Source organism: Blautia sp. OM06-15AC, from assembly GCF_003481425.1.
Taxonomy (GTDB): domain Bacteria; phylum Bacillota; class Clostridia; order Lachnospirales; family Lachnospiraceae; genus Fusicatenibacter; species Fusicatenibacter saccharivorans.
Window position 1 is genome coordinate 1 of sequence record NZ_QULD01000016.1, and the last position, 57,414, is coordinate 57,414.

56 protein-coding genes, 5 tRNA genes, 2 pseudogenes and 1 riboswitch (1 of these 64 only partly in view) are annotated in these 57,414 nt (G+C 47.3%); of the genes and pseudogenes, 50 read left to right on the top strand and 13 right to left on the bottom strand.

Going from position 1 to position 57,414, the window contains the following annotated elements; genetic code table 11:
• Window positions 1–67: 67 nt before the first annotated feature.
• From DXB83_RS15235 to trhA, 11 genes are all read left to right on the top strand, one after another.
• Window positions 68–149, top strand: a tRNA-Tyr gene (locus tag DXB83_RS15235).
• Window positions 150–168: 19 nt separating this feature from the next.
• Window positions 169–241 (top strand) — tRNA-Thr (locus DXB83_RS15240).
• Between the two features lie 33 nt (window positions 242–274).
• Window positions 275–348 (top strand) — tRNA-Met (locus DXB83_RS15245).
• Window positions 349–354: 6 nt separating this feature from the next.
• Window positions 355–427, top strand: a tRNA-Phe gene (locus DXB83_RS15250).
• A gap of 8 nt (window positions 428–435) precedes the next feature.
• Window positions 436–508: transfer RNA gene (locus tag DXB83_RS15255), tRNA-Lys, on the top strand.
• Window positions 509–675: 167 nt separating this feature from the next.
• Window positions 676–1,731: a D-alanyl-D-alanine carboxypeptidase family protein gene (locus DXB83_RS15260; RefSeq protein ID WP_118595197.1), complete on the top strand. Its 1,056-nt coding sequence runs from the start codon at window positions 676–678 to the stop codon at window positions 1,729–1,731.
• A gap of 319 nt (window positions 1,732–2,050) precedes the next feature.
• Window positions 2,051–3,004 carry a peptidoglycan DD-metalloendopeptidase family protein gene (locus DXB83_RS15265; RefSeq protein WP_117762165.1) on the top strand — a complete coding sequence of 318 codons (954 nt, stop codon included), beginning with the start codon at window positions 2,051–2,053 and terminating at the stop codon, window positions 3,002–3,004.
• 342 nt (window positions 3,005–3,346) lie between these two features.
• Window positions 3,347–4,282, top strand: coding sequence for a mannose-6-phosphate isomerase, class I (gene manA, locus DXB83_RS15270; RefSeq protein WP_118666961.1), 936 nt, complete (start codon window positions 3,347–3,349; stop codon window positions 4,280–4,282).
• Window positions 4,283–4,299: 17 nt separating this feature from the next.
• Entirely contained in the window at window positions 4,300–5,175 is an 876-nt protein-coding gene (locus DXB83_RS15275; RefSeq protein WP_022461220.1) for an ROK family protein, read from the top strand.
• Window positions 5,156–5,434 carry a GIY-YIG nuclease family protein gene (locus DXB83_RS15280; RefSeq protein WP_118640815.1) on the top strand — a complete coding sequence of 93 codons (279 nt, stop codon included), beginning with the start codon at window positions 5,156–5,158 and terminating at the stop codon, window positions 5,432–5,434. Before DXB83_RS15275 ends, DXB83_RS15280 begins: the two co-directional genes overlap by 20 nt.
• 224 nt (window positions 5,435–5,658) lie before the next feature.
• Window positions 5,659–6,333, top strand: a complete 675-nt coding sequence (gene trhA / locus DXB83_RS15285) for a PAQR family membrane homeostasis protein TrhA (RefSeq protein ID WP_118640817.1) — start codon at window positions 5,659–5,661, stop codon at window positions 6,331–6,333.
• A 134-nt stretch (window positions 6,334–6,467) separates the two neighbouring features.
• Here the strand turns inward: trhA and DXB83_RS15290 are convergent, their stop codons facing one another.
• Window positions 6,468–7,379 carry a 30S ribosomal protein S1 gene (locus DXB83_RS15290; RefSeq protein ID WP_117813161.1) on the bottom strand — a complete coding sequence of 304 codons (912 nt, stop codon included), beginning with the start codon at window positions 7,377–7,379 and terminating at the stop codon, window positions 6,468–6,470.
• 380 nt (window positions 7,380–7,759) lie between these two features.
• On the opposite strand from DXB83_RS15290, the gene DXB83_RS15295 reads away from it, so the two are divergent.
• The 24 genes from DXB83_RS15295 (at window position 7,760) to rsmI (ending at window position 36,075) form a co-directional block, all read left to right on the top strand.
• Window positions 7,760–9,415, top strand: a complete 1,656-nt coding sequence (locus tag DXB83_RS15295) for a putative manganese-dependent inorganic diphosphatase (protein ID WP_117762172.1) — start codon at window positions 7,760–7,762, stop codon at window positions 9,413–9,415.
• Window positions 9,416–9,519: 104 nt separating this feature from the next.
• Complete coding sequence (locus tag DXB83_RS15300) at window positions 9,520–10,119, top strand: flavin reductase family protein (RefSeq protein WP_117510675.1); 600 nt, start codon at window positions 9,520–9,522, stop codon at window positions 10,117–10,119.
• A gap of 349 nt (window positions 10,120–10,468) precedes the next feature.
• Window positions 10,469–11,803 (top strand): NADP-specific glutamate dehydrogenase, encoded by a 1,335-nt coding sequence (gdhA, locus tag DXB83_RS15305; RefSeq protein WP_055220308.1) that lies wholly within the window; start codon window positions 10,469–10,471, stop codon window positions 11,801–11,803.
• A 430-nt stretch (window positions 11,804–12,233) separates the two neighbouring features.
• Window positions 12,234–12,587 (top strand): Hpt domain-containing protein, encoded by a 354-nt coding sequence (locus tag DXB83_RS15310; RefSeq protein WP_055220310.1) that lies wholly within the window; start codon window positions 12,234–12,236, stop codon window positions 12,585–12,587.
• 287 nt (window positions 12,588–12,874) lie between these two features.
• The gene (locus DXB83_RS15315) at window positions 12,875–14,320 is read left to right on the top strand and encodes a uracil-xanthine permease family protein (protein WP_117762173.1); all 1,446 of its coding nucleotides are present in this window, start codon (window positions 12,875–12,877) and stop codon (window positions 14,318–14,320) included.
• 477 nt (window positions 14,321–14,797) lie between these two features.
• On the top strand, window positions 14,798–16,642 hold the full coding sequence (locus DXB83_RS15325; protein WP_118697833.1) for an extracellular solute-binding protein: 1,845 nt from the start codon (window positions 14,798–14,800) through the stop codon (window positions 16,640–16,642).
• Between the two features lie 89 nt (window positions 16,643–16,731).
• Window positions 16,732–17,643 carry an ABC transporter permease gene (locus DXB83_RS15330; protein WP_243108940.1) on the top strand — a complete coding sequence of 304 codons (912 nt, stop codon included), beginning with the start codon at window positions 16,732–16,734 and terminating at the stop codon, window positions 17,641–17,643.
• A gap of 14 nt (window positions 17,644–17,657) precedes the next feature.
• Window positions 17,658–18,545, top strand: coding sequence for a carbohydrate ABC transporter permease (locus DXB83_RS15335; protein ID WP_117510684.1), 888 nt, complete (start codon window positions 17,658–17,660; stop codon window positions 18,543–18,545).
• Window positions 18,546–18,687: 142 nt separating this feature from the next.
• Window positions 18,688–19,707, top strand: a complete 1,020-nt coding sequence (locus tag DXB83_RS15340; RefSeq protein ID WP_118697835.1) for a sugar kinase — start codon at window positions 18,688–18,690, stop codon at window positions 19,705–19,707.
• A 39-nt stretch (window positions 19,708–19,746) separates the two neighbouring features.
• Window positions 19,747–20,250 (top strand): shikimate kinase, encoded by a 504-nt coding sequence (locus DXB83_RS15345; protein ID WP_330426829.1) that lies wholly within the window; start codon window positions 19,747–19,749, stop codon window positions 20,248–20,250.
• 337 nt (window positions 20,251–20,587) lie between these two features.
• A complete protein-coding gene (locus DXB83_RS15350; protein WP_117510690.1) occupies window positions 20,588–21,877 on the top strand; it encodes a UDP-N-acetylglucosamine 1-carboxyvinyltransferase in 1,290 nt (429 codons plus the stop codon).
• Window positions 21,878–22,085: 208 nt separating this feature from the next.
• Complete coding sequence (locus DXB83_RS15355) at window positions 22,086–22,523, top strand: TIM-barrel domain-containing protein (RefSeq protein ID WP_226906394.1); 438 nt, start codon at window positions 22,086–22,088, stop codon at window positions 22,521–22,523.
• Between the two features lie 292 nt (window positions 22,524–22,815).
• Complete coding sequence (locus DXB83_RS15360; RefSeq protein WP_118697837.1) at window positions 22,816–24,978, top strand: PTS transporter subunit IIABC; 2,163 nt, start codon at window positions 22,816–22,818, stop codon at window positions 24,976–24,978.
• Between the two features lie 27 nt (window positions 24,979–25,005).
• Window positions 25,006–25,842, top strand: coding sequence for a PRD domain-containing protein (locus DXB83_RS15365; protein ID WP_118601689.1), 837 nt, complete (start codon window positions 25,006–25,008; stop codon window positions 25,840–25,842).
• Between the two features lie 4 nt (window positions 25,843–25,846).
• The gene (locus DXB83_RS15370; protein ID WP_117801790.1) at window positions 25,847–26,104 is read left to right on the top strand and encodes an HPr family phosphocarrier protein; all 258 of its coding nucleotides are present in this window, start codon (window positions 25,847–25,849) and stop codon (window positions 26,102–26,104) included.
• Between the two features lie 23 nt (window positions 26,105–26,127).
• Window positions 26,128–27,756, top strand: a complete 1,629-nt coding sequence (gene ptsP, locus DXB83_RS15375) for a phosphoenolpyruvate--protein phosphotransferase (RefSeq protein WP_118595207.1) — start codon at window positions 26,128–26,130, stop codon at window positions 27,754–27,756.
• A 222-nt stretch (window positions 27,757–27,978) separates the two neighbouring features.
• Window positions 27,979–28,091, top strand: a riboswitch (SAM riboswitch).
• A gap of 126 nt (window positions 28,092–28,217) precedes the next feature.
• Window positions 28,218–29,405 (top strand): methionine adenosyltransferase, encoded by a 1,188-nt coding sequence (gene metK, locus DXB83_RS15380; protein ID WP_055267252.1) that lies wholly within the window; start codon window positions 28,218–28,220, stop codon window positions 29,403–29,405.
• A gap of 198 nt (window positions 29,406–29,603) precedes the next feature.
• Complete coding sequence (locus DXB83_RS15385; protein ID WP_117804562.1) at window positions 29,604–31,097, top strand: sensor histidine kinase; 1,494 nt, start codon at window positions 29,604–29,606, stop codon at window positions 31,095–31,097.
• The gene (locus DXB83_RS15390; RefSeq protein ID WP_117801792.1) at window positions 31,094–31,783 is read left to right on the top strand and encodes a response regulator transcription factor; all 690 of its coding nucleotides are present in this window, start codon (window positions 31,094–31,096) and stop codon (window positions 31,781–31,783) included. The genes DXB83_RS15385 and DXB83_RS15390 overlap by 4 nt, the downstream gene beginning before the upstream one ends.
• Window positions 31,784–31,810: 27 nt before the next feature.
• Window positions 31,811–32,407 carry a guanylate kinase gene (locus tag DXB83_RS15395; protein ID WP_055267250.1) on the top strand — a complete coding sequence of 199 codons (597 nt, stop codon included), beginning with the start codon at window positions 31,811–31,813 and terminating at the stop codon, window positions 32,405–32,407.
• 54 nt (window positions 32,408–32,461) lie between these two features.
• Entirely contained in the window at window positions 32,462–33,451 is a 990-nt protein-coding gene (gene holB, locus DXB83_RS15400) for a DNA polymerase III subunit delta' (RefSeq protein WP_022461270.1), read from the top strand.
• Between the two features lie 4 nt (window positions 33,452–33,455).
• Complete coding sequence (locus DXB83_RS15405) at window positions 33,456–34,358, top strand: PSP1 domain-containing protein (protein WP_055226011.1); 903 nt, start codon at window positions 33,456–33,458, stop codon at window positions 34,356–34,358.
• A 168-nt stretch (window positions 34,359–34,526) separates the two neighbouring features.
• Window positions 34,527–35,210 carry a tRNA1(Val) (adenine(37)-N6)-methyltransferase gene (locus DXB83_RS15410; RefSeq protein ID WP_055226320.1) on the top strand — a complete coding sequence of 228 codons (684 nt, stop codon included), beginning with the start codon at window positions 34,527–34,529 and terminating at the stop codon, window positions 35,208–35,210.
• Between the two features lie 4 nt (window positions 35,211–35,214).
• Complete coding sequence (gene rsmI, locus DXB83_RS15415; protein ID WP_117804502.1) at window positions 35,215–36,075, top strand: 16S rRNA (cytidine(1402)-2'-O)-methyltransferase; 861 nt, start codon at window positions 35,215–35,217, stop codon at window positions 36,073–36,075.
• Window positions 36,076–36,121: 46 nt separating this feature from the next.
• On the opposite strand, the pseudogene DXB83_RS17310 reads toward rsmI, so the two are convergent.
• Window positions 36,122–36,265: pseudogene (locus DXB83_RS17310) on the bottom strand (type II toxin-antitoxin system death-on-curing family toxin); the annotation flags it as partial.
• Window positions 36,262–36,504: a type II toxin-antitoxin system Phd/YefM family antitoxin gene (locus DXB83_RS15425; RefSeq protein ID WP_117804501.1), complete on the bottom strand. Its 243-nt coding sequence runs from the start codon at window positions 36,502–36,504 to the stop codon at window positions 36,262–36,264. The pseudogene DXB83_RS17310 and the gene DXB83_RS15425, both read right to left, overlap by 4 nt.
• 147 nt (window positions 36,505–36,651) lie before the next feature.
• Between DXB83_RS15425 and DXB83_RS15430 the strand changes: the two are divergent.
• Window positions 36,652–36,768: pseudogene (locus DXB83_RS15430) on the top strand (helix-turn-helix transcriptional regulator); the annotation flags it as partial.
• A 102-nt stretch (window positions 36,769–36,870) separates the two neighbouring features.
• Here DXB83_RS15430 and DXB83_RS15435 read toward each other — a convergent pair.
• From DXB83_RS15435 to DXB83_RS15465, 8 genes are all read right to left on the bottom strand, one after another.
• The gene (locus DXB83_RS15435; RefSeq protein ID WP_243108941.1) at window positions 36,871–38,142 is read right to left on the bottom strand and encodes a hypothetical protein; all 1,272 of its coding nucleotides are present in this window, start codon (window positions 38,140–38,142) and stop codon (window positions 36,871–36,873) included.
• A 110-nt stretch (window positions 38,143–38,252) separates the two neighbouring features.
• A complete protein-coding gene (locus DXB83_RS16980) occupies window positions 38,253–38,765 on the bottom strand; it encodes an ATP-binding protein (RefSeq protein WP_243108942.1) in 513 nt (170 codons plus the stop codon).
• Window positions 38,740–39,819: a DNA cytosine methyltransferase gene (locus tag DXB83_RS15440; protein WP_009322373.1), complete on the bottom strand. Its 1,080-nt coding sequence runs from the start codon at window positions 39,817–39,819 to the stop codon at window positions 38,740–38,742. Before DXB83_RS15440 ends, DXB83_RS16980 begins: the two co-directional genes overlap by 26 nt.
• Window positions 39,816–40,250 carry a very short patch repair endonuclease gene (locus tag DXB83_RS15445; protein WP_083833743.1) on the bottom strand — a complete coding sequence of 145 codons (435 nt, stop codon included), beginning with the start codon at window positions 40,248–40,250 and terminating at the stop codon, window positions 39,816–39,818. Before DXB83_RS15445 ends, DXB83_RS15440 begins: the two co-directional genes overlap by 4 nt.
• Window positions 40,251–40,256: 6 nt before the next feature.
• Window positions 40,257–41,192: a DUF4928 family protein gene (locus DXB83_RS15450; protein ID WP_009322372.1), complete on the bottom strand. Its 936-nt coding sequence runs from the start codon at window positions 41,190–41,192 to the stop codon at window positions 40,257–40,259.
• Entirely contained in the window at window positions 41,185–42,288 is a 1,104-nt protein-coding gene (locus DXB83_RS15455) for a DNA cytosine methyltransferase (protein ID WP_009322371.1), read from the bottom strand. The genes DXB83_RS15450 and DXB83_RS15455 overlap by 8 nt, the downstream gene beginning before the upstream one ends.
• A complete protein-coding gene (locus DXB83_RS15460) occupies window positions 42,266–42,562 on the bottom strand; it encodes a helix-turn-helix domain-containing protein (RefSeq protein ID WP_226840934.1) in 297 nt (98 codons plus the stop codon). The genes DXB83_RS15455 and DXB83_RS15460 overlap by 23 nt, the downstream gene beginning before the upstream one ends.
• Window positions 42,559–43,608: a hypothetical protein gene (locus DXB83_RS15465; protein ID WP_117804499.1), complete on the bottom strand. Its 1,050-nt coding sequence runs from the start codon at window positions 43,606–43,608 to the stop codon at window positions 42,559–42,561. Before DXB83_RS15465 ends, DXB83_RS15460 begins: the two co-directional genes overlap by 4 nt.
• Window positions 43,609–43,909: 301 nt before the next feature.
• On the opposite strand from DXB83_RS15465, the gene DXB83_RS15470 reads away from it, so the two are divergent.
• From DXB83_RS15470 to DXB83_RS15520, 11 genes are all read left to right on the top strand, one after another.
• Complete coding sequence (locus DXB83_RS15470) at window positions 43,910–44,134, top strand: helix-turn-helix domain-containing protein (RefSeq protein ID WP_009322369.1); 225 nt, start codon at window positions 43,910–43,912, stop codon at window positions 44,132–44,134.
• Window positions 44,135–44,289: 155 nt separating this feature from the next.
• Complete coding sequence (locus DXB83_RS15475) at window positions 44,290–44,532, top strand: hypothetical protein (protein WP_009322368.1); 243 nt, start codon at window positions 44,290–44,292, stop codon at window positions 44,530–44,532.
• A 258-nt stretch (window positions 44,533–44,790) separates the two neighbouring features.
• Window positions 44,791–45,096, top strand: coding sequence for a DUF3847 domain-containing protein (locus tag DXB83_RS15480; RefSeq protein WP_117804498.1), 306 nt, complete (start codon window positions 44,791–44,793; stop codon window positions 45,094–45,096).
• Window positions 45,097–45,098: 2 nt separating this feature from the next.
• Entirely contained in the window at window positions 45,099–46,571 is a 1,473-nt protein-coding gene (gene mobQ, locus DXB83_RS15485; RefSeq protein ID WP_117804497.1) for a MobQ family relaxase, read from the top strand.
• A gap of 19 nt (window positions 46,572–46,590) precedes the next feature.
• On the top strand, window positions 46,591–47,316 hold the full coding sequence (locus tag DXB83_RS15490; RefSeq protein ID WP_117804496.1) for a CHC2 zinc finger domain-containing protein: 726 nt from the start codon (window positions 46,591–46,593) through the stop codon (window positions 47,314–47,316).
• On the top strand, window positions 47,201–48,541 hold the full coding sequence (locus tag DXB83_RS15495) for a virulence-associated E family protein (RefSeq protein WP_117804495.1): 1,341 nt from the start codon (window positions 47,201–47,203) through the stop codon (window positions 48,539–48,541). The genes DXB83_RS15490 and DXB83_RS15495 overlap by 116 nt, the downstream gene beginning before the upstream one ends.
• 258 nt (window positions 48,542–48,799) lie before the next feature.
• On the top strand, window positions 48,800–48,985 hold the full coding sequence (locus tag DXB83_RS15500) for a hypothetical protein (protein WP_009322363.1): 186 nt from the start codon (window positions 48,800–48,802) through the stop codon (window positions 48,983–48,985).
• Window positions 48,986–49,088: 103 nt separating this feature from the next.
• Window positions 49,089–50,711, top strand: a complete 1,623-nt coding sequence (locus tag DXB83_RS15505) for a recombinase family protein (RefSeq protein ID WP_117804494.1) — start codon at window positions 49,089–49,091, stop codon at window positions 50,709–50,711.
• A gap of 66 nt (window positions 50,712–50,777) precedes the next feature.
• Window positions 50,778–51,269: a hypothetical protein gene (locus DXB83_RS15510; protein ID WP_118697838.1), complete on the top strand. Its 492-nt coding sequence runs from the start codon at window positions 50,778–50,780 to the stop codon at window positions 51,267–51,269.
• 112 nt (window positions 51,270–51,381) lie between these two features.
• Window positions 51,382–52,749 (top strand): MATE family efflux transporter, encoded by a 1,368-nt coding sequence (locus DXB83_RS15515; protein WP_118697839.1) that lies wholly within the window; start codon window positions 51,382–51,384, stop codon window positions 52,747–52,749.
• 303 nt (window positions 52,750–53,052) lie between these two features.
• Window positions 53,053–53,661, top strand: a complete 609-nt coding sequence (locus DXB83_RS15520; RefSeq protein WP_117804491.1) for a nucleoside recognition protein — start codon at window positions 53,053–53,055, stop codon at window positions 53,659–53,661.
• A 9-nt stretch (window positions 53,662–53,670) separates the two neighbouring features.
• Here the strand turns inward: DXB83_RS15520 and DXB83_RS15525 are convergent, their stop codons facing one another.
• Window positions 53,671–54,903 carry an aminopeptidase gene (locus tag DXB83_RS15525; protein ID WP_117804490.1) on the bottom strand — a complete coding sequence of 411 codons (1,233 nt, stop codon included), beginning with the start codon at window positions 54,901–54,903 and terminating at the stop codon, window positions 53,671–53,673.
• A gap of 26 nt (window positions 54,904–54,929) precedes the next feature.
• On the bottom strand, window positions 54,930–55,646 hold the full coding sequence (locus tag DXB83_RS15530; RefSeq protein ID WP_117804489.1) for a histidine phosphatase family protein: 717 nt from the start codon (window positions 55,644–55,646) through the stop codon (window positions 54,930–54,932).
• A gap of 247 nt (window positions 55,647–55,893) precedes the next feature.
• Here DXB83_RS15530 and DXB83_RS16610 point away from each other — a divergent pair, with 247 nt between their 5' ends.
• From DXB83_RS16610 to DXB83_RS15540, 3 genes are all read left to right on the top strand, one after another.
• The gene (locus DXB83_RS16610; protein ID WP_158565837.1) at window positions 55,894–56,049 is read left to right on the top strand and encodes a hypothetical protein; all 156 of its coding nucleotides are present in this window, start codon (window positions 55,894–55,896) and stop codon (window positions 56,047–56,049) included.
• A gap of 105 nt (window positions 56,050–56,154) precedes the next feature.
• Window positions 56,155–56,859 carry an ABC transporter ATP-binding protein gene (locus DXB83_RS15535; RefSeq protein WP_055226115.1) on the top strand — a complete coding sequence of 235 codons (705 nt, stop codon included), beginning with the start codon at window positions 56,155–56,157 and terminating at the stop codon, window positions 56,857–56,859.
• Window positions 56,860–56,866: 7 nt separating this feature from the next.
• Window positions 56,867–57,414, top strand: the 5' portion of a protein-coding gene (locus DXB83_RS15540; protein ID WP_118697840.1) for an ABC transporter permease. Its footprint extends 3,802 nt past the window's final position; only the first 548 of its 4,350 coding nucleotides appear in the window; the start codon lies at window positions 56,867–56,869; its stop codon lies off the right edge, out of view.

Sequence of the window (57,414 nt, forward strand, 5' to 3'; positions counted from 1 at the left end):
CTGGGAGAGCATCTGCCTTACAAGCAGAGGGTCACAGGTTCGAGCCCTGTAGGTCCCATTCTTTTATGGGTGGTTTCCCGAGTGGCCAAAGGGGACAGACTGTAAATCTGCTGCAAATTGCTTCGGTGGTTCGAATCCACCACCACCCACTTGCCAATCAGGCAATCGGCCGATGTGGCTCAATTGGCAGAGCAGCTGATTTGTAATCAGCAGGTTATCGGTTCGAGTCCGATCATCGGCTTTACTTGAGAAATCAAGTACAAAAATAGGATATCGCGGGATGGAGCAGTCTGGAAGCTCGTCGGGCTCATAACCCGAAGGTCGTAGGTTCAAATCCTACTCCCGCAATTTTATGCCTAGTTAGCTCAGTTGGTAGAGCAGAGGACTGAAAATCCTCGTGTCTCTGGTTCGATTCCGGAACTAGGCATATTTTACGGAGCATTAGCTCAGTCGGTAGAGCACTTGACTTTTAATCAAGTTGTCCGGGGTTCGAATCCCCGATGCTTCACTATGTGGAACCCTTTCGAGGGTTCTTTTTTTTGTTCTGCATATCCCAAATTGGTCCGGTGGACCAATTTTGATTATGTTTATCTTAAGGTTACGGCGAAAATCTTGCAAAAGAGCAGGAAATGTACTATGCTTTGAAAGAATAAAAAAGAACGGAGGAATCTGTTTATGGCACAAAAAAAGAAAAACAAAAGACGAAGACGCCAGTTTCAGCAGAAAGTGATTTTAAGTGTTCTGCTTGTTATCATTATCGGATTGATTGGCGTGCTTGGATATCAGATGCAGAAGAACGAGAAAAAACAGACGGATGGAAACGCAAGTGCATCCTCTTCGGTTTCGTCATCCTCTCTTGCTGGGGACAGTTCAGAGCCGATATCGGATTCCAGCCCGGAGGAGGAGATTACACCGACGCCTGAGCCGGTACAGCAGATTTCGTCAGATGGTCTGAACAGTCAGCATGCCCTGCTGGTGCGGGAAAGCGATCTGGCTGAGATGATGAATCTGGGCGGAGATGAGAGAATTTATCCGGCGTCGATGACAAAGATTATGACAGCGCTGCTTACCATTGAAAATCTTCCGGATCTGAACGAGACGATTACGGTTCCGGAGGACATCTTCGAGGAACTGACGGCACAGGATGCGTCGGTAGCGGGATTTAATCCGTACGAACAGCCGACGGTTCGTGATCTTCTCTATGGTGTGCTGCTGCCATCCGGCGCAGATGCATGTGAGACATTGGCGAGAGCAGTCGGCGGATCGGAAGAAGGTTTTGTGGCCATGATGAACCAGAAAGCAGAAGAACTGGGACTTACCAATACGCATTTTGAGAACTGCACGGGACTGCATAACGACAACCATTATTCTACCTGCCGTGATATTGCGGTGCTGATGAGCGAGTGTCTGAAGAGTGATACGTTTCGCGAGATCGTGACGAGGGAGGTTTACACAACGGAAGCTACCGCATCACACCCGGAGGGAATTACGCTGTATGACACGATGCTCCACCGGTTTACCAGCTATGAGATGAGTACGACACTGGAGAACGGGGCAGTCATTGAAGGCGGAAAGACCGGATTTACCGATGAGGCGGGTCAGTGCCTGGTCAGCTTTGCAGAATATGGAGGCGAAGAGTACATACTTGTTACGGCAGAGGCCATGACGGATTCGGGATCTGCGGTGGACAGCATCGCGGATGCGAGTACGGTGTATGGAAGATTACAGTAAATACAGGTGAAAGCGAGAGCTGGAAACGGGAGAAAATTCCCGGTTCCGGCTCTTTTTTTACGTGAAGCAAGTCGAGAAAATAAGGTGTGGATAACATTGGGGATGTTTTGCACGGAATGCGCAGAAAAGAATTATGTTTTCCACAAAAGAAAGAAGCGCAGGGGAAAAATTGTGGATAACGGAAAGGAAAAATCCAGTTTTTGTGTATAGATCGCGCCGGATGGGAAATACTGCTTACTGTAGAAAAGCAGGAGGAGAGCGAGAAATCGAAAAACGCCTCTGAAATGCTTAAAAAGATATCAGCAGAGGTGGTAAGAACATGAAAAGAGACAAGTTGAGAATCGGCGTGATCACAGCGGCACTGGCAATGATGATTGCAGGCGGAGTGCTGACCTGGCAGCAGGATGCGAGAAACGGTAAGGCAGATCAGGCGAAACAGGGAGAGACGGCACAGCTTACAGAGGACGAAAGCACCGGAACTACAGAACAGCAGACGGAGGAGACGGCGGGAGATGCAGACGGAACGCGTGCCGTACAGGATCAGGCAGATGATGTGGAAAACAGTCTGGAACAGGTGCCGGAAATGGAAGCGGCGTGTGAAGAAGAGGCGGCGGGAAATCCAGAAGCAGATGCAGAGACGGCTCAGAATACACCGGAAGAATCAGATGGGAATACAGAAAGACAGGACGCGCAGGCGGTAAACGGAACAGCGGCGGATCAGAACGGAGAAACAGGATCAGGAGAAACAGCGGCGAATGAAGAAACGAGTGCAGCATCCGGAACTGTGGATTCTGCAGAAAATCAGGAAACGGCAGTTGAGACAGCAGGGGCTGCACAGGATCTGATGTTCAGCGAAGCGACAATCATGGAACTGCCGGTTACTGGAACAGTTCTGATTCCGTATAACATGGAAAATACCGTTTATTTCCCGACACTGGATCTTTACCAGTGCAATCCAGGCGTTGTTTTCTCGGCGGCAGAAGGAACTCCGGTTCTGGCGGCAGCGGACGGAGAAGTTGTGAGTGTGGAAAATGATGCAAGAACCGGCCTCACCGTCACCATGAATCTTGGAAATGGATACGAAGCCATCTACGGACAGCTCACAGACGTTTCCCTCGAGGCAGGCCAGAAAGTTCAGAAAGCAGCACGGATCGGAGCAGTTGCAGCACCGACGAAATATTATGTAAAAGAGGGAAGCAATCTTTTCTTTGAGATGAAAAAAGATGGAAAAGCCATTGATCCTATGGTATATCTCCCGGCAATTTCGGAATAAAAAAGAGGACCTGCACGAAATGGGATGCGGGAAAGTATTATAAAGTGTAGGATTCGCAATCGAATCTTTTTTACAGGTTTTGAATACAAAAAAGGCGGCGCAGACCGCGGATGGTAAAATACCGTTTTTCGATTGCTTTTTATAAAAAAGGCTGGCTGAAAACAGTCAGCTTTACATATAACAAACAGGATTGTTTTGATATAGAAAAAGGGCGGAATAAAAGGAAAGTAACCGGTTACAGAAAATGTGAAAGTTTGTCATTTTAGGGGTTTCGTTTTTGGCTGTTATCGGTTAAAATAGACGTAGTGGACAGATCCTGAAAACAAGGAGGATTAGAAAAATATGGAGCTTTTATTTATGGACCCGGTGTTCAAAGAAGCAATCTGGGGTGGAACAAAGTTAAGAGACGTATTTGATTACGAAATTCCGAGCGATACAACCGGCGAGTGCTGGGCGATCAGCGGACATGCCAACGGAATGAGCCATGTGGCAGGCGGAAGATTTGATGGAAAAACATTAGGTGAGCTCTGGAAAGAGGAGCCGGAAATTTTCGGAAATTACCCGGGAAGCCAGGTTCCGCTGCTGATCAAGATCATTGATGCAAAAAATGATCTGAGCATCCAGGTTCATCCAGATGATGCTTATGCAGGAGAGCATGAGAATGGATCTCTTGGAAAGACCGAGTGCTGGTACGTGCTGGACTGCGAACCGGGTACAGAAATTGTTATCGGACACAATGCAAAAGACAAGGCAGAAGTGGAGAAAATGATCCGCAATCATGAGTGGAGCGATTTCATCCGCAAAGTGCCGGTACATAAGGGAGATTTCTTCCAGATCAATCCGGGATGCGTACATGCCATCAAAGGCGGCACACTGATTCTGGAGACACAGCAGAGCAGCGATATCACCTATCGTGTATACGATTATGACAGACTGCAGAACGGCAAACCGAGACAACTTCATGTAGAGCAGAGTATCGATGTTATCGAGGCTCCGTTTAAAACGGCAGATATCGATACCTTTACAGAGGAAATCCCGGGCGCGGTACATACCCATTTTGTAACATGCAAGTTCTACTCTGTAGATAAATACGACATCGACGGTGTATTCACCTTAGATGCGAAAAAATATTATACTAATGTAAGTGTAATCGCCGGAGAGGGTACTGTAAACGGTATTCCGGTTAAGAAAGGTACTCACTTTATTATACCGGCTAATTTTAATGGATGCAGATTTGAAGGAAAACTTTCTGTAATCTGCTCAAATCCAGAAGCATAAGAGAGGAGAAAAACACAATGAGACTTGGAGCATTAGAAGCAGGCGGAACAAAGATGGTCTGCGCAATTGGAAACGCAAATGGAGAAATTTATGAGAGAATTTCTATCCCGACCGAGACACCGGAAATTACCGTTCCGAAAATGATTGAGTATTTCAAAGAGAAGGACATTCAGGCACTGGGAATCGGTTGCTTTGGACCGATCGACCTGAACAGAAAATCCGAAACATATGGTTACATTACCACAACTCCCAAATTAGCATGGAAGAACTACAACATCGTAGGCGCTTTCGCAGATGCACTGGACATCCCGGTTGGATTTGATACCGATGTAAACGGTTCTGCACTGGGTGAGGCTACCTGGGGAATCACAAAAGGTCTGGACAACAGCATTTACATCACCATCGGAACGGGCGTTGGAATGGGAATTATTTCCAATGGCAAGCTGTTGCACGGCATGCTTCATCCGGAAGGCGGACACGTTCTGCTGACCAGACATCCGAAAGATACTTACGGCGGAAAATGCCCGTATCACAGCAACTGCCTGGAAGGCCTTGCTGCAGGTCCTGCCATTGAAGCACGCTGGGGCAAAAAAGGTATTGAGCTGGCAGACAAAAAAGAGGTATGGGAGCTTGAGGCTTACTATATCGGACAGGCACTTGTAGACTGCATCATGCTGCTCTCCCCGCAGAGAATCGTTTTGGGCGGAGGCGTTATGCATCAGGAGCATATGATGCCGCTCGTAAGAGAAGAAGTAAAGAAACAGCTGAACGGATATCTTGTAACAAAAGAACTCGAGGATCTCGACAGCTACATTGTACTTCCAAGTCTGAACGACAATCAGGGTATCATGGGTGCGCTGAAACTGGCTGTAGATGAGCTGGCAATGCAGTAAGGTGCAGGAACATCCGAAAAATTTCACTTACATCGTGGAATGCAGCGATGGAACACTTTACACCGGCTGGACCAACAATCTTGAGCACCGCGTCGAGGCACACAATGTGGGAAAAGGTGCCAAATACACCAAAAGCCGGAGACCGGTAAAACTGGTGTATTTTGAAACGTATTCCTCCAAAGAAGAGGCGATGCGGCGGGAGTGGGAGATTAAACAGCTTTCGCGGACAGAGAAATGGAAGCTGATCAAGGCGAAATAAGAATCAAAAACAGACTTTTCGAACAGACACAACAATGTGTGGATGCGGAAAGTCTGTTTTTTTGTGAAAATGTGTCGAACGATTCCGGAAGAAACCAGATATTTTGACTTGCAAAATAATTTCATCCTGTTATAATAAAAGAAACGGCAACAAGTAGTAATAAAAACCATGTGATACAGTAATTGAAATAAAACAACGTTTCTGACAGGAAAGGAGTGGGCAGAATGAAGTATATCAGAAAAAATGGAATCAAGGATCCTGGCAGTGCGATTACACATGGGACTGCGCTGATCCTAGCGGTGGTGGGAACGCTGCCGTTGCTTTTGAAGGCGGCGCGGGAGCCGGATCATCTGCATGTGGTCGCAATGGCAGTGTTTATGCTGAGTATGATTTTGCTGTATCTGGCGAGCACCGTGTATCACACGTTTGATGTAAACGGGAAGGTGAACCGTCGACTGAAAAAGTTTGATCATATGATGATTTCAGTGCTGATTGCGGGAAGCTACACACCGATCTGCCTGATTGCACTGCATGGACGGACGGGAATTGCACTCTGTGCACTGGTGTGGGCGGCAGCGATTGGCGGGATTCTCGTCAAGGCATTCTGGATCAACTGTCCGAAGTGGTTTTCTTCGGTGCTGTATATCGCAATGGGCTGGCTGTGCGTTCTGGCGTTTCATCCGCTGTTTCTGGCCCTCTCGCGGCCGGCGTTTGGATGGCTGCTGGCCGGCGGAATTATTTATACAGTCGGCGGGGTGATTTACTCCTTAAAAATGCCGGTGTTTAATGCAAAACATAAAAAGTTCGGAACACATGAAATTTTTCATCTGTTTGTGATGGGTGGAAGCTTCTGTCATTTTATTGTGATGTACTATTTTGTGGCGGCGATGCCGGTATAAAATAACAGTGGCGGCTGTACCGGGAAAGAAAAATCCGGTACAGCCGCTGCTTTATGTTTACGTGTCATGGGGGTAAAATCTGTGATGCTGCAAAACCCCTGGAAAATGCTGTTATAACAACGTGAACAGTCACTTTAGTTCAGTTTAATATTTTTAAACAGCGATCCCAGTGTCGTTGTCACTTCCTCTGTCTCCGGGAGTTCGATGGTTTCTTCCTGAATTTCTTCGGCGGCAACATCGTCGAGTGCCTTCATGGAGAGACTGAGTTTGCCGTCTTTGATGGCAATGACTTTTACTTTGACTTTATCGCCGACTGCCAGAACTGCGGACGGATGTTTGATGCGTTTGGCGCAGATCTGGGAGATGTGGACGAGGCCGGAGAGGCCGTTTCCGAGGCTGATGAAGGCGCCGTATGGCTGCAGGCTCTCAACGGTTCCTTCGGTGACGAGGCCGACTTCTACGTTGGAGATTTTCTCTTTGCGCTCTTCGTCTGCTTTCTCGCGGAGAATTTCGCGGGCGGAGAGGATCAGGCGGTCTTTTTCTTTGTCGAGGTCAAAAACCTGTACCTGAATGTCTTTGTTTAAGTATTCATTCAGATCTTCCACGTAGTTCAGGGAGAGTTTGGAAGCCGGGATGAAGCCGCGGATTCCTTCGACGTAAGCGATAACACCGGCGTTTACGATTCCTTTGACTTTTACATCCAGTACGGTTTTCTCTTCTTTGTACTGTGCGAGTTTTTCCCATGCGAGGATATCGTTTGCCTCTGCGCGGGAGAGAAGAATGTTGCCGTGGCCGTCGTCTTTGCGGATCACGGTTGCGGTGATTTCGTCACCGACCTGAACAGCGTCTTTTAAGGAGAAGCCAGGCTCGTTGCTGAAGTCCTCGGCGCGGATGACGCCCTCTGCGTAGTATTTCAGATCGAGAATCACCTCTTTTTCATCTACGGAGATGACGGTTCCGGTGAGCATGTCGCCTTCCTCAATTTTTTTGAAGGAAGCTTCCAGCTCTGCGGAGAAGTCATCCATGGTTAATTTTTCTTCTGACATAATGAAACACCCCTTTTTCGTAAGAATAACAGGAAAACGAGAGGAAAATTGTGGATTTATGAAAAAATCGGGTTCAATTTTGCACGTTTTTCTATCTGCGTTTATCTTAACATAAAAGATTTTCTTTGACCAGATGAAAAAAGGATGGTAATATGTGTGTAGTCGTTACCAAAATTACTGAGACGCGCACTTGCTGCGCGGCTGCAGGAGAAAGTGATTCAGGTGGCCGCCCGGAACTTCGCGGAGCGAATTTGCATGTGCAGGGCGGCGGTTACTGGTCACGAAGTGAGCAGTAACTGTAGTCGTTACAAAAAAAGAAGTAAAACTACCGGGACGAACTTACTGTATACCACAAACATACAGAAGGGAGGAGTACTATTATGAAATCAAATTCAAGAGTTTATGTAATTGGACATAAAAATCCGGATACGGATTCGATCTGTTCGGCGATTGCCTATGCGGATATCAAGAACAGGACAGATAAAACCAAAACCTACATGGCGCGGCGTGCCGGTCAGATCAATGAGGAGACCGAGTATGTACTGAAGCGCTTTGGCGTGCGCGCACCGGGGTATCTGCCGAATGCGGGAACGCAGGTAAAGGAAATTGAAATCCATGAGGTGCCGAGCGTACCGGGCACGATTTCCGTGAAGAAAGCGTATTCCATGATGAAAAACAACAACGTGGTCACACTGCCGATTACTTCGCCGGACAATGATCTGCAGGGCGTGATTACGGTCAGTGATATCGCAGAATCCTATATGGATTCTTATGACAGCCATGTCATGTCACTGGCAAGGACGCAATACCGCAGTATCGCGGATACGTTGGATGGTTCGGTTATTGTCGGAAATGAACATGGTTATTTTATCCGCGGAAAAGTCGTTGTCGGCGCATTCCATCCGGATACGATGGAGAACTACATCGAAAAAGATGACCTTGTCATTCTCGGAAACCGTGCGGAGGACCAGCTCTGTGCAATCGAGATGGATGCAAGCTGCATTATCGTCGGACTTGGCGCAAAGGTGACGAAAACGATTCAGAAATTTGCAGAGGAAAAATGCTGTGTGATCATCAGCAGTCCGCATGACACGTATACGATTGCGCGTCTGATTAACCAGAGTATTCCGGTCAAATATCTGATGCGCAGAAGCAATCTGATCACGTTCAACACCGAAGATTTCCTCGATGATATCAAAGAAGTTATGAAAAATCAGAGACACCGCGATTTCCCGATTCTGAACAAGAAAGGAAAATATGTGGGAACGATTTCCCGTCGGAACCTGATCGGAAATGCAGGAAAGAAACTGATTCTCGTCGATCACAATGAGGAATCACAGGCGGTCGATAACGTCAAAGAGGCGGAGATTCTCGAGATCATCGACCATCATCGTCTGGGATCACTTGAGACGATGGCGCCGGTTATGTTCCGCAATGAGCCGGTGGGCTGCACGGGAACGATTATGTATGAAATTTATAAGGAAAAAGAGCTGGAGATCGCGCCGAACATCGCAGGACTGCTCTGCGCAGCCATCATTTCCGATACGCTGATGTTCCGGTCGCCGACGTGTACGTTTCTTGACAAAGCGGCAGCAGAGGCACTGGCGGACATTGCAGGCATCAGCATTCCGGAGTTTGCATCCGAAATGTTCCGTGCAGGAAGCAACCTGAAAGATAAATCACCGGAAGAAATTTTCTACCAGGATTTCAAAAAATTCATCATGGGCGATGTTACGTTTGGTGTCGGCCAGATTACATCCCTCGATGCGGGCGAGCTGGAATCCATCAAGGAACAGCTTCTGCCGCAGATGGAAAGCGAGTGCGGAAAACACGGCATCGAGATGGTATTCTTTATGCTGACCAATATTATAGAAGAATCTACAGAGCTTCTGTATTATGGAAGCGGGGCAAAGGAAGTCATCGAAAAAGCTTTTGAAGATCTTCCGGTCAACGAGGTCAGCTGCGAGCTGAAGGGTGTTGTATCGAGAAAGAAACAGCTGATTCCGGCATTTATGATGGCGCTGCAGAATCAGTAAAAACAGAAAAAATAAAAAAGCGTGGTTCCGGGCCTGAAAACAGATCCGGGGCACGCTTTTTTCGGTCATAAAAGAGTGAAAAAGAGGAAAGGAAAGAAATAAGAATGGGAAAACAGACATGGAAAGCGGGAAATATGCTGTATCCGCTGCCGGCGGTCATGGTGTCGGTGCGCGGAAAGAACGGGGAGGACAACATCATCACCGTTGCCTGGGCCGGCACGGTGTGTACGAATCCTCCGATGGTATCGATCTCGGTGCGGCCGGAACGCTACAGCTATCAGATGATCAAAGAGAGCGGTGCGTTCGTCATCAACCTGACGACGGAGGACCTCTGCTATGCGACCGACTACTGCGGCGTGCGCTCGGGAAGAGATGTGGATAAGTTCAAAGAGATGAAACTGACGAAAGTCGAGGCGGAGGAGATTTCCGCACCGATGATCGGGGAGTCGCCGGTTAATATCGAGTGTAAAGTGGAGCAGGTGCTCGAACTGGGCTCGCATCACATGTTTCTTGCAAAAGTTGTGGCTGTCCATGCGGATGAGGCATACATGGATGAGCGCGGCCGCTTCGATCTGAACCGCGCGAAACCGATTGTGTATTCCCACGGAGAGTACTTTGGAATCGGGAAAAAGCAGGGAACCTTTGGCTGGAGCGTGAAGAAAAAATCGAAAACACCTAATATAAAAACAAAAAACCGCAGCTAATCTTTATTTTCTAAAGCATCAGCACGCGAAATTTTATAGTACTTTCGGTAAAAATATACAAAATCGACAAAAATACTGGGTAAATATTAGAAAACGCTACAAAATCATGATTTATTAGGAATTTTTTGCGTGAAATATTGCAAAAACCGGATATTTTATGCTATAATATCAACCAATCGTTGACCTTATAAAATTAAGTGTTCCGGAGGACGGGAGAATCCACCGGAGACGCGAGAGAGTGCGGAAATGATTTTCTCCACGCTTTAAGGCTGATGAGAACCGCAGATGGATCTTTTAAAGAAATCTTTCTGCACTACATTAAGGGAGAAATTTCAAGGAGGAAACTAACATGTCATACGTAGATGAGGTTATTGAGTCCGTAGTTGCAAAAAACCCAGCTGAGCCGGAATTCCATCAGGCAGTCAAAGAGGTTCTGGAATCTCTTCGCCCTGTTATTGAAGCAAACGAGGAAAAATACAGAAAAGTTGCTCTTCTGGAGAGAATGGTAGAGCCAGAGCGTCAGATCAAATTCCGTGTGCCGTGGGTAGACGATAAAGGACAGGCTCATGTAAACACCGGATATCGTGTACAGTTTAACAGTGCAATCGGACCTTACAAAGGAGGAATCCGTCTGCATCCTTCTGTAAATATTGGTATTATCAAATTCCTGGGATTCGAGCAGGTATTCAAAAACTCACTGACCAGCCTTCCGATCGGCGGAGGTAAAGGTGGTTCTGACTTCGATCCGAAAGGAAAATCTGACAGAGAGATCATGGCATTCTGCCAGAGCTTTATGACAGAGCTTTGCAAATATATCGGCGCAGACACCGACGTACCGGCTGGTGACATCGGAACAGGCGCAAGAGAGATCGGCTTCATGTTCGGACAGTACAAGAGAATCCGCGGCGTATACGAAGGCGTTCTGACTGGTAAAGGTTTAAGCTACGGCGGATCTTTAGCAAGAACAGAGGCTACCGGATACGGACTGCTGTACCTGACCCAGGAGCTGCTGAAACTGAACGGCATCGACATCGCAGGCAAGACCGCTTGTGTATCCGGTTCCGGAAACGTTGCAATCTATGCAATCGAGAAAGCTACTCAGCTTGGTGTGAAAGTTCTCACCTGCTCTGACTCCAACGGATGGGTTTACGATCCAGACGGAATCGATGTAGCTGCATTAAAAGAGATCAAAGAAGTAAATCGTGCCCGTCTGACCGAGTACAAGAAATATCGTCCAAACTCTGAGTACCACGAAGGACGCGGCGTATGGGTTGTAAAAGCAGACCTTGCTCTTCCTTGCGCAACTCAGAACGAGCTGCTGCTTGAGGATGCAAAAGCACTTGTTGAGAACGGATGCACTGCAGTATGCGAGGGCGCTAACATGCCTACTACTCTGGAAGCAACCAAATATCTGCAGGAGCACGGCGTAATCTTCGCACCTGGAAAAGCTGCAAATGCAGGTGGTGTTGCAACATCCGCACTCGAGATGTCCCAGAACTCCGAGCGTCTGTCCTGGACCTTCGATGAAGTTGATGCAAAACTGAAAAATATCATGATCAACATCACACACAACATGGTTGATGCTGCAAAACGTTACGGCCATGAGGGCGACTATGTTATGGGCGCTAACATCGCAGGCTTTGAGAAAGTAGCTGACGCTATGATGGCTCAGGGAATCTGCTAATCTGATTTTGAGAAATCCAAAGGGATCTCCGGTTAAGACCGGGGGTCCCTTTTTGCATAAAAGATAGAAGAAACACAGAAAAATAACGAAAATTACAGTGTACAAAAAACATTACATTTTGCAACGAGACTAGACAGAAGAAATAGACTTTCACGCGGTACCGTGTGAATAAAACGACAGAATATGCGAGTAAGTTGTATTATTATGCATGAATGCAATATACAGGTAAGATAAAAACGTAAGAAAAACGTAAGAAAAAAGATGTTTTATGTTCAGAAATAGAGCGTATAGTAAACAAAAATAATGCAAAAATAATGAAAAGCAGAAGTTGACAAGAGCTTGCGCGAGAAATATAATTATTTATGTATTGATAAAGAACTTGTTTGCATTAATATGTAATGAATTTGCATACAGGGAAGAGGAAGAGAAGATGACATTAAAAGATTGCTACATGCAGATGGGAGCAGATTACGAGGAAACCGTTCAGCGGCTTCGCAGTGAATCTCTAATTCAGCGGATCATTTTAAAATTTCCGCAGGATCCGAGCTATCAGGAGCTTTGCCAGGCACTGGCGGACGGAAATATTGAGGTTGCATTCCGTGCAGCTCATACATTAAAAGGCGTGTGCCAGAATCTTGGTTTTAAAAATCTGTACGAGCCAAGCGCCGAGCTGACCGAGCGGTTAAGACCGCTGCAGGAGACCGAGACGGATGATCTGATGCAGAAGGTGACGGAAGAATATAACCGCACCGTAAAAGCGATTGAGGATTTCCAGAACGCTTAAATTGAAGGAAGAAAACAAGGAGGCATTGATCTGTGAGATGAGGAACACAGACCGGTGTCTCCTTTTTATGGAATTCTGTACAAGATGCGGGTTGACGGGAAAAAAGAAACATGATAATCTTTTTACATAAAAGCACAGCTTATGAAGAAGACTTGTTTAAAAAGAAAAACTTATAAGTATCTATAAGAAAAAACAAGGACGCTTTGCCGGAAAAATTCCGGCTGTGCAGGGCATATTCCATACCGAAAGGCAAGGCAGCCCAAATCTACAAAAGCAGGAGAAAAGCAATGAAAAAAGAAAAAAGTTCAGCTATGGGAACCCCGTACACCTTTGAAGGACGGATTCCGCTGAAGCAGGCGATTCCGCTTGGATTGCAGCATGTAATGGCGATGTTCGTAGGAAACCTCACCCCGCTTCTGATCATCATGGGAGCGTGCGGTCTGACGGCGGATGCGGGCTACGGTGCACTTCGTACGGCTCTTTTGCAGAATGCAATGACAGTAGCCGGTATTGTAACACTGGTACAGATGTTTTCGATTGGACCGATCGGCGGTAAAGTGCCGATTGTTATGGGTACATCTTCTGGATTCCTCGGCGTATTCAAGAGCGTGACAGCCGTGCTGGGACAGGGCGCGCTGACGTACGGCGCTATCCTTGGTGCGACAATTGTCGGCGGTCTGTTTGAGGGCGTGCTTGGCGTCTGTTTAAAGCCGCTTCGTAAATTTTTCCCGTCGGTTGTTACCGGCTGCGTCGTTATGGCGATCGGTCTTTCGCTGATTCCGGTTGGAATCAATTATCTCTGCGGCGGTTCCGGAACGAACGATTACGGTTCCATACAGAACCTGTTCCTTGGCATGGTCGTTCTGATTGTAACGCTGGCACTGAAGCACTTTACAAATCCGAAGGGAATCTTAAGTACGGCTTCAATTCTGATCGGTATTTTAGTCGGCTACGTGGTAGCTATTATTATGACCATGGTTCTGCCGCATACCGGAACGGCGGTTCTTGAGGATGGAAGCACTGTTTCCTATACATATTCCTGGGTTGTCAATTTCCAGCAGGTAAAAGATGCGTCCTGGTTCGCGCTCCCTGGTATTGCAGGCTTTGGAAAACTGGCTGAGGTAAAACCAGTCTTCCGTGTGGAGGCAATTCTCCCGGTAGCGATCATGTTCATCGTAACAACCGTTGAGACGGTCGGCGATATCTGCGCCTGCGTAGAGAGCGGTATGGACCGCGAGGCAACCGATTCTGAGCTTTCCGGCGGTATCATCTGCGACGGTCTCGGATCCAGCTTTGCAGCAGCACTTGGCGTTCTCCCGAATACTTCTTTTGCACAGAACGTCGGCATTATTTCGATGACAAAAATCGTAAACCGTATGGCACTTTCCTGCGGAGCCATTTTCCTGATCCTCTGCGGACTCTGCCCGAAGATTGCAGCATTTGTATCCATTATGCCGCAGTCCGTACTCGGCGGTGCAGCCGTTATGATGTTTGCGTCAATTCTGGTTTCCGGTATCCAGCTCATCACAAAAGAGCCGATTACGAGCCGTGAGATCACGATCGTTTCTGTTGCACTGGGTCTTGGCTACGGCCTTGGTTCCACAGCGGGAGCAACTTCTGAGCTTCCTTATTATATCCAGCTGATTTTCGGCGGCTCCGGTATTGTTCCGGCAGCTGTTGCGGCGATTGTACTGAATATTATTATTCCAAAAGAGAAGAAAAAAGCAGAATAAAGAACAAAAAAAGAAAAAGAACCTCTTATGTTTCCGGAAAGAAGTATTTCCGGGGAGAGATAAGAGGTTCTTTTTTATTGTGCTGCCCGGCATTCGGAGGGAACTGCCGGTAGAAGGCTCTGCAGGTAAAATGTCTGAAAATACGAGAAATATACAAAATGACGGAAAAAGCACAAAAAATCCGTCAATAGATAAAAGAATAACGAAAAAGAAAAAGTCAAGATTGACTATAAATTTTAAAATAGTGTACAAAATCGACAATATGAATTAAAAAAACGAAATAAATTGTGAAAAATACATAAAAAATGCTTGTCAAAACGGGTGGAAGAGAGGTGTAATTATTGCATAAAAAAGTGTGACGAAAATGTGAAAGTTTTAGGCAAAACGTATGATTAAAAACAATGGATTCTTCGTAAGCCTGGACAAAAGCAACAACGGAGCACGCAAAAAGAACGTAAATCACAAGGAGGACACCAAATGAAAAAGAAAGTAATTTCTGCATTACTGGCAAGCACCATGATCGTAAGCCTGGTAGCATGTGGCAGCACTGGAGGAGACAGTTCTGACACAAACAGCAAGAGCAGCGGCACAACAGCATCAAGTACGGCAGGCGGCGATGAAGCAAAGGATACCTCATCGGACAGCGGCTCCGGCGATGCAGCAGGTTCTGGTGACTGGGTTGCAGCAGCTGATGAAGCAGATGATGCAGTACCGGGTGAAAATGACGATCGTGCGTTTGCAAAATTTGATCATGTCGTAGAAGTACATTATGGATATCAGATCGACCCGAAGGATACCACACTTCCGGACGGCGATTCCGTAGATAACAACCAGTACACCAGATACCTTCTGGATAACTACAACATCAAAGTTGTCTGCGACTGGACTGCAGGTAATGCATCTGACTTCCAGCAGAAAGTATCTCTGGCAATCGCATCTGCTTCCCTTCCGGATGCAGTCGTTGCACCAACCCGTAACTACCTGGTACAGGCAGCAAGAGCAGATCTTCTTGCAGACCTCTGGCCGGAGTTCAACCAGTACGCATCCAAACAGGTAAAAGAAATCATCGAGACTACCGAAGGACGTGCGATCAACAATGCAACCGTAGACGGAACCTTCTGTGCACTGCCAAACATATCGGTAGATACCGATGGTGTTTACCTGTACTTTATCCGTCAGGACTGGCTGGATCAGTTAGGACTGGAAGTTCCGAAGACCGTAGATGAACTCGGCGAAGTAACTCAGAAATTTAAAGACGCAGGTCTCAGCCCGGATTATGCAATCGCAGGTATTGATAACGGCGGAAGAACCTACTCCAACTTCCTGAACTCCTCCAACAACGGATACGGTTTCGATGCTGTATATCAGGCATTCAATGCAACACCGGGGTATTTTCTGAAAGATGATTCCGGCGAACTGTACTGGGGAACTACAACAGATGAAATGAAAGAAGCCCTTACCACCTTACATGACTGGTATGAAAAAGGCCTCATCAACCCGGAGGTTGGAACCACAACCAACGGCGACAATGCAAACAATGTTAAGAACGGAACCTGCGGTATCTTCATGGGACCATGGTGGAGCCTTGGATACGGAAACCCGGATTCCTTCCGTAACGATAACAATGCAAACTGGCAGGCATATCCGCTGTACACCAAAGACGGTGAGTGGAATATTCATATGAAAGACGTTGGAACCACTTATACTATGGTAAACAAAAACGCATCGGATGATGTGAAGAAAGCCATTGTTATCATGAACAACGTACTCGTTCGTGATGAGTCTACCTTCGATACTTCTGTAGCAATCGGCTGGTATCCGCTGCGTAACACCATGGCAGCTACCGACGAGTGCGAGTATGAGTATGATGCACTGATGGGAATCATCAAAGGCGAAGCAAGCGCAGATGATTATCAGCAGGGCGGAAGCAAATTCAACGGTCTGTATAAGAACCTGGTAAACGATGCCGCAACTCTGAAAGACGTTATCTCTGAGGACTATGACGGATCCAGAGATCTGGCAGTAACCGATATGGATGTCAACACCAACAACGGACAGTTCAACAGATTCTATGCACTGCTGATTGGTGATCGTCCATACGCAACACTTGAGCCGGATCACAAGATCTATTCTGAACTGTACTACACCATCGACGGAATGGATACCTACTGGACCCAGATTTCTGACCTGGAAGACAAGAGTATCCTTCAGTTCATCACTGGTGCGAAGAGCCTTGACGAGTGGGATCAGTTCTGCACCGACTGGCATGTACAGGGTGGTGATCAGATCCTTGAGCTGGTAAAAGATTACCTGGCTGAGTAACTAATGTAAATGTATGATGTGGAGGGTGGGGTACAGGAAAGCCTGTACCCCACTACTTTAAAAAAATGACATCAAAGGAGGAGCTTACCGTGAAGAAGAAAAAAGGCCATCTCGGGCTGTCAAATTCCTTTCACTATACGTTAATGGTTCTGCCGGGTTATGTCTGGCTGTTTATGTTTTCTATCGTTCCGATGGTTGGTATTGTAATGGCATTCCAGGATTACAATCCGAGCAAAGGATGGTTCGGCTCTCCGTGGGTAGGTTTGAAATGGTTTAAATACCTGACCGTTATCCCGGATGCAAAACGGGCACTTGTCAATACTCTGATTATTGCAATCGCAAAGGTTATCCTGAATATCATCATTCCGCTGGTGTTCGCACTGCTGCTGAATGAGGTAAAGAATATGAAGTTCAAAAAGACGGTTCAGACGATCGTATATCTGCCGCACTTCGTATCCTGGGTTATCCTTGCAAACATCATCACCAATATCCTTGGCGCAAACGGAATTTTCAACACGGTCCGCAGCGCAATGGGTGCAACGGATACCGTTCTTCCGATGACCATGCCTAGCATCTTCCGTCAGTTACTGATCGGAACTGATGTATGGAAAGAGTTCGGTTACAACGCAGTTATTTATCTTGCAGCGCTGACCGGCATCAGCCCGAGCCTTTACGAGGCAGCCGCAATCGACGGCGCAAGCCGCTGGAAACGTGTATGGCACATCACCATCCCGGGACTGGTTCCGACCATCGTTCTTCTGACCACACTGGCAATGGGCAACGTTCTGAATGCAGGTTTCGACCAGGTATTCAACATGTACAACCAGCTGGTTATTGAAACTGGTGATATCATCGATACATACGTATACCGTATTGGTATTACAAACATGCAGTTCTCGCTGGCTACTGCAGCAGGTCTCTTTAAATCTGTTGTCAGCTTCGTGCTGGTTGTTACTTCTTATGTTTGTGCTTACAAGTTTGCTGATTACAAGATTTTCTAAGGAGGGCAGAAATTATGATAGAAAGCAAGAGTTTTGGCAGCAAAGCGTTTAAAGTCATAAATGCTATCATCCTGATTCTCCTGGCATTCAGCTGTTTTTATCCGTTATGGTATACGTTCTGCGTATCTATTTCTTCAAAAGCAGCCGCTGAGGGTGGTCTTGTAACGATTTACCCGATCGGATCAAACGTAAAATCCTACAGCCTGATTATGGGTGATTCCGCATTCTGGAATTCCTTCTGGATTTCCATCAAGCGAGTTGTGATTGGAACCATATGGACCATGGTTGTCCTGATTATGATGTCCTATCCGCTGGCAAAGAGCAAAACAGAGTACAAACCGAGAAATGTCCTGATGTGGATCCTGGTATTCTGTATGCTGTTCAATGGTGGTACCATTCCGTGGTTCATCACCGTTAAAAATTATGGTATGATCGATACGATGGCAGCACTGGTTCTGGCTGGTTCTGTTCCGGTATTCAACGTACTCCTGATGATGAACTTCTTCCGCGGCATCCCGGGAGACCTCGAGGAGGCAGCCCGTGTAGACGGCGCCGGCCCGTGGCGTATCCTGTGGCAGATTGTAGTTCCGTGTTCCAAACCGGTTATCGCAACCATCGTCCTGTTTACATCCGTTGGTTACTGGAACGAGTATTTCCAGGGCCTGGTATTAATGAACAAAGAGACGAACTATCCGTTACAGACCTACATCCGTCAGATCTCCGTTCAGATCCCGGTAGGCGTAACCCTGACTGCAGAGCAGTATCAGCAGTTAGCACAGAACTCCAACAAATCACTGGAGGCAGCAAAGGTATTTATCGCCCTTGTTCCTATGCTGATTGTATATCCGTTCCTGCAGAAATACTTCGTAACCGGTATTACACTGGGAGCAGTAAAAGAATAAGAGAAAACGCAGAAAAAACGGCTTCTGAATCGAAACAGGAAGCCGCTTTTTTGCGCTTTTTTTCTTGCGTCCGGGGAGAAAACAGCGTAAGATAAAAAGGTATTGAGGTGAAAAACAAAATGTTTCTGGAGGGGATTTTATCATGAAAATACTTACATTCGGAGAACTGATGCTGCGTTTAAAAACACCGGAGCATCTGAAAATACTGCAGGCAGATACCTTTGAAGCCAGTTACGGCGGCGCGGAGGCGAACGTCGCGGTTTCTCTGGCAACACTCGGGAACGATGTTTCCTACGTGACAAAAGTGCCGGAGCACCAGGTCGGACAGGCGGCCATCAATGAAATCCGCCGGTTCGGTGTGGATACGACCCGTGTTCTGCGGGGCGGCGGCCGCGTCGGTATTTACTATTTTGAAAAGGGAACCAACATCCGACCGACGAGCGTGGTTTATGACCGCGCCTACAGCGCGATCGCGATGGCAGAAGCGGAGGAGTTTGACTGGGAAAAACTGCTCGAGGGCGTGGATCTCTTTTATTTCTCCGGTATCACGCCGGCCATCAGCTGCGAGATCGAAAAGACGCTGGAGATCGCTCTTATGCTCTGCAAAGAGAAAAAAATTCAGGTGGTATGTGATCTCAACTACCGCGGAAAAATGTGGTCAGCAAAGGACGCACAGCGCGTCATGCGCCGTCTGATGTCTTACGTGGATGTCTGCATTGCAAATGATGAGGACTTTGAATCATCGCTTGGCATTCCGGCGTATGATGGAGATATATCGCGCGGCATTGAACAGATCGAGTCTTACAAAGAGGGCATGCTGGAAATTCAGAAACAGTTCCCGAACTGTAAAGCAGTTGCGAGCGTGCTGCGCAATCTCTACACCGTGGAGGACGGCGACTGGATGGGAATTTACCTGAAAGACGGAAAATTCTATGAGAGCCCGGTTCACAAAGTACACAGCTTTGAGGCAGTCGGAGCCGGTGATGCGTTTGGTGCAGGACTGATTCACGCGATGGCGCATGATTTTGCGCCGCAGAGAACCATCGATTTTGCGATTTCTGCAAGCGTCTTAAAGCTGATGATTCAGCACGATGCCAATGTGGCGAGCGAAACAGAGATCGAGCAGATCATGAAGCAGGGCGGAACGAATCTGCAGAGATAGGATAGAGAAAAATTTACGAGACAGCAGGAGGAATAAATCTTGAATAAACGGAATATTATCTTAATAGGAATGCCGGGAGCCGGCAAAAGCAGCGTTGGCGTTATCCTTGCAAAGGCTTTGGGGTATGAGTTTATTGATACGGATCTTGTGATTCAGCATCGGGAGAAACGTCTTCTGCGCGAGATTATTGCAGATGAGGGAAATGAAGGCTTTCTTGCGATTGAGAATGAGGTCAATGCGACTCTGGAAGCCGATGAAAGCGTCATTGCACCGGGCGGCAGTGCCATTTACGGAAAAGAGGCGATGGAGCATTTTAAAGAAATTGGAACCATCGTTTACCTGAAGCTGTCGTATGAGGATCTGGCGAAACGTCTCGGAAACCTGAAGGGACGCGGCGTCGTGCTGAAAGAGGGCCAGACGCTGAAGGATCTTTACGATGAGAGAAGTAAATTATATGAGCAGTATGCCGAGATTACGGTTGACGAGAGCGGAAGGGATATCCAGGGCACGATCCTGGCGCTCCGCGAGCAGATCGGCATGTAAAACAGAATTGGTGGAATATTCAGGGAAATTTTGAAAACATACGATTATATCATAATAAGGGAAATGTTCTGATAGTTAGAAATTACATATAACGTTTCTCTGAATATTCCTGACCGGAAACGATGGAAAAAGACGGAAATAGCACAGAATGTATTAAAATTGATTTACAAAGTATTAGATTTGAGTTAAGATAAGGGGAGACTGAAAAATAACTGCGGGGAGCAGTGCGTTTCAGCGTATCTGGAGTGTGTAAAAAAACAGGAAAAAGACTTTGATTCGTTAGATATTGGATAAAACACACTCGTTAAGTATGAGAAAGAAAATTTGAGGTGAATATATGGAACAGTATGTCATCAGAGGTGGAAATCCTCTTGTGGGCGAAGTGGAAATCGGGGGAGCAAAAAACGCGGCGCTTGCAATTCTTACGGCAGCAACGATGACCGATGAGACGGTCCTGATCGAAAACCTGCCGGATGTCAGTGATATTAATGTACTTCTGGAAGCAATCGCAGAGATCGGAGCCACCGTGGACCGCATCGACCGCCATACCGTGCGGATCAATGCAGCAACCATCGGAGATCTGAGCGTTGATTATGAATATATCAAAAAAATCCGTGCGTCTTATTATCTTTTAGGCGCGCTGCTTGGAAAATACAAAAGAGCGGAAGTTCCGCTTCCGGGCGGATGTAACATTGGAAGCCGTCCGATCGACCAGCATTTAAAGGGATTCCGCGCACTCGGTGCTGAGGTAAGCATCCGTCATGGCGCAATCGTGGCAAGTGCGGCAGATCTGCATGGAAGCCACATTTTCCTGGATATGGTTTCCGTTGGAGCCACCATCAACATCATGATGGCAGCTTCGATGGCAAGAGGAAATACAACGATTGAGAATGCAGCGAAAGAGCCGCACGTTGTCGATGTGGCGAACTTCCTGAACAGCATGGGAGCAAACATCAAAGGAGCAGGAACCGATGTGATCCGGATCAAGGGTGTCGATACCCTGCACGGAACCAGCTATGCGGTCGTACCAGATATGATCGAGGCAGGTACGTATATGTTTGCAGCAGCAGCTACAAAGGGCGATGTGCTGATTAAAAACGTGATTCCAAAGCATCTGGAAGCAACAACCGCAAAGCTCGAGGAGATTGGCTGCGACGTAGAAGAGTTTGACGATTCCATCCGTGTGAGCGCAAGCAAACGTCTGGGCAGAACACACGTAAAGACACAGCCGTATCCGGGTTACCCGACCGATATGCAGCCGCAGATTGCGGTTACACTGGCACTGGCAAACGGTACGAGTATTGTAACAGAGAGTATTTTTGAAAATCGTTTTAAATATGCGGATGAGCTGGCACGTATGGGCGCCTGTATTAAAGTAGAAGGCAACACGGCGATCATTGACGGCGTAGAAAAATTTACCGGAGCAGAGGTTTCCGCACCGGATCTTCGCGCCGGAGCAGCACTTGTTATTGCAGGTCTTGCAGCAGAGGGTGTTACCGTGGTGGATGATATTGTATACATTCTGCGCGGATACGAGGACTTCGACGGAAAGCTCCGTGGACTCGGCGCTGAAATTGAGCGTGTGAATAATGCAAAGGACATCCAGAAATTCCGGTTAAGAGCGTAAAAACAGTATAAAACAAATGTTGACAAAAAGGACGGTCCAATAAAAGGTACCGTTCTTTTATTTTACTTTATTGCGAAAAAATTGGCTTAAATTTTACTACTATTATTGTGAATTATTTTTTACCTTTCAAAGCTGAGGCGGTCAGTGTTGGTAAAAAAAGATATTTAAAAAGGTACAAATTTATATCGGAAATGAGGAACGTCCGAATATAGAAAATTACCTTTCCTCTGTGCAGATGGGATTGTGGATGCCATTATCCAGAGCGCACGGTAAAACACCGCGGGAACCATGGCAGTATGGAGATATGGCATTAAAAGAAGTAAAAAAATGGATTAACTTCAGACATCGACTTGTGCCATATCTTTATCACGCAGCCTGCCAGAGTCATCAGTCTGGTATTCCAATGATTCGTCCGCTTGTGATGGAATATCCGAAAGATCCAATCGCAAAGATACAGAATCTGTCTTATATGCTTGGTGATGCATTGCTTATTTCACCCGGATTTGACAGAGATGAATATGAACTGTATCTTCCGGAAGGCCGGTGGCAGGATATTGAAAGTAAAGAAGTATTGCATGTGCCTGCACAACTATGGAAACAGGAAGATCTTGAATTTATGACATTTCAAAAAAAAGATGTTGATTAGCTATTGTGCACAAAATAGATGCATAAGAATGTGAAAAATGGATAAAAAGAAAAAAGCTGAAATCATAAGAACTGACTTGACAAAAGAGATTTATCTGTGCTATATTCAACTACAGTTGTAGTGTGTAACTCGATTTTTGGAGGCATTAACTATACATAACAGGAATTGTTTATGTGGGTTAGTGTCTCTTTTTTGTACTCTGTTTTAGAAAAAGAGTACAGACCGGCTAAAAAGATGCAAAACCGCAGAAACTCTTCTTGTAAAAAGTATAAACTACACAAGGAGTAAAAAAATGAAGGACAAAATTTTTAGTGTTCTGCAGCGAGTGGGAAGAAGCTTTATGCTCCCGATCGCAATTCTTCCGGTAGCCGGACTTTTACTGGGAATCGGAAGCTCATTTACCAATGCAACCACGATTGAAACGTATGGGCTGACAAGCTTGCTCGGCAACGGCACAATTCTTCATGCGCTGTTGGTGATCATGAACAAAGTAGGAAGTGCGGTGTTTGATAACCTGCCTCTGATTTTTGCGGTAGGTGTTGCAATTGGTATGGCAAAGAAGGAAAAAGAGGTTTCTGCCCTGTCAGCCGTTATTGCATATTTCGTTATGAATACAGCGATTAACGCAATGCTGACTATTACGGGTCAGATTCTGGAAAACGGAGAAATTGCAGAATCCGTTCTGGAAGGAACCATCACTTCTGTCTGCGGTATTCAGTCGCTGCAGATGGGTGTGTTTGGCGGTATTATTGTCGGTCTTGGAGTCGCAGCACTTCATAATCGATTTTACCGGATCCAGCTTCCGAATGCACTTTCTTTCTTTGGAGGTACTCGTTTTGTACCGATTATTTCTACGATCGTCTATATGTTTGTGGGAATTTTAATGTATTTTGTATGGCCGGTTGTACAGAACGGCATTTATGCGCTGGGTGGCCTGGTAACCGGCTCCGGTTATGTCGGAACGCTGATTTTCGGTCTGATTAAACGGGCACTGATTCCATTTGGTCTGCATCACGTATTTTATATGCCGTTCTGGCAGACGGCAGTCGGAGGTACCATGGAAGTGGCAGGACAGATGGTGCAGGGCGGACAGAATATTTTCTTCGCACAGCTTGCGGATTCTGCGAATATCGCACATTTCAGTGCAGATGCAACGAGATATTTCTCCGGAGAATTTATTTTTATGATTTTCGGACTTCCGGGAGCGGCACTTGCCATGTACCATTGTGCGAAACCGGAGAAGAAAAAAGCAGCAGGCGGTCTGCTTCTTTCCGCAGCACTTGCGTGTATGGCAACCGGTATCACAGAACCGCTGGAATTCTCGTTCCTGTTTGTTGCACCGGCGTTGTTTGTCGTGCAGGTTATTCTTGCGGGAACAGCTTATATGATCGCACACATCCTGAATATCGCAGTAGGTCTTACCTTTTCCGGCGGACTTCTGGACTTCTTCCTGTTCGGTATTCTGCAGGGAAATGAAAAGACAAGCTGGATGAGGGTGATTCCGGTCGGCATTCTTTATTTCTTCCTGTATTATTTTATCTTCAAATTCATGATTAAAAAGTTTGATTTTAAGACACCGGGTCGTGAGGATGATGATGTGGAAACCAAGCTTTATACGAAAGCAGATGTAAAAGCAAGAAAAGAGGCGCAGAACGATGGGGTGGCATCGGAAGATGCCATGAGTGAAGCAATCACAAAAGGTCTTGGCGGAAAGAAAAATATTTCGGATGTGGACTGCTGTGCAACAAGACTGCGCTGTACTGTTCATGATGCAGCGAGAGTCAGCGATGGTATTTTAAAGGCGACAGGGGCATCTGGCGTTGTGCATAAAGGAAATGGTGTACAGGTTATTTACGGACCGAATGTAACTGTGATAAAATCAAATTTAGAGGATTATCTGGAAAAAGCTCCGAATACGTATGCGGAAGCAGAAAATACACCAACCCAAAAAGAGGCGGAACCGACGCAGGAAACAAAAGAACAGAAGGTTGTGGATACGATTACTGTCTGCAGCCCGATAAGCGGACTGGCAGCCGACCTTTCTACTGCGCCGGATGAAGCGTTTGCGGAAAAGATGATGGGAGACGGCGCTGTTGTGACACCGGAAGATCCTTATGTGCGTGCTCCGGAGGACGGAGAAGTCGCGTTTGTTTTTGACACAAAACATGCGATTGGATTTGTAACCGATTCCGGAGTCAGCCTTCTGATTCATGTCGGAATTGATACAGTAAAACTGAACGGAGAGGGATTTGAGGCACTGGTAGAAAGCGGTCAGACCGTGAAAAAAGGTGATCCGATGCTGAAGCTGGATCTGGAATATCTGAAAACACATGCGCCGTCGGTTACGTCACCGGTTCTTTGCACAGAGCTGGAGGAGAACCAGAGAATCCGTCTTTTGGCAGACGGACCGGTAAAAGCAGGAGATCCTTTATTTGCGATTGAGATTCTCGCGTAAGCTGTGCCTTAAAAACGGGTGAGAAGAATGTACAGGATAGCAAAAACACTGAACCACAATTCATTTATTGGTGTGGAAGAAGGAAATAACCGGGAATATCTGGTCATGGGGAAAGGAATTGCATTTGGGAAAAAAACGGGACAGCGTGTACAGCCGGGAGACGATACCCGCATTTATTCCCTGACGGAGATGACGGAGAGAGGAAATGCCAGAACCATTGTACAGGGCGTTTCTCCGCTCAGCCTGGAGCTGGCGAGTGCCGTGCTTGACGAGGCAGAAAAGGAATTTGGAAAAATTGACCGTTCCATCGTCTTTCCAATGGCAGATCATCTGGATTTTGCTGTCCGGCGGATTCAGAACGGTGAGCAGATCAGCAATCCGCTCACCGACGATATCCGTGTGATGTTTTACAAAGAGTATAAAGTTGCTTCCTGTATCAGGGAGCTTTTAAAAGAACGGCTTCAGATCGAAATTGATGAACATGAAATCGGCTATCTTGCACTTCATGTTCATTCGGCAATTGTGGAGGAAAATGTTTCACAGGCCATGGAAGTGGCAAGAGCAGTCCGGGAGAGCATTTCTTTGGTGGAGCATATCACCGGGCATACCATCGATGTGATGTCGTTGTCGTATAACCGTATGATGAACCATATCCGCTATATGGTTGCAAGAGCGGTCAGTGGGGAAAAACTGAAAGTAAATATGAATGACTACATGTCCGTAAAGTTTCCGAAAGCCTTTCAGGCGGCGAAACGAATCTGTGAGGAGATGGAAAAGAGGCTGAAACTTCCGATGGAGGAGATCGAAATTGGATATCTCGCTATGCACATAGAACGGATTATGGACAGAGAAGAAGGAGAATAAAAGCATGAAATCATTTGAATATACCATTAAAGATGAACTGGGAATCCACGCAAGACCGGCAGGAATGCTGGTAAAGGAGGCAAAAAATTTTGCATCGGAATGCACCATCACAAAAGATGGGAAAACGAAAAAACTGACTCAGCTGATGATGCTAATGTCACTTGGCGTAAAGCAGGGAGATACCGTAACCGTTGCAGCAAACGGAGAGGACGAAGATGCAGCGATTGAGACGCTGAAAGCGTTTTTTGAAGCAAATCTGTAAAAAATACGCTCGGAGGATAAAAAATGCAGTGTTTTCAGGGGAAATCCGTATATAAAGGAATTGTTATGGGACCGGTTGCGGTTCTGAAGAAAAATGATTACCAGGTTAAAAGAGCCCGGATTGAAGATCCGGAAGCAGAAGTGAAGCGTGTGGAAGAAGCCGTGGAGGTTTCGAAAAAACAGCTTGGCAGACTGTATGACAAGGCAGTCCGGGAAGTTGGAGAGGCAAGTGCGGCGATCTTTGAAGTCCATCAGATGATGCTGGAGGATGAGGACTATCTGGAATCAATGGAGAACATGATCCGGACAGAGCTGGTAAATGCAGAATATGCAGCAGCAGCAACCGGCGATAATTTTGCAGAGATGTTTGCAGCTATGGATGATGAATATATGAAGGCACGTTCCGCAGATGTAAAAGATATTTCCGAACGTCTGGTCCGCAATTTAAGCGGTGAGGGAGATAACGACCTGAGTTCTATGGAACCATCTGTTATAGTGGCAGACGATTTAAGTCCGAGTGAAACTGTACAGATGGACAAAGAAAAAATACTTGCGTTTGTGACTGTGCATGGATCTACCAATTCTCATACTGCGATTCTTGCGCGAATGATGAATATTCCGGCATTAATCGGCGTCCCGATGGATTTAAACGGTCTGAAAACAGGCATGACGGCCGTTGTAGACGGTTTTTCAGGTCAGGTTATCTTTGAGCCGGAGGAGGATGTGCGGAAGGAAACCGAAAAAAGAATGCAGGAAGAAGCAGAAAAACAGAAGCTTCTTGAGGAGCTGAAAGGAAAAGAAAATATTACGCCGGATGGCCGTAAGATCAACATCTATGCAAATATCGGCAGTGTTGGTGACCTTGGCTATGTGATGGAAAATGATGCCGGCGGAATCGGACTTTTCCGAAGTGAATTTCTCTATCTTGGAAGAAATGATTTCCCAACGGAGGAAGAACAGTTTCAGGCATATAAACAGGCCGTGCAGACCATGGCAGGCAAAAAAGTGATTATCCGTACGCTGGATATCGGGGCAGATAAGCAGGTAGAATACTTTAATCTTGGAAAAGAAGAAAATCCGGCGCTTGGGTACCGTGCAATCCGGATTTGTCTGAAACAGCCGGAAATTTTTAAAGCGCAGCTTCGCGCATTGTTCCGCGCAGCCGTTTACGGAAACCTTTCTGTCATGTATCCGATGATCACATCAACAGAAGAGGTAGAAAAAATCTACGCAATTGTTGCAGAAGTAGAGGAAGAGCTGAAAAAACAGGAAGTGCAGTATAAAATTCCGGAGCAGGGCATTATGATCGAGACACCGGCTGCCGTGATGATCAGCGACCGTCTGGCGGAAATGGTGGATTTCTTCAGCATCGGAACGAATGACCTGACTCAGTATACCCTGGCGATTGACCGTCAGAATGAGCAGCTGGATGATTTTTACAACCCACACCATGAAGCAGTTCTTCGGATGATTCGCATGGTGGTGGAAAATGCACACAAATGCGGAAAATGGGCAGGAATCTGCGGGGAGCTCGGTGCAGACCTGACATTGACGGAGCAGTTTGTACGAATGGGAGTGGATGAGCTTTCTGTTGCTCCGTCCATGATTCTGAAGCTGCGGAAGGTTGTCCGCGAGATGAAAGCAGAAGAGTAGAAAAAACGATACAGCAGATAAGAAAACTCTCTGTTTTGGAGAGTTTTCTTATCTGTTCACAAATAACAGAAGATACAGCCGAAAAATCAGAAAAAAAGAAAGGATGTTTGGGACAACAGTAAGAAAATGTCTCAAATCCTTTTATTTCCTCTTGACGAATGGCGTATTTTGCGATAGTGTATCAGAGTAGCAAAAAACAAAATCAAAAATTCAGTTGCTTTTCTCTTATTCAGAGTGGTGGAGATACATAGGATCTGTGAAACCACGGCAACCCCCAGACAGAATGGTCTGTACGGGAAGGTGCCAGCCTGAGCGAAATTTTCGAACAATAAGGGGATTTGAACATTACTATTCAGGTCCGCTAAAAATTGCGGATCTTTTTTTACGAAAAAATGTTCAGGGAAAGCCAAAGCCCACGAACGAAAAGCAAAAGAGAAGAGAAGAAAAAAAGGAGAAAAAGAATGGAAAAAAGACTGTTTACTTCTGAGTCTGTAACCGAAGGACATCCGGACAAAATCTGTGATGCCATTTCTGATGCGATTCTGGATGCGCTGCTTGAGCAGGATCCGATGAGCCGCGTAGCTTGCGAAACCTGTACTACAACAGGATACGTTATGGTAATGGGTGAGATTACATCCAACGCACACATTGATTTCCAGCAGGTTGTACGTGATACCGTTCGCGAAATCGGCTACGACCGTGCAAAATACGGATTTGACGCAGATACCTGCGCTGTTGTAACTGCAATTGACAAACAGTCCACCGATATCGCTATGGGTGTAGACAAAGCGCTCGAAGCAAAAGAGAACAATATGAGCGATGAGGAGATCGATGCCATTGGAGCAGGAGATCAGGGAATGATGTTCGGATTCGCAACCAACGAGACCGAAGAGTACATGCCATACCCGATCTACATGGCACACAAACTGGCTCGCCAGCTGACCAAAGTCCGCAAAGACGGTACTTTAACATACCTGCGTCCGGATGGAAAAACACAGGTAACCGTAGAGTACGATGAGAACGGCAAACCGTTCCGTCTTGATGCGGTTGTTCTTTCCACTCAGCATGATCCGGAAGTATCCCAGGAGCAGATTCATGAGGATATCAAAAAATACGTATTCGACGAAATCATTCCGGCAGACATGGTAGATGAGCACACCAAGTTCTTCATCAACCCGACCGGCCGTTTCGTAATCGGCGGACCTCACGGAGATTCCGGTCTGACCGGCCGTAAGATCATCGTAGACACCTACGGCGGATACGCTCGTCACGGCGGCGGAGCTTTCTCTGGAAAAGACTGCACAAAAGTAGACCGTTCTGCAGCTTATGCAGCACGTTACGTAGCAAAGAACATCGTAGCAGCAGGTCTTGCTGATAAATGCGAGGTTCAGCTTTCCTACGCAATCGGTGTCGCTCATCCGACCTCTATCATGATCGACAGCTACGGCACAGGAAAACTGTCCGACAACAAACTGACCGATATCGTTCGCGAGAACTTTGATCTTCGCCCGGCTGGAATCATCAAAATGCTGGATCTGCGCCGTCCGATCTACAAACAGACTTCCGCTTACGGCCACTTCGGAAGAAACGATCTGGATCTGCCGTGGGAGAAACTGGACAAGGTAGAAGACCTGAAAAAATACCTTTAAAACACGGTTGTTCGTACGAACCTTGTGTTTATAGAAAGTTTAGAAAGATTCATCTAAGTTAATGAAAAATCCTCAGGCGTTGTGCTATAATAAATTTAGACTGCGTACTGAGGATTTTTTTCTGTCCTGCGGGCGCGGAAAATACGAAATATGTGTTGGAAAACAGGTGAATTTTATATGGAAAAAAAGAAAAAAAGCATGAAATTACGGACGAGAGTCATCATTTCTTTTTTCATCATCATACTGGTTCCGATTGTGATGTGCGCCTTAACGTTTTACTTTTTTGTAGGGTATAAGACGAAGAGCATTGGTGAAAAATATGGTCTCGCAAACGCAACGTATCGAACCATTTCGAACAATACGCTGCTTTTGAATGCGATGACAGCAGAAGAGTACGACGAGGTGGAGAAGACCGCAAAATCGGATACCTCGATGCTGGAAGAAACGGATTATCTCGCCATTCTGAATGCGAGACTGAAGAAAAAACAGTCGTTTATTGCGGTGTGTGAAAACGGAACCATCATTTACAACGGATCGGCAGAGCTGTCGTCGGAGGAACTGGAAAATGAGCTGCCGAAATACGGCGATCCAGGCGCCAATTCCCAAGGCGGTGTTTATTTCCGAAATGAAAAACAGTGGATGGTCAAACAGGTGGACTATGAGAACGTGGACGGAAAAGAATGCAGTGCGTTTATCGTAACCAAGACAGATCAGATTGCGCCGCAGATTACGGGTATGGCAAGAGAACTTGCTGTTGTGACGGTTCTGATTCTGGTGTTCACCAGCCTTGGCCTGAGCCTTTGGATTTACCGCGGTGTGATCGGCCCGCTCGGACAGCTGAAGAAGGCGACGCAGAACATCAAAGACGGAAATCTTGACTTTACCGTGGAGCCGTGTGGTGTGGCAGAGATCAATGATCTCTGCGAGGACTTCGAGGAGATGCGCATCCGGCTGAAAGAGACGGCGGAGGAAAAGGTTGAGTTCGACAAAGAGAATAAAGAGCTGATCAGCAACATTTCGCATGACCTGAAAACGCCGATTACCGCGGTCAAAGGATATGTGGAGGGCATCATGGACGGTGTGGCGAATACGCCGGAGAAGATGGACCGTTACATCCGCACGATTTACAATAAGGCAAATGAGATGGATCGTCTGATTAATGAGCTGACGTTTTATTCCAAGATTGACACGAACCGTATTCCGTATACGTTTTCAAAAATCCACATCGCAGATTACTTTGATGACTGCGTGGAGGAGCTGAATCTGGAACTTGACGCGCAGCATGTGGATCTGACATACTTTAATTACCTCGAGGACGACCCGGTCGTCATTGCGGATGCGGAGCAGATCAAGCGTGTCATCAATAATATTGTAAGCAATTCCATCAAATATATGGACAAGAGCCATAAGGTCATCAACATCCGTCTGCGCGATGTCGGAGATTTTGTGCAGGTGGAGATTGAGGATAACGGAAAGGGAATTGCGACGAAGGATCTGACGAAGATTTTCGATCGCTTTTATCGCACCGATGCGTCCCGCAACAGCACGAGGGGCGGCAGCGGAATTGGCCTTTCGATTGTGAAGAAAATTCTCGAAGACCACGGCGGAAAAGTGTGGGCCACCAGCAAAGAAGGGGTGGGCACCACGATGTACTTTGTATTAAGAAAATATCAGGAGGTACCTGTTTCATGAGTAAAATACTGATTGTTGAGGATGAGGAATCCATTGCAGATCTGGAGAAAGATTATCTGGAGCTTTCGGGCTTTGAGGTGGAGATTGAAAACCAGGGAGACACCGGTCTTGTACGGGCGATCAAGGAGGATTTTGATCTGCTGATCCTGGATCTGATGCTGCCGGAGGTGGATGGCTTTGAGATCTGCCGCGAAGTGCGTGAAAAGAAGGATATTCCGATTATCATGGTTTCTGCAAAGAAGGATGATATTGATAAAATCCGCGGACTGGGCCTTGGTGCGGATGACTATATGACAAAGCCGTTTTCCCCAAGTGAGCTGGTTGCGCGCGTGAAAGCACATCTGGCACGGTACGAACGTCTGGTCGGAAGCGGCAAGAAGGAAAATGATATCGTGGAGATCCGCGGCATCAAGATTGACAAGACGGCACGCCGCGTGTGGGTGAATGGCGAGGAGAAGCAGTTTACGACAAAAGAATTCGATTTGCTGACCTTCCTTGCGGAGAATCCGAACCGCGTCTTTACAAAAGAGGAGCTGTTCCGGGAGATCTGGGATATGGAGTCGATCGGAGATATTGCGACGGTTACGGTGCATATCAAGAAGATCCGTGAAAAGATTGAGTTTAATACGGCAAAGCCGCAGTATATCGAGACGATCTGGGGCGTTGGATATCGGTTTAAGGCATAAAGAATCTGTGTTTCGGGGAGAGATAAAATGGGAAAAATTTACTATCTGATGGGAAAAAGTGCGTCAGGGAAAGATCATATTTATGAGAATCTGATCCAGGAGACGGCGCTGGATTTAAAACCGTTTGTCCTGTATACAACACGGCCGATCCGGAGCGGGGAGCAGGACGGAAGAGAGTATTTCTTTGTGGATGAAAAACGGCTTTCGGAACTGCGGGAGGCCGGAAAGATTATCGAGGAGCGCATGTATTCGACGGTGCAGGGGCCGTGGTATTATTTTACGGCGGATGACGGGCAGATTGATCTTGCGAAGCATGATTATCTCGGAATCGGGACACTGGAATCGTATCTGAAATTAAAGGCATACTTCGGGGAGCAGGCGATGGTTCCGCTGTATGTCGAGGTGGACGACGGGCTGCGGCTTTCGCGGGCACTGGAACGGGAAAGAAAACAGACAGAGCCGAAATACGCGGAGATGTGCCGGAGATTCCTGGCGGACTGTGAGGATTTTACGGAGGAGAAAATTGCGGAAGCTGGAATTGTCCGCAGATTTTCCAATAATTCTACGCCGGAAGACTGTTTTTCCGAAATTCAGAATTTTGTGGAACAACAGAAAAAGTTGTGATATACTTAATGCAGTATTAGTAAGAAATACAAAAGAACTCCAGGGGGTGATTTTATGCAGGGTTTTCAGAAGGTTGTAGGACATCAGGAAATCATAACGCATTTACAGAATGCCATTTCGATGAATAAAGTATCTCATGCTTATCTTTTTGGCGGAGAGAGTGGATCGGGAAAGAAAATGATGGCTTCACTGTTTGCGATGACGCTTCAGTGCGAGAAGCACGGGGTCGAGCCCTGTATGGAATGCCCGTCCTGTAAAAAGGCACAGAGCCAGAATCATCCGGATATCATTTATGTGAAGCATGAAAAGCCGAACACCATCAGCATCGATGAAATCCGCGAGCAGCTCATTAACGATGTGATGATCAAGCCGTACAGCAGTCCGTACAAGATTTATATCATCGACGAGGCGCAGAAGCTGACACTTCAGGCGCAGAACGCGCTGCTGAAGACGATCGAGGAGCCGCCGGCCTACGCAGTTGTCATGCTTCTGGCAGACAACCCGGATGCGCTGCTTCCGACGATTTCGTCACGCTGCGTGCAGTTAAATTTAAAACCAGTGGGAGACCAGCTTGTGAAAGATTATCTGATGAACGAAATGCATGTGCCGGATTACCAGGCAGAGGTTGATGCGTCCCTGGCGCAGGGAAATATCGGAAAAGCAGAGCGGATTGCCCGTTCTCCGGAATACGAGGAGACGCTGGAAAGTGCACTCCGCATGGCAAAGTACGCCGACAGTATGCCGCTGTATGAAATCGTGGAGACGATCAAAAAACTGACGGCCGAAAAAGACAATATTGATGATTATTTCGATATCTTTTCTTTATGGTTCCGCGATGTTCTGCTCTTTAAGGCGACAAAAGAGGTCGATTCCCTTGTGTTCAAGCAGGAGCTGAATGGAATCCGTGAGAGAGCAAATAAGAGCTCATACGAAGGCCTGGAGAAGATTATAGAGGCGATTCAGAAGGCGAGAGCCCGCCTGAACGCGAATGTTAATTTTGATTTAACCATGGAGCTTATGTTCCTGACAATGAAGGAAAACTGATAGCATGATAACAATTATAGGAGTACGTTTTCGAAACGTAGGAAAAGTATATTATTTCTCGCCGAGAGAGCTGGACATCTGCGTGGGCGACCACGTTATCGTTGAGACGGCGCGCGGCGTAGAGTATGGTTTCGTTGTGCTGGGGCCAAAAGAAGTTGACGATTCCAAGGTGATCCAGCCGTTGAAAGAAGTCATCCGCATTGCAACGCCGAAGGATGATGCGCGGGAGGAGAGCAACCGCAAGAAAGAAAAAGAAGCGTTTGAAATCTGCCAGAAGAAGATCCGGGCGCACAACCTGGAGATGAAGCTGATTGATGCAGAGTATACGTTTGACAATAACAAGATGCTGTTTTACTTTACCGCCGACGGAAGAATTGATTTCCGTGAGCTGGTAAAGGATCTGGCGGCTGTCTTTAAGACGAGAATCGAGCTTCGCCAGATCGGTGTCCGCGATGAGACAAAGATCCTCGGCGGAATCGGCATCTGCGGCAGACCGCTTTGCTGCCATACGTATCTGTCCGAGTTTGCACCGGTTTCGATCAAGATGGCAAAAGAGCAGAACCTGTCCCTGAACCCGACGAAGATTTCGGGTGTCTGCGGACGACTGATGTGTTGCCTGAAAAACGAGCAGGAAACCTATGAATACCTGAACCGCAAGCTGCCGGGTGTCGGCGATATCGTAACGCTGCCGGACGGCATGAAAGGTGAGGTTTCCGGTGTGAATGTGCTTCGTCAGCTCGTAAAAGTGCTGGTGGATGTGAACGATGAGAAGGAAATGCGGGAGTGCCCGGTGGAAGAGCTCAAGTTCAAGCCGAAGCATAAGAAGGAAAAAGGCAAAGAGAAGAAAAAAGACAGAAACAGCTCCGGGGAGCAGGCTTCTTCGGAAGAGGCAAAACAGCCGGAATAAGATTGATTTGGAATGCATTTTGAAAAAGTAAGCGCCGGGTAAAACTGACGCTTCTTTTTGTGTGATGCGGCGCTGGGCAGTCAGCAGGAGGAGGGATTTTCATTGGATAGAAAAGAAGAATTTTTGAAGCCGGGTGAGCGGCTCGATGATCTGCAGAACGGTTACTGGATGATACAAAATCCATCCCTTTTCTGCTATGGCATTGACGCGGTGCTGCTGGCATCCTACGCGAAGGTGAAGCGCGGGGAGCGGGCGATGGATTTCTGCACGGGATCGGGAATTGTGCCGATTCTGCTGAAGGCGAAGACAAACGGAGAGCATTTTTCCGGGCTGGAAATTCAGGAGTACAGTGCCGAGATGGCACAGCGGAGTGTGCGGTACAATCATCTGGAAAATGATGTTGAGATTTTCCAGGGAGATGTGAAGACGGCATCGCAGCAGTTTGGAAAAGAAGTGTTTGATGTGGTAACGTGCAATCCGCCGTACATGACGGGGCAGCACGGGCTGACGAATGCGCTTGAGGCGAAGACGATTGCGCGGCATGAGGTGCTGTGCTCGTTTGATGATATTGCGAAAGAGGCATCGGCGGTTTTAAAGACGAAAGGACGGTTCTATCTGGTGCACCGGCCGTTCCGGCTGGCGGAGATTTTTTCGACGCTGAAAAAATATCATCTGGAACCAAAAAGGATGCAGCTCGTTTATCCGTTTGTGGACAAGGAGCCGAACATGGTGCTGATCGAGGCGATGAAAGGCGGGAATCCGAGAATTACCGTGGAGAAACCGCTGATTGTGTATGAGACGCCGGGCGTGTATACAAAGGACATCCGGGAATTATATGGAGACGGGAGATAAGAACATGGCAGGAAAATTATATTTGTGTGCAACACCAATTGGAAATCTGGAGGACATGACCTTCCGTGCAATCCGCATTCTGCAGGAGGTCGATCTGATCGCGGCGGAGGATACGAGAAACAGCATTAAGCTGCTGAACCATTTTGAGATTCATACGCCGATGACGAGTTACCATGAATACAACAAATACGACAAGGGCCGCGAGCTGGTGCAGAAGCTGCTGGCGGGAACAAATATCGCGCTGATCACGGATGCCGGAACACCGGGAATTTCTGATCCGGGTGAGGAGCTGGTGAAGATGGCGTACGAGGCAGGCATCGAAGTGACAAGCCTGCCGGGCGCATGCGCGTGTGTGACGGCACTGACACTGTCGGGACTTTCGACGAGAAGATTTGTCTTCGAAGCATTTCTTCCGCCGGATAAAAAAGAACATAAACTGGCGCTGGAACGGCTGAAAAACGAGACGCGGACGATGATCGTATACGAGGCGCCGCATCATCTGCTGAAAACGCTGCGGGAGCTGCTGGAGACGCTTGGCAACCGGCGGCTGACACTCTGCCGGGAACTGACCAAGAAACACGAGACGGCATGGCAGACCACGATTGAAGATGCCATCACTCGCTACGAACAGGAAGATCCGAAAGGGGAATGCGTGCTTGTGATTGAAGGCCGAAGCCAGAAAGAAATCGAGGACGAGGCGAAGGCAGCGTTTGAGGAGATTTCGATTGAAGATCATATGAAACGGTATGAAGATCAGGGGATTGCAAGAAAAGAAGCGATGAAACTCGTGGCGAAGGATCGCGGGGTGACGAAGAGGGATATTTATCAGTATCTGCTGGGGAAAGAATCATACAATGATTTTTGATCAGGCCATAGCCCAGTCTTGCGGCTTTTGCCTGCAGGGTGGGGTACAAGTCTTCTCCGCCGAAGGACTGGAAAGGCGTTTCGAGAGCGGAGTCCAGCAGATTGTAATCTCTGACTCCGTCGCTTCCGCCAGTTTGCTGAATCAACTGAGTATGCAGCATGAGAATTTGCTTTTTACTCAGTCTTTTCATTTAGCAAGTACCTCGTATGCTTCTTTGTTTTGTTCCATCAGGCGTTTTGAGATGTTTAACACATCCTCTTCGGATGCAGTGGTTTCCTGCTCGGCTTTGCTGAAGTCGATGACAAGATATCTTGGAATGTTATTTTTCAGAATCACAGCAGAACCGTATTCGTCTACCAGGCGGGCGACTTTGGAAAAATTCTGGTTTGCTTCGGAAATGGAAATTAAAGTTTTTGTGTCGATAGTCATTTTGGGTACCTCCTTAAGACTTTTTTCTATAGTATATATAAATCTTAGGATAAATACAACCTAATTTGCCGTGTTATTTTTTGTTGCTTGCCGCAACGCCAGTTTTTGTCGTATGATAGGCCCATCAAATACGCGGAGGACACAGTTATGCTGAGTGATAACATCAAAATACTGCGAAAGAAAAAAGGATATTCCCAGGAAACGCTGGCGGAGCAGCTGCATGTGGTACGGCAGACGATTTCGAAATGGGAGAAAGGAGTTTCCCATAGTTAAAGATACCGCATCAGACATAACAACGCCACGCTTATATAATATTAAAAGCACGCCCAAATTACTGATTAGTAAAATTGGGGCGTGCTTTCATATTTAACGAGGTGTAACCTTTACCAATGTTGACAAATGATCCTTGTTTTCCTGACGGGTTCTTTTTTTATAGCCCAATTTATCGCATATATATTCGATTTTTTGAGCAAAAATGTCTACGCTCAATTTTGACATATAAAGATTACCGTCATCATCTCTAGAACTTGAATGCCATTGCTGTTCATCGTCTAAAGGATGTTCGGGGCGAAAATCGTAAATGTTAAATATTTTATGCTCAACTTGAGTTATCCATGCTGCGCCAACTTCCATCAATGCACCCCATGAACTTTTCGTATTATGACTTGTAACGAAAATAACATAAATCTTTTGCGTAGAATAACTATCAACAAAGAAATCTCGCAAATAGTCGTATATCCCACTTTTTCCTACGTCGCCTTCTGGGATGCGTGATACTTCATCATCACAGTTTGTATAAATTATATCTTCGGGCGGTACGTTGTTAAATACCAACATATTGTAAATAATATCCGCCAAATCCTTGTCTCGATATGTCTGACTAATTAGCAATTTCTTCTTTTGAGAATCAATAATGCTTTTAATCCCCATATCCGGACTGTTGGTGTTTATTTCATCAGAAAGTATTGCCTCTACTTCATCAGCTTGCTCTGTACTAATACCTAAACGAGAAGAAATTTTTTGAGCTGCTTTCTTAGCGGTGTTTTTTCTGAAAGTATCTACCGACTTTTTAAATGAAGCTTCGTTTTGACGTTGCTGTTCTAGCTTTTTTTCTTCTTTTTTCTTTTTGCCCAAAGACACAAACAAATCTCGCATTTTCAAGATATCAGGCAATAAAGTTTTTCTAACATAATCTAGTACCGCCTGATAGCGAGGATCATCCGTTTTATATCCTTGACGATTGCTTAGAGCCATATCGGGTAACTCCGTCAGTTCAAAAATATCAACATGAAGTTGACCTACGACATAGACTTCATTCAATTTATTTTGTCCAACAACAGGAAGTATATTAAATTCGCCCATTTTTTGGTTGGCATACAGAGAAATAAAATTATCAGGAAAATCCGTTAACTCTACTTTTCTGCCGCGAGTTGATGTATAAGTTCCTATCCATCCTTTGATTTCTACGTTATATGTATGTTCAACACCAGATTTGTCATCCATACTAATGGGCATTGTTGCTAAAGGTTTATTTTTGCGGAGTTCTGCTATTTCATTTCCATATGGCGTCTGGAAAAAATCATTAAGATATGTAAATTCATCCCCTAAAGTAATTAGAGTAGAGAGTTCTGAAATCATTTCCTTATCAAAGTTCTCAATGGTTTCCGCTTCCGTTCCCCGAATTAGGTGAATTTTAAACTTCTCATTTACTAACGGGAATATCTTAAGTAAATTGCGTTTAATTGCCTTTAATGTACTATGAAGTTTGTACTGCGGATTCGCATAACGACAGAAGTACCGTTGCCAGATACTCTTTCGAAAGAAATTTGCTCGTCAGTGAGCGGCACAAGTAAATTATTGTCGTTTATATGGCGAGATAATACAAACCCTGATTTTTCTCCATTTGAAATCGTCTTTATAAGAACGTTCTCAGAAACCGATAGGGCAGCTAGTTTTCCTACGCCTTTACGCCCCATTTTCTTCCGTTTCATAGGGGTTAGAGATTCGGCATCGGTATTTCTAGAAACCGCGGCAACATTAAGGTATTTCTGGATATCGCCGTCAGCATATGACATTCCTTTGCCGTCATCTTCAACGGTAATATCATCCTTGTTAGCAATGATATATACATTGTGGGCATCTGCATCGTAAGCATTAGCAATTAATTCAGCTAGCACATAATAAATGTTTGTATACAGGCTTGGACCTAATAATTCCAAAATACGGGGATCAATATTAAGTTTGTATTCTTTCTCTTTCATTTGCAATCGTCGCTTTCTTTTGTCTCTTTTTAGGTAAACTTCTAATTATACTTTCTCCAATCACTTCGCCCAAACGAGGCGGAACAGCATTTCCTATATGGCGTGCTATTTTCCTTATCGGAACTTCAACATTGCTAGGCGAAAATTGATAATCAGGAGGAAAAGACTGTAAAATAGCGCCTTCCCGTAAAGTAATCGCCCTGTCCTGTTCTGGATGTCCAAAACGTCCGGTTCCATAACCGATAAATTGTGTGGTGATAGTAGGAGACAAATCATCCCACTTCATTCTACCATATACTGATGCATAAGTTTTTCCGCCTTCTTTTTTATGGCAGTTTAATACTAAACGTTCAGGCCAATCACGCCATGTACCGCCGGGAACGGAATGTTGTATTCGTTCCAAATTGATAGGAGAGAGTGCTGGCGAAATATGAAGCCTATCGTTTTCATTTGCCTCTCCAGCGGAAATTCTCGGTAAGCTACCAATAGCGTCTCTAACTGTCAGATGTTTTTGATGTGTTGCATCAATAAGTTTTATTTCTTTGCGACGCGACGCAAGCAAAATCAACCTTTTTCTCCGTTGCGGTACGCCATAATTTGCGACATTTACAACTTGATAATTTACAATATAATTCAAGCCTTCTAACGTGGAAACAAAATCTTTAAAAACTTTTTCTTTTTCTAATTCTGGCACATTCTCCATTGATACTATGTGGGGACGAGTTTCTTCCACCAACCGCCCAAATTGGTATAGTAATTTCCAGTCTTTATGTTTAGAACGGTTTTGCTTATCTTTTTGATGGCTTGAAAAAGGTTGACATGGCGCACATCCGACGAGTATTTTAACGTCAGCGCCTCGCAAAAGGGCGCGTATTTCTTTTCCTGTGACATCTTCAACGCTTTTATGAATAAATGTGCAGTTGTTGTTGTGAGTATAAGCGTATTCGCAAGAATCATCAATATCAATTCCTGCTACAACTGGAATTCCCGCTTTTTGCAAACCATAGGTAAGCCCGCCTACGCCGCAAAATAAATCAACAGCTTTAATTGTCATCGTTGTGTCCTTTCAGAAGAACGACTCAATATTGACTGAATTTTTTCGACTAATATAGTTTCGTTTCTCTTTTTTAATTCGCATTCCCAAATACGCAGAACTTTCCATCCGCGTGCCTCAAACATGGCAGTCACATCTTTATCGTGCTTCATATTACGCTCGCATTTCTTTTGCCAGTATTCCTTATTTTCTGCCGGGCGTGTATTTCGGCAATCATGACCATGCCAAAAGCAACCGTCTACGAATACTGCAACTTTTTCTTTTAGAAACACAAAATCGGGATGTCCTTTGACCGGATAATTGCGCTTCCATCCAGTAATACCATTCTGTTTAAATATGTCTATCAATCGCAGTTCTGTTGATTTGTTCTTTTTTGATTTAACTTTTCGCATGATTTCAGAGCGTTTTTCATTATTAAAAATATCCGCCATGATAAATCATCTCGCCTCAAACTCAATGCGAAGGCTCGGATCAGTTTCAGCCTCAAGAACAATTTCGTTATAACGACCAATAATATCTGAAAGCGTAGAATTTCTCTTGCTTTCATCAAAAAGGCTATGTTCATATACATTGGACGAAAGGAATTGCTGAATATCCCAAACCTCAACGCGCCCGGCAAGGCCCGCATCTTCCGCAAGATTTAATGCTGTATGTACACGCTCAAAAATTGTAATGATGACAGGATGGCATCCGCCGCGCAAGTTCGCCTTGCATTTTTCAATCAGCAAAGCGCCGGGCATTGTTGTACAATGGATAATCGTGTTGTTTATAACAAAATCGCCGCTTCGTTCAGTTGGCGCGTCCGCAACAGAAGCGCCATGAATCTCAAATGCATTTTCAGGCATAATAAGACATAATTTCGCGGCTACTAAGTGCTGCAAAACCGTTCCCAAATACTGCGTTCCCGGATTTTGTTTCTGACGTTTCTTAGCCTGTTCAAATAGTTCGTCTAAGTTTGCTCCAATAGTTTTGGAAGTATCGGCGGTCAAAACAAACGGCTGATTTCTGAAATATTCTCTAACTTGTTCCGCCCAAAATTCTTCCACGATTGAAAAATCAACAGTTTCTTCTTCGTTCCATGCGTTGAGAAAATCAACGTACTTTATCATTAACCCCATACTTCCGCGACTGGTGCGCCCGCCTTCTGCGGATAATTGTTGTGTAATGCCATGCTCTTTTAATATTTTTTTGAGATTACCGCCGCCAAGTCCAGCAACCTGTCCTTTACTGCTTGTTTGAAAATCGTCTGGATTTAAGGGAAAATCCTTGTTCTGAACAAGTCGAGTAAATTGAACTACTAGCGACAGCGGCCCTTTCGTATAGATATTATTTTCCTCTTGAAATGCTTTTAATCTTTCTTCTGTACTAATCATCGTATACGGCCTCCGCAAGTTTTGTTAGGAAATTTTCTCCTATGAATTGAGCTACCGGCATTGCGACAGCATCTCCCATCGCTTTATAACCATCGTTGTAGCTACCGGGGAGAATAAAACTATCCGGCGCTCCCATCAATCGAGCGGCTTCACGAACAGTCAATAGGCGAGCATGAATCTCATCATTTTTTTTCACAACTAAATACTGTTTGCTACTTCCGCCTTCTGGCGTTCGTAAACAACCGGCAATACCATCGAAGCGCAATTCTAGCTGCTGCTCTCCATGACGTGTTCGGCGATAGCCCGTAGCATAAACCGTGTCATGCTCATTTAGCTTGATCTGGTGCCGTTCTGGAACAAGCGGCAGGACAGTATCTTTATCAAATTTTGTTTCTTCTTCAATAATATCTTTTAATGTGCTGTGGCGGCGCGGAGGTTTCTCCGCTTGCCACCAAATCCATCCGGGTAAAGACCGACCCAAATCAGAGGCAGCTTTATTATGCAGCCAGCAAGGGGCATCTCCGGTCAGATACGCCGGGATTGCATATCCATGTTGCACAGCAATAACAAAAACCCTCGGTCTTGACTGCGGAACAAAATGGGAAGCGTTTAAAACGATAGCTCCACAGTCGTAACCACGCTCCACAAGTGCCATATGGAGAACCCGATAATTATCGCCGCCATTTGTGGAAAGCAAGCCGGTTACATTCTCTAAAGTCAATATTCGTGGCTTTTCTTCCATCTCATCCAACACACGTAGCCATTCCCACACCAATCCGCTTCTGGATGCGTGAATACCGCCTAAAGAACCAGCCAAAGACAAATCCTGGCATGGAAAACTGGCCCAAGATAAATGAGCAAAAGGCAAATCCCTACCATTCACATCTTTTATGTCGCCAAGTTCAAAATGTTCGCAACCAAAATTAGCTTCATATACAGCCGCTTTCTGTTCGCTAATATCGTTAGCCCAAATTGGTGCAAACATACCTTTTAAGCCGTAGGCGACTAAACCGCTTCCGGCAAAGAATTCATGCATTGTCCAAGGCGCGGAGGACAAGTCGATATTTTGTTTTTTATACAGAGTGCGTTGCAGCAAACTTTTTTCCTCCCGTCTTATTTGAAGTTCGTTTGGTATTGGTCGGTTTTTGAGCATTCTCAGGAATAATCCAAATGCGGCTCATACGCATAGCGCCAACAATTCTGTTCTCTTTACAAAGAATTTGAACTTGACGCGGCGTTACGCCCCATTTTTCAGCAGCTTCCTGAACTGTTATATACCCATTCACTTGCGGCACCTCGAACCTGTATTTTGGATTTTGAAAACTGATATAATTATATTCGTTTGAGCGAAATAAAGCAAGGGATTTCAAGAGGATTTCTCGGCCAATTCTACAATAATACTACTCTGCTGATACAACCAGTCCGTAAATTCTTTCGGGCTGGCTGTTCTTTCTTTTACAGCCCGTTTTCTCTGCAACGCTTCTTTCTTGAACGCTTCAAAAGCGGTCAGCATTTCTTCCAGCCGGTCAGCCGGGAAGCCCGCTGTCCTTTTTGCCTTGTTGATCTTGTTGCGCCAGTTCTGGCACTCGTTTTTGTAGAGCAAATCGTAGTTGTTTTCTCTTGCCCTCTCGTCAAACTCCCTCTTGTTTTGAAGTGCCTGCTTCTTTCTGCATTTGTCGTTGCACAGTTCGTACCGCTGGCTTTTTGCGAGGAAGATATGTCCACAGACTTTGCATTTTCGGAAGCACAACCCCCAATCATTCAGCCGGTTCAGATAGTAGGTTATCAGCGGATAGAACGTGGTATAGGCCGCGACACATTCTGTCGTACGCCGGTTGTCCGGATACCAAAGGTCAAGCCGTGTTTCCGCTGCCGGTACGGAGCCGAATATCCGGCTGGAAATATGGAACGGCTGCGGCCTACCGTTATCGCTGTCAAATTGAAGCGGGCTTCTCTGCTGAAAGGTCATGGTAAAGTGACTCATTTTATCCATGAAGCGGTCACAGGCTTCCGCACGTTTCGCCGGTTCCCTTGCCAGCAGATAGCCATTCCAGATACGGAACGCAGCATACATCCGCAGCGGATCGCCGGTATCAAACTTTGTTTTCAGAAATTCCCCTGCGGCCTGCTCTAAGGCTGGCTGCTTCCAGCGGTTTGAGTGCAGGGCATCCCTCAGCGGAGCCAGGCCAAAGCGGTTCCATTCCCCGTCAGGGTCATGTTCAAACTCTGCAAGGAACGTTCCAAGCGGGCGTGTTGTATCGCACAGCACATCCGCATCCATATCCCCCTGTAATCGAAAGCGCACCTGTAATTCTTCCCCAATTAAAATCCGCTCTTTCATTTTCTTCCTGTCCAGCGTCAGGACGAACAAAATCCGGTCATAACACGGCTCATGCCGCACAAATTCCATTTCCATTCTATTTTCCTACCTTTGCTTATGGTAATTTTATAATTCTGTTATATCAGTTACACTCATAGTATCGTAAAAGTATTGTTTCGTCAAGGAGAAGTCGCTATGATAATTGCACATGGTAATTTCGTTCCATGTAGTACCTTGGCAAGTAAATGACCGTCCAAAAGGGATATGACCGGCAGGAGAAGTGACGCATCCGGCGCACCAATGCAAGGAAACGCCGCAGGAATGGGGCAGGATAACGGCTTTTGGGTAGAACGGCAACAGGAAGCAAGAGAATTGATTTTAATATGGGAGGAACTAAATGAGCGATAACAAGAGATTAAAAAATTATGATGATCTTCCGCTGGTGCTGGACGTGGCGGACATCCGGCGCATTATGGGAATTTCCAGAGTGAGCGCCTATGAGCTGGTTCACACCCCCGGTTTTCCGGCGTTCAGAAGCGGCAGGCTGATTAAGGTCAGTAAAAAGGCGTTCTTTGACTGGATGGAAAAGGGTACGGAAACCGTACCGAAAGGCAACAAATGAGCGCATGGTATCTTTCCCTATCTGGAATACTGCCGCCCTTTTCAAAGGCGCATACAGAGGGGAAAAATCTTGAAAATGACACCGAAACGCTACACCAAAACCGTCTATCTGCGTATGTCGGATAGAAACGGGGAAAGGAGCCAATTACGCCGAGAATGAGCAAGAAGCGCCGGTTGGAGTGGTCTTTCTTCTTAAATGACCGCAGCCGTGTCACTTATAACGAGCTATGCCGCAGATGCCGCCGTGACTGCAAGCAGAGCTTCCGGGCAGTCGTGATCGAATGTCCGAAGTATCTTTCCAAGCGTTCCCGCAAAGGAGCGGAAAAAAAGAGGGAAAACGGAGCAGAGCCGGAAACGGCAGAAATCCCTTTGGAACAAAGGGCGCACTTCTATACATAGTCTGACGACCATGTATCGTGCGTCCTGCGGAGCCGCCCCCTGACCGCTGACAGCATCAGCAATCCGGGGGCCTGCGTCACTTCGTTCCGTACAAGGGGCTGCACCCCTTGCGCCGCTAAAGCGGCTATCCCTGCGCACCCGATGAAAAGATACACCCGCTTTGCGTCTGCATCTTTTCATCGGGTTTGATAGACGAATACCGACACCCTGACCGTTATCCATACGGTCATTTTTATTTCAGAGCAAAGGAGTGAGAACATGAGCAAATCTTTGGAAGAATTGCAGAGAGAGTACGAGGAAAACACCGTCAAACTGGAACAGGAAAAACGAAAGTTGCGCCGACTGGAAAACCGAAAATCCTATCTGGACAGCGGTTCCCGCAAACAGCGCAGCCATCGGCTGATTACCCGTGGGGCGGCGATTGAGAGCGTCATGCCGGAAGTGAAGATACTGACCGAGCAGGAATTTTATTCCCTGATGGAGCGCATTGCCGAATGGCAGCCGGTTCAGAACATGGTACGGCTTGCGGTTGAAAATCACAGCCAGCCGCAGGATGGTAACTGACGATGGCGCTTTATCATTTAACGGTCAGCCAGATCAGACGCAGCGCCGGACAGAGCGCCATTGCCGCCGCAGCTTACCGGGCCGGGGAGTGTCTTTACAGTGATTACTACGGCGAGTACAGTGACTACACCCGCAAGGGCGGCGTGATCTGTTCCGAAATTTTGTTGCCGCCCCATGCCCCGCTGGAATACCAGGACCGGGCGACCTTGTGGAATACGGTGGAACAAGTAGAGAAACACAAGAAAGCGCAGCTTGCTTACAGCTTTGATATTGCTTTGCAGAATGAACTTTCGATGGAAGAAAACATTGCGCTGGCGAGGGAGTTTGTGCAGCGCTGTCTGGTGGACAAAGGAATGGTTGCCGATTTTGCCGTCCATGCCCCGGACAAGGAGGACGGAGGCATCCCCAACCCGCACTTCCATGTGATGACGACCATGCGCCCCATCAATCCAGACGGCACATGGGGACAGAAGCAGCGCCGGGAATATGTGCTGGATGATGAGGGAAACCGGGTGCTGGATAGGAACGGCAAGCCCATGTTCAACGCCGTACCCACTACCGACTGGGGCAGCCCGGAAACGCTGGAAGAATGGCGGGAAGCATGGTGCCGGATGGTCAATGAAAAGTTTGCGAAAAAGGGGCTGGATGTTCGTATTGACCACCGCTCCTATGTGCGGCAGGGGATTGACTTGATCCCCACCGTCCATGAGGGGCCGACTGTCCGGCAGATGGAAGCAAAGGGCATCCGTACCGACAAGGGCGAACTGAACCGCTGGATTAAGGCGACTAACCGGCTGATGCTGGACATAAAAAAGAAAATTAAATCCCTGTTCGGCTGGATTTCAGAAGTCAAAGAGGAACTTTCCAAGCCTAAGACACCGAGCCTTGCCGACCTGCTGATCTCCTATTATCAGGACAGAAACGCCGGGGCATGGAGCCAGAAAGCTAAGGGCAAGAACCTGAAAGAATTTGCGGAAGCGGTCAACTACCTGATGGAAAACAAGCTGCTGACGCTGGAAGCGTTGGAATCCCGCCTGTCTGCTGTCAGCACAGAGTTTGACACATTGAGCGACACTATGAAAGCGAAGTCAGCCCGGATGAAAGAATTGCAGGAGTTGATACGGCAGGCCGAGAACTACAAGCGGCTGAAGCCGGTGTATGACGAGCTGAACGGTATCAAGTGGAAAAAACAGCGGGAGAAATTTGAAACCGCCCATGACGCTGATCTGCGGCTGTTTTATACGGCCCGCCGGATTTTGAAAGAGAAGCTGGACAGGAAGCCCATCACCCTGGCCGCATGGAAACAGGAATATGACCGGCTGCAAGCGGAGTATGCCAAGCTGTCCCCGCAGTATAAGCCGCTTCGGGAGGATTTAATGAAAATGCGCCGAGTACAGTACTGCGTTGACCGGGTATTGCAGCGGCGGCAGCCAGAACAGGAAGCGCCGAAAAAGAAACAGGATATAGAACTATGACATTTACGGGAGGAAGCATTTGAATGTGTTTGAAGCGGTGAAGCAGTCCGTCACTACCCGGCAGGCTGCTTCTTACTATGGAATACGGGTAGGGAGAAATGGCATGGCCTGCTGTCCATTTCACAATGACAGAACGCCCAGCATGAAAGTGGACAGCCGCTACTATTGCTTCGGCTGCGGCGCTTCCGGGGATGTGATCGACTTTGCCGCTTCCCTGCATGGTTTGGGAAAACGGGATGCGGCGGTCAGACTGGCAGAGGATTTTTCAATCCCCTATGACGGAGCCATCCGCACACCGGCAGCAAAGAGAACGCCGCCCAAGCCTACGCCGGAGCAGAGGTTACGGCAGGCGGAACAGCATTGCTTCAAAGTGCTATGTGACTATCTGCATCTATTGGAACGCTGGAAAATCGAATATGCTCCACAGCCACAGGATGCCGCCTGGCATCCTCTTTTCGTGGAAGCATTGCAAAAAAACAGCTATGTAGAATATCTGCTGGATATTTTGTTGTTTGGAGAAATGGAAGAAAAAGCGGCGCTGATTGCCGAACAGGGAAAGGAGGTGGTGCGGCTTGAGCAGCGAATTTCAGAACTTACCGCCAGCAGCGCAGGAGGCAGTTATGCGGACGATGGACGCAATGGAACCGGCGCAGACGCAGGAAGAAATCCGGGAAATGCTGGAGGGGACGCAGAAAGGCGGCGTGAAGAACAGCATCAAGAACTGTCTGACAGTGTTCCAGCGTGACCCGCTGCTGCGTGGAGCAGTCAGCTACAACATTCTTTCCGAAAGGGTGGATATTGTGAAGCCGCTGGGATGGGAACGGACCAGCGCCACTCTGACCGATATGGATATGAAATATTTGCTTTTGTATCTGGAAGAACACTACGGACTGACCAGCGAAAAGAAAGTAGAAAATGCAATCCAGATCGTAGCCAATGAAAACCGCTACCATCCTGTCAGGGATTATCTGAACAGTCTGCAATGGGACGGAACCGAGCGCATCCGCTATGCTCTGCATCACTTTCTGGGAGCAGACACGGACGAGTACACCTTTGAAGCCCTGAAACTGTTTATGATGGGAGCCATCCGGCGGGTATTTCAGCCGGGGAGCAAGTTTGAAGTCATGCTCTGTCTGGTAGGCGGTCAGGGAGCCGGAAAATCCACCTTTTTCCGACTGCTTGCAGTTAAGGACGAGTGGTTTTCAGACGATTTGAAAAAGCTGGACGATGAAAACGTGTATCGGAAGCTGCAAGGGCATTGGATTATGGAGATGTCGGAGATGATCGCCACCGCCAACGCCAGAAGTATTGAGGAAATCAAGTCGTTTCTAAGCCGCCAGAAAGAAACCTATAAAGTGCCGTATGAAACCCATCCGGCAGACCGGCTCCGTCAATGCGTGTTTGGAGGAACCACCAACCGGCAGGACTTTCTTCCCCGTGACCGCACCGGCAACCGGCGCTTTATTCCCGTGACCGTGTACCCGGAACGGGCGGAGGTTCACATACTGGACGATGAAGCGGCGGCGAGGACATATATCAGCCAAATGTGGGCGGAAGCCATGACAATCTACCGCAGCGGGAAGTATAAGCTGTCATTCAGCGCGGAAATGAACGCTTACCTGAAAGCCCACCAGCAGGGTTTTATGCAGGAGGACACGCAGGCCGGTATGATTTACGCCTATTTGGAGGACTACACCGGCGACAGGGTATGTTCCAAGCAGATTTATGAGGAAGCGCTGGGAAACTGCAATCCCCCGGCAGAGTGGGAAACACGGGCAATCTGCGAGATTATGAATACCGGCATTGCAAACGGCAGCATACAGGGCTGGACAGCCTACAAAAGCCCTAAGAGATATAAGAAGTACGGTTCACAAAAAGGCTGGGAGCGTGTCAACCAGCCCCCAGCAGACAAGGATGGTTTTCGGGAAATCACAGAGGAAGAAGCCCGGCAGATGGAGCTTCCATTCTGAAAAAGCCCCCGGTTGACAGTTTGGTTGACGTTTCAGTTGACAGGAAAAAGTCTGATATTTCAGGCACTTCTCCTCTTTGTCAACCATGTCAACCAAGAAATCAAAGAAAAAGTAAAATAGAATAATAGAGCGCCTGAGGATTGTTTTCAAAGTCTTTTGTGCCGGTTGACACGGTTTGGTTGACATTGGAGCAGTCTACGCCACACATAGCCTGACATTGCCTTGTCGGGCATATTTCATTTATGGAGGTAAATGCCTATGGTAAAAGCCAAGAGCGAAAATAACACCAACAACAGCGGCACTATGCTTACCGCTGCGGACGGCACCCAGTATTTTGTCATGGGGAAAATTCGTATCAAGGTATCGGAGCATTTTGCAGAGAACGGGAAGCCGCTGAACAGCCTGCTGGAAGATGTAATCCAGCACGCCGCCGCTGCTTCCTGAAAAAAGATAGATTTGTGACTGTCAATCATCCCACGCTTATGATATACTTGTACCAGCGAGTATTGTATAAGCGTGGGTTGTTTCTTTTTAAGGAGGATTTTTGATGAAACAACCATACAATACAACGGTTTATAACACCGCACTTTATTTGAGATTGAGCCGTGACGATGAGCTGCAAGGCGAAAGCGGCAGCATCCAGACACAGCGCATGATGCTTCGGCAGTACGCCGCCGAGCATGGATTGACCGTAGTAGACGAGTATATTGACGATGGATGGAGCGGCACGAACTTCGACAGGCCGAGCTTCCAGAGGATGATCGACGACATCGAGGACGGGAAAATCAACTGCGTTGTGACAAAGGACTTATCCCGCTTAGGCAGAAACTACATTCTGACCGGCCAATACACAGAAATCTACTTCCCAAGCAAAGGCGTCCGCTACATTGCGATCAACGACAATGTGGACACCCTCAACGGAGAAAGCGAGCTTGCCCCATTCCTGAATATCCTGAACGAGATGCACGCCCGCCAGACCAGCAAAAAGGTCAAGGCCGCCATGCGGACACGGTTTGCAAACGGCGCACACTACGGAGCCTACGCCCCGCTGGGTTATATCAAAGACCCGGATAAGACCGGGCATCTTCTGGTTGACACGGAAACAAGGTGGATTATCGAAAAGATCTTTGACCTTGCCGTTCATGGCAGAGGGGCGGCCAGCATCACACGGATTTTGGTGGAAGCAAAAGTACCCACCCCCGGATGGCTGAACTTCCAGAGGTACGGCACTTTCGCCAATATCTATGCCGGAGCGCCGGAGGAAAAAGCCTATGCGTGGACGATAGCGCAGGTCAAAAGCATCTTGAAAGAGGAAACCTACATCGGTCACAGCGTACACAATAAGCAGAGCAACATTTCATTCAAGAACAAGAAAAAGGTACGCAAGCCGAAAGAGGAATGGTATCGTGTGGAGAATACCCACGAAGCGATTATCTCCGAAGATGTGTTCCGACAGGTGCAGGAGCAGATTGCCAGCAGACGCAGACGGCAAAAGGACGGCACAACGCAGATTTTTTCAGGGCTGGTAAAGTGTGCGGACTGCGGCTGGTCGCTGGCATACGGCGAGAATAAGCAGAACAAAACCCCGTATGGCTACTATCATTGCAGCAAGAACGGACAGGGACTGCGCCAATGCTCCATGCACTACATCCGCTATGATGTGCTTTACGCCTATGTCCTCTCCCGCCTGCAATACTGGTCACAGCAGGCCCAGCAGGACGAGGACAAACTTCTGAAAAGGCTGCTCAACGCCAGCGATAAGGAACGCAGCTCTGCGAGGGAGAAACAGGCATCCGAACTGAAAAAAGCCGAGAAGCGAAAAGCAGAGGTTGACGGGCTGTTTGCCAAGATGTACGAGGACTGGGCTGCCGGACGCATTACAGAGTACAACTTCAATATGTTGTCCGAGAAGTATCAGGGCGAACAAAAGGAGCTGGACGAGAAAATCCAGCAGCTTCACGAAGCGATGGAAGCCGTTGCGCAGACCGCCGTTGACGCTGAAAAGTGGGTAGGGCTGATGAGGCAGTATGTCAACCCTACGGAGCTGACCGCCGAACTGCTGAATACGCTGATTGAAAAAATCTTTGTGCATGAAGCGGTTAAGGGCGAGGACGGCAGCCGGGAGCAGGAAGTAGAGATTTTCTATCGCTTTATAGGCAAAATCGACTGACACATCTTTTTTACCCAACAATATCTTTAACTAAGGGAAAATGGGATTTCGGTTCCGGATGCGGTGATGCTGGATCGGATGGCGGAGCTGTTTGAGGTGCCGGTGAGTGTGCTGCTGGGCGGCGGGCTGGAAGTAGAGGAGGAGCAGCCTTCGGAACTGAATGAGATTGCACAGCAGCTTGCGGTCTTAAATGATCAGCTGGTGCAGCAGGCAGTGCGGAGACGGAAAGTGATCCGGTATGCGTTTGTTGGTGTGTTTGCGGCGATCTTTGTTCTGATTGGAGCGGCGATCGGACTTCGGGTGTACACGGAATCACAGCTGCGGGATGAAGCGTCGCTTTGCACGGTTCGTTATGAATGCACGCTCGACGGGGAATCATATGTATATGAAGCTTCCTATAACAGTCAGTATCAGATCTTGTACGAGGGCGGCGATGCCTGGATTTCGAATCATGTGCAGCCGGAGCAGTACGAGGATGTGAATGTGCTGTCGGCGCAGATGCAGGATTACTTCGAAGAAAAAGGCGGAACATGCACGATCATTGACGAAAATCTGTAAAAGTTTTGTATTATTGTATTTTTTTATGGTTTTGGGTATTTTATCTGCCCGGTAATTCCTCTCTTCTGATATAATGGTAACAATGCATTATATCAGAGGGAGGAATTTCTTTATGTCACAGACACAAACCCGGCGGAGTTCTCAGGTTGATCTGCTTCATGGCTCGATCCTGAAATCTCTGCTGCTTTTTGCCCTGCCGATTATGGCGTCCCGCGTGTTTCAGCAGATTTACAACACGATGGATACGCTGATCGTCGGCTATACACTCGGCGACTCGTCGATTGCGGCGATGGGTGCCTGCTCGTCGATTTATGAGATGATGACCGGATTTACCTTCGGCGTCGGAAACGGTCTTGCAATCGTCACGGCGCGCTGCTTTGGACGGCAGGAGACGGACCGGATGAAAAAATCGGTTGCATCCTGTATCGTCATCGGCGTTGCCGTCACACTGGTAGTTACCATTCTGGCGACGATCTTCATGCATCCGCTGCTGCGCCTACTGAAAACACCGGCGGAGATTCTTGAGGAATCCTACAGCTATATTTCGATTCTCTCGATTTTCCTGTTCGTCATGTTCGCCTACAACCTGTGCTCCGGCCTGCTGCGGGCGATCGGCAACAGCTTCATGCCGCTTGTGTTCCTGATCTTTTCATCGCTGGTGAACATCGTGCTCGATCTGCTGTTTATCCGCACGTTCGGCATGGGTGTCCGGGGTGCCGCGATTGCAACCGTCATTGCACAGGGCATTTCCGTTGTGCTCTGCCTGATTTATATTGTTACGAAAGCGAAAATCCTGCTTCCGGAAAAACGCCACTTCGCGCTGGACCGCGGACTGTACGCAGATCTGCTGGCGCAGGGATTTTCGATGGGATTTATGAGCAGTATCATTTATGTCGGTTCGATCGTTCTGCAGCCGGGCATCAACAGCCTCGGATATGAAACTATCGCCGGACATACCGCTGCGAGAAAGCTGTTTTCGTTCTCCATGATGCCGCTTTCCTCCATGGCGCAGGCCGTCAACACTTACGTTGCACAGAACCGCGGCGCAGACAACTGGGAGCGCGTGCGGAAAGGCATCCGTTACGCTTACATTTTCTGCTTCAGCGTAACCGCGTGCCTGATTGTAATCGTCACCCCGCTTGCACCAACCATGGTACACCTGATCTCTGGTTCATCCGACCCGACCGTCCTCGGAAACGGAGCCCGCTACCTCCGCGTAGCCATCCCGTTTTTCTTCGCCCTTGGTCTTGTCAACTGCAGCCGTCTGGCACTGCAGGCACTCGGAGAGAAAATTCTGCCGTTGCTGTCGAGCTTTATTGAGCTGTTTGGAAAGATTATCTTTGCCATGGTATTCATTCCACGCTACCACTACAGCGCCGTAATCTGGTGCGAACCGATCATCTGGTGCTTCATGGCTGCGGAGCTTGTGATTTCACTGTATCGAAATCCTTATATGAGAAAAGGGAAGACAGGAAACTGATTTTTAAATGAAAAAATTACCGGCCAATGCACGGAAAAATCTGTGTGTTGACCGGTAATTATATATCACATTATATTATTCATAGCAGGCACTGAATGCAGGTCTCATTTCTTCATTTTAAAACACCACCCTTATAATGTTTATTATTATATACGTATAAAACTAAAATATCAATTTTAGAAAGCATTATAAAACGACGGCATAATAAAAATTTGTGGGATTATGGTGTATACTTGAGTTTCGAATCATGGAAAATATAAAGTCAGCATATTTTTATAAAGATCTTTTTAGTCAGGTGATGCAATGAACATTCTATGGAGTTCCATGCTGCTTCTCGGAATCGCATATGGCGCGCTGCAGGGACGGATGCCGGAGGTGACGGATGGGGTGATTCAGGCTTCGAGGGAGGCGGTGGTGCTGGCGGTTTCGCTGGTTGGGGTGACGGGGTTCTGGGCAGGGCTGATGGAGATTGCGAAGAAGGCGGGAGTGATTGACGGGCTGGTGAAACGAATGGGGCCGGTGATGCGGTTTCTGTTTCCGGAAGTGCCGGAAGACCATCCTGCGATGCGGGCGGCGGGGATGAATATGATCTGTAATGTGTTTGGACTCGGCGCGGCTGCGACGCCGCCGGGGCTTGCGGCGATGGAGCGGTTTGAGGAGCTGGAGGAAGAGCGGCGGAAAATGAGAAACCCGGCCGCAGTTCCAGAAGGAACCGCAAACCGGGAAATGTGTACGTTTTTGATTTTAAATATTTCTTCTCTGCAGCTCATCCCCGTCAACATCATTGCGTACCGCAGTCAGTACGGCAGCGTCCACCCAACAGCAATTGTCGGACCGGCGCTTGCTGCGACGGCTGCGAGTACGATTGCGGCGGTGGTGTTTTGCAAAGTGATGGAAAGAATGGGGCGATGATTATTCAGATTACTCAGCCCAGGTGCCGTTTACAAAGACATCGGTCTCGCTTCCGTCTTCGTGAATACCCACGATATGCAGGTCATCCGATCCAACCATAAAGTCAACGTGGATCAGGGAATCGTTGATACCTTTTGCGAGGATTTCTTCATCACTCATATCCATAAATCCGTCCAGCACCTCGGAAAAGCCGGCGCCGGCGGCAACGTGGCAGCATGCGTTCTCGTCGAACAGAGTGTTAAAGAACATCAGACCGGACTGGTTGATCGGGGACTCCTTCGGAACGAGTGCAACCTCGCCGAGCATCGCGGCGCCCTCATCCATCGCGAACATTTTCTTCAGAACCTCTTCGCCCTGTTCTGCGTGGCAGTCGACAACCTTTCCGTCCTTAAAATCAACGGTAAAGTTGTTGATAACCTGGCCGGACCAGCTTAACGGTTTGGTGGAAACGAGGCGGCCTTCACATTTGCCGCGCATCGGGCTGGTGAAAACTTCTTCGGTCGGCATATTCGGGACATAGAAGGTATTGTTCATATGGTTGATATCGCCAGCGCCGCTCCACTTTGCGTCCGGAATCAGTTCAACTGTGAAATCGGTGCCGTTTTTGCTGGTATAATGCAGTTTGCGGAACGCCTGTTCATTCAGCCAGTTGGCTTTTTGGGTCATGCGGTCACAGTGTGCCTGCCAGATTTTTTCAACATCTTCGCCTTCTTTTAAATACAGGCAATCAAAAATAGCATTCCACAGCTTCTCAACCGCAATATCCTCCGGCTCGCCCGGGAATACTTTTCTGGCCCATGCCGGTGACGGAGCGGCAACGATCAGCCACTGATGTTTTCCGTCGAGCTGATCGCGGTATTTTTTCGTTACTTTCCCGCGCATCTGACGGACGGTAGAGAGCAGATCGGCAGAGATGCCGGCAAGCTCATCCGGATCGGAGGAGTCAATGAAAATGCGGACCGGAAGATCTACGGTCATCTGTTTGAGGCGCTCCTCCTCCCAATTCTGAACCGTACCGAGTGTTTCGGCTGTGGCGTACTGATAACTCAGCTTGTTAATCGGACCACACTCCCAGATCAGCTCAACATAGCTTGCACCGGCTTTGTAACACTCTTCCGTGACCATGGTAGCAAGCAGAACCTGATCCACACCGGCCTGCAGACGGACACGCTGTCCTTTCTGTACATTTGCGCCGATTTTTACGATCAGCTTTGCGTATTCTCTTAATTTTGCTTCATTCATGATAAAAAACTCCCTTTTTGTAAAGTTTAAAACTGGAATGGATCGTTAAACGATCCATAGTACGAAACCGGCTCGCCTGCAGTCAGCAGATGGTGTACGTCGCCAACAGTCTGGCAGCGGAAGTACACTTCGCCCGGTTTGCGTTCCTCACTTCCGACGATTGTGACAGAAGTCGGCGCCAGAAACATACCCTGCCAGAGCTGGGTTGGTGTCATATTCAGCAAGTGGGACAGTGCCACGCAGGTAACGCCGAGATGACAGAAGCAGACGATGACAGCCTCGCGGTTCGTCTCATCAGAGGCATGATAGCGATAGCCGTCCCGTACATAGCCGTAGTGTGCAAGCAGCGTATCGAGTCCGTCGGTCACAAAACGGTAATTTTCGTCCATATTTCCGGTTTGCATGATCGGATTTTTCGTCCAGAGATGATTGTCATAGAGATCCCGGTTTGCGTCGAGTACATCCGGCAGAAAATCCCACGGAATCCGGCGCTTCCCGGTTTCCGGGTCAATGACAGGCGCATCAAATTCGCGCAGCCATGGAAGAATTTTGGCTTCGCGATCCGCGTTTTTCAGTGTGAAAGAAGCCGTATCCTTCGCACGTCCGAGCGGCGAGCAGTAAAAATCGGTGACGTTCCATTTCGCCGTTCGCTTCGAAAGCAGCTCAGCCTCACGCCAGCCCTTTTCAGTCAGCGAATCAATCTCATAATTCGGTTCGCCGTGGCGGATAAAGATAATTTTCATAAGAATTCCTTTCTTCGTATGCCACAAATCGTTTGGTTTATGCATCGAAAAGTCAATTTCAGTTCCGAAAAATCTGCGGCAGAGCACAGAACATTCAGAATTGATGTCACTTAGCTTAGTGTATCATAAATTGTCAAACTTGTGTGAGTTTCTGTGGAAAAAGATGTGGCAAATTGGAAGAGGCGTTCGCACGTCTGGTAGGCGGCCTGGGAGGAGTGGTTAAGATTTGAGAGGAGAGTGACAGAGGATGATGCGTTCTGGAAATATTTTTGAACGGGAAGGCAGCAGAGGGCATGGCTGCGATGGAGATGGCACAGAGATTACAGGAGGTGGTGATTATTCTGGTTGGGATAAGATGTATGATCAGGGCAGTATTGAAATAAAGGGGGGATGCCATTTATAAAAAAACAGTAAATTCGTCCACTTAGGACTAGCCGCCGCGGCTGTAGATTGATACAATAAAAGAAATAGGAAATATCGATTTTTTGCATAGGAGGAACACGGCGGCATGGCGGGATATGTGAGTCTTCAGGATGTAACAAAGACCTATCAAATGGGTGAGATTACCATCAAGGCTGCGGATGGGATCAGCTTTGATGTGGAAAAGGGTGAGTTTGTGATTGTTGTTGGACCGAGCGGTGCGGGTAAGACGACGGTGCTGAATATTTTAGGCGGAATGGACACAGCGACTTCAGGAAAGGTGTTGGTGGACGGGGCGGAGATCAGTAAGTACCGCGGCAAGAAGCTGATCCAGTACCGGCGGGAGGATATTGGATTTGTTTTTCAGTTTTATAATCTGATGCAGAACCTGACGGCACTTGAAAACGTGGAGCTGGCGATGCAGATCTGCCGGCATCCGCTGGATGCGTCGGAGGTGCTTGCGGAGGTTGGGCTGGAAGAGAGAATGAATAACTTCCCGGCACAGCTTTCGGGCGGAGAGCAGCAGCGTGTGGCGATTGCGCGTGCGCTGGCGAAGAATCCGAAACTGCTGCTCTGCGATGAGCCGACCGGCGCGCTCGATTATGTGACGGGAAAAGCGATCTTAAAGCTGCTGCAGGATACCTGCCGGGAGAAGGGGATGACGGTCATTGTCATCACTCACAACTCGGCGCTGACACCGATGGCGGACCGCGTGATTAAAATTCGAAACGGAAAAGTGGCGGGCATGAAAACAAATGAGAACCCGACGCCGGTGGAAGAGATAGAATGGTAGGTGGACGATGAGAGCATTTCGAAAAGACTTTATCCGGGAAATCACAAAGAACAAGGGGCGGTTTCTGTCAGTCTTTTTCATCGTGCTTCTTGGCGCGGCGTTTTTCTCGGGCATCCGGTCGGCGGAAGGAGATATGAAAGTCTCAGCGGACCGGTATTATGATGAAGTAAATTATATGGATTTGAAAGTCCTTGGAACGCTGGGGCTGACAGACGATGATCTGGCGGATATCGCGAAGACAGACGGCGTGAAAGCGGTCTACGGCGGAAAGACGGTGGAAGTGCTGCATGACATCGGTGAGAGCGAGCAGGTTGTGAAACTGATCGCGCTGACGGACAGTGTGAATGAACCGCGCGTGGTCAAGGGACGGATGCCAGAGAAAGAGGATGAAATTCTTGTTGATACGCAGTTTCTGAAAAGTTCCGGCTGTGAGATCGGGGATCAGGTAACGTTCACTTCCGGAACGGAGGATCCGCTCTCAGATTCGCTGACCGGGGACACGTTTACGATTGTTGGTTCGGCGACGCTCCCTTATTATATGGATCTGAACCGCGG

Excerpts from the sequence above, each read along its gene's own strand:
- DXB83_RS15260 (WP_118595197.1), top strand. The coding sequence starts at position 676 with ATGGCACAAAAAAAGAAAAACAAAAGACGAAGACGCCAGTTTCAGCAG.
- DXB83_RS15265 (WP_117762165.1), top strand. The coding sequence starts at position 2,051 with ATGAAAAGAGACAAGTTGAGAATCGGCGTGATCACAGCGGCACTGGCA.
- manA (WP_118666961.1), top strand. The coding sequence starts at position 3,347 with ATGGAGCTTTTATTTATGGACCCGGTGTTCAAAGAAGCAATCTGGGGT.
- DXB83_RS15275 (WP_022461220.1), top strand. The coding sequence starts at position 4,300 with ATGAGACTTGGAGCATTAGAAGCAGGCGGAACAAAGATGGTCTGCGCA.
- DXB83_RS15280 (WP_118640815.1), top strand. The coding sequence starts at position 5,156 with ATGAGCTGGCAATGCAGTAAGGTGCAGGAACATCCGAAAAATTTCACT.
- trhA (WP_118640817.1), top strand. The coding sequence starts at position 5,659 with ATGAAGTATATCAGAAAAAATGGAATCAAGGATCCTGGCAGTGCGATT.
- DXB83_RS15290 (WP_117813161.1), bottom strand. The coding sequence starts at position 7,379 with ATGTCAGAAGAAAAATTAACCATGGATGACTTCTCCGCAGAGCTGGAA.
- DXB83_RS15295 (WP_117762172.1), top strand. The coding sequence starts at position 7,760 with ATGAAATCAAATTCAAGAGTTTATGTAATTGGACATAAAAATCCGGAT.
- DXB83_RS15300 (WP_117510675.1), top strand. The coding sequence starts at position 9,520 with ATGGGAAAACAGACATGGAAAGCGGGAAATATGCTGTATCCGCTGCCG.
- gdhA (WP_055220308.1), top strand. The coding sequence starts at position 10,469 with ATGTCATACGTAGATGAGGTTATTGAGTCCGTAGTTGCAAAAAACCCA.
- DXB83_RS15310 (WP_055220310.1), top strand. The coding sequence starts at position 12,234 with ATGACATTAAAAGATTGCTACATGCAGATGGGAGCAGATTACGAGGAA.
- DXB83_RS15315 (WP_117762173.1), top strand. The coding sequence starts at position 12,875 with ATGAAAAAAGAAAAAAGTTCAGCTATGGGAACCCCGTACACCTTTGAA.
- DXB83_RS15325 (WP_118697833.1), top strand. The coding sequence starts at position 14,798 with ATGAAAAAGAAAGTAATTTCTGCATTACTGGCAAGCACCATGATCGTA.
- DXB83_RS15335 (WP_117510684.1), top strand. The coding sequence starts at position 17,658 with ATGATAGAAAGCAAGAGTTTTGGCAGCAAAGCGTTTAAAGTCATAAAT.
- DXB83_RS15340 (WP_118697835.1), top strand. The coding sequence starts at position 18,688 with ATGAAAATACTTACATTCGGAGAACTGATGCTGCGTTTAAAAACACCG.
- DXB83_RS15350 (WP_117510690.1), top strand. The coding sequence starts at position 20,588 with ATGGAACAGTATGTCATCAGAGGTGGAAATCCTCTTGTGGGCGAAGTG.
- DXB83_RS15360 (WP_118697837.1), top strand. The coding sequence starts at position 22,816 with ATGAAGGACAAAATTTTTAGTGTTCTGCAGCGAGTGGGAAGAAGCTTT.
- DXB83_RS15365 (WP_118601689.1), top strand. The coding sequence starts at position 25,006 with ATGTACAGGATAGCAAAAACACTGAACCACAATTCATTTATTGGTGTG.
- DXB83_RS15370 (WP_117801790.1), top strand. The coding sequence starts at position 25,847 with ATGAAATCATTTGAATATACCATTAAAGATGAACTGGGAATCCACGCA.
- ptsP (WP_118595207.1), top strand. The coding sequence starts at position 26,128 with ATGCAGTGTTTTCAGGGGAAATCCGTATATAAAGGAATTGTTATGGGA.
- metK (WP_055267252.1), top strand. The coding sequence starts at position 28,218 with ATGGAAAAAAGACTGTTTACTTCTGAGTCTGTAACCGAAGGACATCCG.
- DXB83_RS15385 (WP_117804562.1), top strand. The coding sequence starts at position 29,604 with ATGAAATTACGGACGAGAGTCATCATTTCTTTTTTCATCATCATACTG.
- DXB83_RS15390 (WP_117801792.1), top strand. The coding sequence starts at position 31,094 with ATGAGTAAAATACTGATTGTTGAGGATGAGGAATCCATTGCAGATCTG.
- DXB83_RS15395 (WP_055267250.1), top strand. The coding sequence starts at position 31,811 with ATGGGAAAAATTTACTATCTGATGGGAAAAAGTGCGTCAGGGAAAGAT.
- holB (WP_022461270.1), top strand. The coding sequence starts at position 32,462 with ATGCAGGGTTTTCAGAAGGTTGTAGGACATCAGGAAATCATAACGCAT.
- DXB83_RS15405 (WP_055226011.1), top strand. The coding sequence starts at position 33,456 with ATGATAACAATTATAGGAGTACGTTTTCGAAACGTAGGAAAAGTATAT.
- DXB83_RS15410 (WP_055226320.1), top strand. The coding sequence starts at position 34,527 with ATGATACAAAATCCATCCCTTTTCTGCTATGGCATTGACGCGGTGCTG.
- rsmI (WP_117804502.1), top strand. The coding sequence starts at position 35,215 with ATGGCAGGAAAATTATATTTGTGTGCAACACCAATTGGAAATCTGGAG.
- DXB83_RS15425 (WP_117804501.1), bottom strand. The coding sequence starts at position 36,504 with ATGACTATCGACACAAAAACTTTAATTTCCATTTCCGAAGCAAACCAG.
- DXB83_RS15435 (WP_243108941.1), bottom strand. The coding sequence starts at position 38,142 with ATGATTTCAGAACTCTCTACTCTAATTACTTTAGGGGATGAATTTACA.
- DXB83_RS16980 (WP_243108942.1), bottom strand. The coding sequence starts at position 38,765 with ATGAAAGAGAAAGAATACAAACTTAATATTGATCCCCGTATTTTGGAA.
- DXB83_RS15440 (WP_009322373.1), bottom strand. The coding sequence starts at position 39,819 with ATGACAATTAAAGCTGTTGATTTATTTTGCGGCGTAGGCGGGCTTACC.
- DXB83_RS15445 (WP_083833743.1), bottom strand. The coding sequence starts at position 40,250 with ATGGCGGATATTTTTAATAATGAAAAACGCTCTGAAATCATGCGAAAA.
- DXB83_RS15450 (WP_009322372.1), bottom strand. The coding sequence starts at position 41,192 with ATGATTAGTACAGAAGAAAGATTAAAAGCATTTCAAGAGGAAAATAAT.
- DXB83_RS15465 (WP_117804499.1), bottom strand. The coding sequence starts at position 43,608 with ATGGAAATGGAATTTGTGCGGCATGAGCCGTGTTATGACCGGATTTTG.
- DXB83_RS15470 (WP_009322369.1), top strand. The coding sequence starts at position 43,910 with ATGAGCGATAACAAGAGATTAAAAAATTATGATGATCTTCCGCTGGTG.
- DXB83_RS15475 (WP_009322368.1), top strand. The coding sequence starts at position 44,290 with ATGAGCAAGAAGCGCCGGTTGGAGTGGTCTTTCTTCTTAAATGACCGC.
- DXB83_RS15480 (WP_117804498.1), top strand. The coding sequence starts at position 44,791 with ATGAGCAAATCTTTGGAAGAATTGCAGAGAGAGTACGAGGAAAACACC.
- mobQ (WP_117804497.1), top strand. The coding sequence starts at position 45,099 with ATGGCGCTTTATCATTTAACGGTCAGCCAGATCAGACGCAGCGCCGGA.
- DXB83_RS15495 (WP_117804495.1), top strand. The coding sequence starts at position 47,201 with ATGGACGCAATGGAACCGGCGCAGACGCAGGAAGAAATCCGGGAAATG.
- DXB83_RS15500 (WP_009322363.1), top strand. The coding sequence starts at position 48,800 with ATGGTAAAAGCCAAGAGCGAAAATAACACCAACAACAGCGGCACTATG.
- DXB83_RS15505 (WP_117804494.1), top strand. The coding sequence starts at position 49,089 with ATGAAACAACCATACAATACAACGGTTTATAACACCGCACTTTATTTG.
- DXB83_RS15510 (WP_118697838.1), top strand. The coding sequence starts at position 50,778 with ATGCTGGATCGGATGGCGGAGCTGTTTGAGGTGCCGGTGAGTGTGCTG.
- DXB83_RS15515 (WP_118697839.1), top strand. The coding sequence starts at position 51,382 with ATGTCACAGACACAAACCCGGCGGAGTTCTCAGGTTGATCTGCTTCAT.
- DXB83_RS15520 (WP_117804491.1), top strand. The coding sequence starts at position 53,053 with ATGAACATTCTATGGAGTTCCATGCTGCTTCTCGGAATCGCATATGGC.
- DXB83_RS15525 (WP_117804490.1), bottom strand. The coding sequence starts at position 54,903 with ATGAATGAAGCAAAATTAAGAGAATACGCAAAGCTGATCGTAAAAATC.
- DXB83_RS15530 (WP_117804489.1), bottom strand. The coding sequence starts at position 55,646 with ATGAAAATTATCTTTATCCGCCACGGCGAACCGAATTATGAGATTGAT.
- DXB83_RS16610 (WP_158565837.1), top strand. The coding sequence starts at position 55,894 with ATGATGCGTTCTGGAAATATTTTTGAACGGGAAGGCAGCAGAGGGCAT.
- DXB83_RS15535 (WP_055226115.1), top strand. The coding sequence starts at position 56,155 with ATGGCGGGATATGTGAGTCTTCAGGATGTAACAAAGACCTATCAAATG.